We start from the raw sequence: 41,956 nt of genomic DNA, 5'->3' as shown, positions 1-41,956 counted from the left end.
GGCACGGGTAGCATCCAGCTCGCGGCGGATATCGTGGCTGGAGCGGCGGATTTCGTCCGTCGCGCCGGCAAAACGGCTGACAGCTTCCTCAACTGCCTGACGCAGCGTTTCCTTGAGGTTGGCGGCGGCGGCATTCGATTTTTCCGAGGCACTGCCGAGCAGGTTGTCGACTTCCGAAAGCGAGGATTCGACACCGCCACGCAGGCGGTTGACCAGCTCGTCGGAATATTTCTGCGCGTCGGAAAGCGTGCTCTCGATCGAACGGCTGGCATCCTGACCAGCGGCGAGCAGGGCGCCCCGCATGGTCTGTGCTGCCGAGCGGGCGCGCTGTTCCGTCTCGTCGAGCGAACGGCCGATATCGGAGAAGGATGCCTGCAGATTGTCACGCAGGTTGCCGGCGACGTTCTGCGAACGCTCCTCGGCCTCGTTGAGCGTGGTTTCCACCACGCTGACGACGCCGCGCATGGCGGTTTCGATTTCCTCGGATCGCTTGACTAGTCCGACAGACAGGCTGCGAAGTGCATCCTGACGCTCTTCCAGCGTACCGACAAGGCTCGACTGCGCGGCATTGAGCAGTTCGGACGCCTGGCTCAGAACCTTCGAATGTTCCTCGAAACGTCCGACGATGCCGGCAACCTGCGCCAGTGTCTGGCCGGAAATATTCGACAGACGATCGATCTTTCCTTCCAGCAGACGGCTGGAGCTGGACACCATGTCGGCGGCCTGCGAGGCGGATTCGGAGAAGCGGGTGGCCGATGCGTTCAACGCTTCGTCGGCCGTGCCGAATTCTTGCGCGGCGCGCTCAACCGCAGAGTTGAAGTTGTTTGCCGACTTTTCGACGATTTCGGCCATGCTGTTATGGGTCTGCGACAGCATATCCGTGCTCTGGCGCGTGGCGGCGACAAGCTTGTTTGCCACATCGCTTCCCGTGCGGGTATATTTGTCGATACCTTCTTCGACGGCGTCGGCCATGGCCGTATGCGTCTGCGACAGCATGTCCGTGCTCTGGCGGGTTGCCGCGACAAGCTTGCTTGCTGCCTCGCTTCCGGCATTGGCATAATCGCTGATCGCCTGTTCAACCATGCCGACCATGCCGCTGTTGCTCTGCGACAGAAGTTCGGCGCTCTGCTGGGCGGCGGAGACGATCTTTTCTGCGGCTTCGCGACCGATGGTGGCGTATTCGTCGACGACAGGCTTTGCCTTCTCTTCGATCAGGCGCGACAGTTCAGCAGAACGGCTGGCCAGCATCGAGTTGAGTTCGCGAGTGCGGTTGTCCAGCGCCGAGCGGATGGATTCGCCGCGCGCATCGAGAGCGGATTCGACACCGGTCAGGGTCTCGGAAATGACGCCCACCTGCGAGCGCACGACCGCTTCGGCCTCGGCAACCTTGTTGACGATGATGTTGCCCGCCTCGGAGAAGGTCTGGGCGACGGCTGCCGCCTGGCCGGACAGGCGCGTCTGTGCATCCGAGATGCGATTGACGATCTCGCCGGAGCGTTCTTCGATCGCCTTGGTGAAAGCGTCGTTCTGCGCCTGCACCTGTTCGGCGAATTCCGAGCCGGTTTTCGCAAGCAGGGCAGTGGAACGAACGGCTTCTTCGTCGATGCTCTGGGTGGCGGAAATGACCGCCCCACGCAGGCCGACCGCGAGTTCGCTCGCCTTGCCTTCGATGGTGCGGTTGACGTTTTCGAGGCCGATCGTCAGCGCGCGGTCCATGGTGCCGAGGCGTTCATCGATGCGGGCCGAACCGGCATCGAAGGTTTCCGCCAGACGGCTGGTGCGGCTTTCGAAGGTGTCGGCAACCCGTATCGTCTGCTCGTCCAGAATGCCGGTGATACGTTGAGCAGCATCGTCGCTGGTGCGGGCGAAGGCGGCTGTCTTGTCTTCCAGCGCGTCGGCAAAGCGACGTCCGGCATCCTCGATCGACGTGTTGACGTTGCCGAGATCGCTCGACACACGCTCCTGCAGCGCTCCGAGCGAAGTCTCGATGCGGGTGCCGGTCTCGTCGAGCCTGCCCGTGACGCTTCCGATCGAGGTTTCGATCCGCGAGGAGAGAGCATCGGTCGCACCGCCGATTTCGCGGGCGGCCTCACCGATCTTGACTGCAATATCGCCGGCGCTGTTGCGAAGACGCTGTTCCAGCGTGGCTGCACTGCCGTCTATGGCCTTCTGCAACGTCTCCTGCTGGGTTTCGAGCGAGAGTTCGAGCATGCTGGCGCTGGATGCAACGGTGGTGCCGATCATCATCGCCTGCTCGGAGAGCATGTCGCCCATCTGGGTCGTGGCTGAGCTCAACGTCGCGGCGATGTCCGCCTGGCGCTGCTCGAGCGCGGTACGGATGTCTTCATGCGATTGCGAGAGGTTGTTTTCGAGGCGGGAGACGCCTTCTTCCACCGTCTGCGCAAAACGGCTGCTGCCGTCTTCCACGACGCTTTCGATGCGGCTGGCCGCGCCGGAGACGCTCTGCTCGATCAGGCCGCTATTGCGCTCAAGCGACCCGGCAATGCGTTCGGCCTGCGAACCGAGCATGGTCTCCAGCCGCTCGTGGCCGCTGGCAAGTGCGTTTTCAAGCGTGAAAGCCGTCGATTCCAGTCGCTGGCCGACGCCTGCGGCCGCGAGCGACAGTGACGCGGTTCTGGCATCCATCGCCTCGGAGATACGCTCCTCAACGCCGGAAATCGTCATGTCGAGCGCCATGGTGCGGCTGTCGAGCGCGTCCGCGATGCGTTCTTCCGCACTGGAGACAATGCCGGAAAGGGCGGCAGTGCGGCTGTCCAGGGCATCGGCAATACGATCTTCGACCCCGGAAACCGCCGAGTGAAGCGCAGCAGTGCGTCCGTCGAGGATGTCGGCGATCTTTTCCTCGACACCGGAGAAGCTCAGGTCGAGCGCCATGGTGCGGCTGTCGAGCACGTCCGTGATCCGCTCTTCCGCGCCGGATACGACATTTTTGAGCGAAGCCGTGCGGCTGTCGAGTGCGCTGGCAATGCGGGTCTCTGCACCGGCCACCAATTCGCCAAGAACGGCGGTGCGGGTATCGAGCGCTTCGGTAATTTTTTCCTCGGCGCCGGAAAACGCCATGTCAAATGCCATGGTGCGGCTGTCGAGTGCATCCGCAATGCGTTCTTCAACGCCGGAGACGACGGCGTTAAGCGCCGCCGTGCGGCCATCGAGCGTTTCTGCGATACGGGTCTCTGCACCGGCCACCAATTCGCCAAGGACGGCGGTGCGGGTATCGAGCGCTTCGGTAATTTTCTCCTCGGCGCCGGAAAACGCCATGTCGAGTGCCATGGTGCGGCTGTCGAGTGCATCCGCAATGCGTTCTTCAGCCCCCGAAACGACTGCGTTGAGTGCTGCCGTGCGACCATCAAGCGTTTCCGCGATACGGCTCTCGGCACCGGCAACCACGTCGCCGAAGGTGGACGTGCGGCTGTCGAGTGCGCCCGCAATCCTCTCTTCGGCACTTGCCACAATGCCGGACAGAGCGGAGGTGCGGTTGTCGAGCGTTTCCGACAGCCTCTCCTCGACGTTGGCGAAGGTCATGTCGAGCGACAGCGTGCGGCTGTCCATCGTGTCGGCGATGCGTTCCTCGACGCCGGAAATGGCGCTGGAAAGAGCGGCCGTGCGGCCATCCAGCGTCTCGGCAATACGGTTTTCCGCACCGGATACGACGTCGTGCAGGGCAGCCGTGCGGCTTTCCAGCGTATCGGAAATGCGGTCCTCGATGCCGGAAACGGCGCCGGTGATGGCGGCGGCGCGGGTTTCTAGCGTTTCCGAAAGACGGCGCTCGACATCGGCAACGACGCTGTTGATTGCGGCTGCACGCTCCTCAAGCATCGCGGCTAGACGTTCCGCCGTGCCGGAGACCGAGCCGGTAATGGCCAGCGAACGGCTGGCAAGCGCCTCGTCGAAACGGTCCTGGCTTGCCGAAAGCGCGCCAAACAGGGCATTGCTGCGCTCCGCCAGCACGCCGTCGATCTTCTCGTGCGAATTGGCGAAGGCATCGGTGATTTCAGCGGTGCGCTGGCCGATTGCGTCGCTGAACGCGCGGGTACGGGTCTCAAGCGCGCTTTCGAGCATTTCCTGGCCGGTGCCCAGTGCGGTTGCAAGTGCAAGCGACTGGTCGGTCATGGTGTTGCCGATGCGCTCAAGTCCGCTGGTCAGCATGGTGTCGAGGGCTTCGGAGCCGCCAGCAACGGTTTCGTTGATCCGGGCGAGGCTCTCCATCAGCTTGCTGTCGAGGCTGCCGGCGCGCTGGTCGAAGGCACTGGCGAAATCCGCCACATGTTCGTCGAAGGCGGAGTTGACCTGGCCGACCGTCGCCTGCAGGCGTTCTTCATAGAGGCCGGAGCGAAGATCGAGATCCATGATCGCGTCATCAGCCGTGCTTTGCAGGCTCTGGCGGAAGGACAGGCCTTTTTCTTCAAGCGTCGTGGACAGCTTGTCGAGCACGTTATCCAGCGAACCGCCGATGATCTGCTGGCCGCGATCGATATTGCGGTTGAGTTCGAGCGTGCGGGTGGAAAGGGTCTCGTTGAGCTGGCGGGTGCGTTCCTCGAGTGCGCTGTTGAGGCTTTCCGCGCCGCTGTCCAGCGTCGAGGCGTGGATCGCGAAGCGTTCCAGCAGCACTTCGCCGCGCTCGTCCAGCGTCGAGGTGAGGTTGTGCAGACGCATGTCGAATTCGCTCGACAGCGTTGCGCCCGAGGAATTCAGTGCCTGAAGCAGGTTTTCGGTCTTGGCGGCAATCAGGCTGCCCATCGCCTCGGTCGAGGCGCGCGATTTTTCGAGCAGCGCGGCCGAGCGTGTGTCGATCATCGAGGCGAAGGCCTCGCCGGTGGTGGAAAGCCGCATCGAAAGCTCTTCGCCGACGATGGAAAGCTCTTCCTTGATCTGTTCCTGCGCGCCTACAATGGAGGAGCGGATACGCTCCGCATGGTTGACGATAGCGTCACGCTCGGCGCTCAGTTCCTGCACGAGGCTGCGCACGCGCAGTTCATTGTCTGCATAGCTGCGCTCAAGCGCGTTGACTTCAGAATGGACGAGCGTTTCGAGTTCCGTCGCGCGGGCAATGGTGCGCTCGATGCCATCGTTCATGGCCGAGACTTCTCGGCGAACCGCCTGGCCGACGGACATGATCCGGTCGGAGGCGACAGTTTCGGGTTCGGCAAGACGAAGGGCGACTTCTGCCATCGACCGGGCAGCGTTGCGCAGATCGCGGGCACGCGCCATCATGATCGCGAAGGCGAAGAACAGCATGATCGGAACGACGATGCCGACGACGATCGCCATCAGCCCAGGTATTGCGGCGAGATCGGCAACCGAGCCGATGTTCCAGAGTGCACTGCCGTAGATAAGATGCGCGATGCCGAGGCCGCCGAGCGCCCAGATCACCGACATGATTGTCGCGTTTCTGAGCGCGCCGCCGATGGAGCCGCCTTCGAGCGATTTCAGGATCATGGCCGGGCTGCGCTTGGAGCCGTCGTTGGCAGCTTCCAGATTGGGGGATCTGGGCGCCTGTTCGACTGGCGCGCGCGCGGCCTCGGGAGCAGGGGTCTGTCTGCTTGCTTCCTTCAATCTGGCCTCCGGCTGCTTTGGCGCTGTCGTCTTCCGCGATTCCGGCTTGTCTTCGAAAGCACCAAGCTGCAGGGCGTCTTCCAACGCCTGAAATGCAGTCTCGTCGACAGAGTCGCTGATCTTGTTATTCGCCATGCGGTTACGCCTCGTTACACATACGCCCGGCTTCATGCCGTTTGACCATCTGCGACCCGCAAATGGACTGCCGCCATCATGCCAGCGGAACATTATCCCGTTAAAGAGAACAATTCCGCCATTACCAATCCCGAATTGCTGGTGGTCCAGCTTTCGGGCGAAATTACATCACTGTGCCGGAATAACAAAGCTTGAGCATAAGCCTCGTCGGAACGGCAGTACCGTAGTGACACATTTAGGTGTTCGAAACAATTAATGCGGGTTTGCCGCAGCAGCGAAGTGTCGGCTTTTTAACAGTTTTTAAACCTGAGTTTCACGCTGAACGCCTTGTTTCGCATAAGTTTAACATAAATTAACCATAGCAGAAGATTTTCGCCCGCGTCACGCCGTAATTTAAGCTGATAGCACCGGCTTCAATGCGTAAATACGACACAGATGTGACACGAAACAGGAAACGGCGAGACAAAGGAATTTCAGATATGGCAGCCGTCAGTATTGCTTTCGAAGCTCCGGATAATTTTGGTGGTGCGCCGGCCGCCGCGACAAGACCAATCGATTTCGAACATCTCGCCCGCCAGACGATGGGCGACAAGGAACTTGAAATCGAGGTGCTGCAACTCTTCAGCCGTAACGCCCGTGCTGCCCTGCATGAAATGGCCGGCGCTGACGACAAGACCGTCAAGGCAACTGCCCATCGTCTGAAGGGGGCCGCGCAGGCGGTTGGTGCCTCCACCGTTTCCACGGCGGCGGCGGCAGTGGAGGACAAGGGCAACGATAGCGCTGCTGTAGCCAGACTTGCGGCAGCGATTGTCGAAGCGGAAAATTTCATCCTCAAGCTCTGCCGTTAAGGCGAATCCAGTCTGTTTTACAGGGCCGGTTGCCCTTGGCGCCTGCGAGAAGCGGGTTGCCAAGGCGAACCGGCCTTTCTATGTGTTTGTTTAGAACAGTTCTTAGACACCATTTTGGATCTCCGGCATGACAAAACTGACCATTGTTGCCTTTGACGGCACGCCCCATGAACTCGACGTAAGCAACGGTTCCACCGTAATGGAGAATGCCGTGCGCAACTCCATACCTGGCATCGATGCGGAATGCGGCGGCGCCTGTGCCTGTGCGACCTGTCATGTCTATGTGGATGACGCATGGGCGGAGCGCGTCGGCGGACCCGAGCCGATGGAAGAGGACATGCTGGACTTCGCCTTCGAAGTACGCCCGACCTCGCGTCTTTCCTGTCAGATCAAGATGAAGGACGAGCTTGACGGCCTAGTCGTTCACGTTCCCGAACGTCAGGGCTGACGGCAAGCCGCATTATATGCCACAGAAAAAGCCCCGCTCACCTGTTAGCGGGGAGCGGGGCGAGGCGGGTACGCAGCATGCAAGCGAGGGAGGAAACACCTGCGAGCCTCAAGTGCGCACCGGGAGAACCGGAGGTGGTTTTGAACGCCGGACCCCTGCGGATCACCACCGTTAAAAACCATGTGAACAAGCTACAATGAGTCTCGTCGACCGCACCATGACGAGAAGTCACGGGTGATATCGAACATGACGTAACGTGATGTTAGCGTTGCGTTTCGCGTCCAGGGGAGTATGGGCGGAAAGGCGGCTCAGCGCCGGTTCTGGCCCTGTTCAATCCGGTTCTTCAAAAGCCGGGTCATGCGCGCGTCGAAGTTTTTCGATTCCACGATATCGAACCTCAACTGATCCTTGTCGTGCTCGTCCATGACGGTCTGGGTGATCTTGCCGACCATTGCCTGTAGCGTTTCACAGTCTTTTTGCGGACGAAGCGCCGTCAGTTGCCTTTCGAGCGAGCGGGCATGGGTGCGGGCGATTTCCGCGTGCCGTTCCTCGTGGCGCTTGATATCTGCAAGCAACGTATCCCAGATGAAGGCCAGTTCCGCCGTGGTGCGGCGGCGGTTTTTCCATTGCGGCAGGAGAATACGGGTGTTCAGCAACACCTTAGTGCTCCCAACGCTGCACATGCCGTTTTTCTCGACATAGGTGAGTTCGCCGCCGAATTTGATCTCGGTGGCACCGGGATGGCGTGCGCCGGTGTTGCGCGTCAGCGGGCCATGCTTGGAAAGCTGCTTGTCGAGGTCAGCGGCGGTTTTACCGCTGATCGAAAAATAGGAATAGGTCTTGCTGACGATGGTTTCGGAAAAGGCCGATCCGGGCATGGAAAAGGCTAATGCGCCTGCGAAAACGGCGCAAAGAGCACGTGAAGATATGGTCATAACCCGGCCTTCCGGTTGAACTTGAAAAACGTTTGCTGCATAGGCGGAGCGAAACTTATAAGAATTGGCATAACACTCCGTTATTCCCGAAAGGCGCGTGTTACGTGATAACAGCCGGCAGCAATGTGTGGCAAGCGGCCCATGGTCGCTCCCTGAAACTTGATGGACGTGGCCGTATTATGGCCATCGTCAATGCGACGCCCGATTCCTTTTCGGATGGCGGCCGTTATCTTGCCGTTGATGCGGCTTTTTCCCATGCCCTGACCTGTGTCGAGGAGGGGGCGGATATCATCGATGTCGGCGGCGAATCCACCCGCCCGGGCGCGGCCGAGGTGACCGAGGGTGAGGAACAGGATCGCGTGCTGCCGGTTATCGAACGGCTCCGTCGCGAGACGGATGTCCTGATTTCCGTCGACACCTACCGCGCGTCCACGGCAAGGCTGGCGATCGAGGCGGGCGCCCATATCGTCAACGATGTTTTCGGCCTGCAGAAGGACGGGAACATGGCGGGTGTGGTTGCCGCCGCGCGCGCGGGCGTCTGCATCATGCATACCGGGCGCGACAGGCAGAAGCGCGCCGATGTTATCGAGGATCAGTTCGAATTCCTCAATCGTTCGCTTGAGATGGCGGAAGCTGCGGGAATCGCCCGCGACGCCATCGTGCTCGATCCCGGTTTCGGTTTTGCCAAGGACGAGCGTGAAAATGTCGAGCTGATGGCGCGCTTTGGCGAACTTGCCGCGTTTGACCTGCCTGTTCTGGCCGGGACGTCGCGCAAGCGGTTCATCGGGTCGCTGACGGGCAGGGATGCGGCCCAAGAACGCGATATCGGAACAGCAGCGACGACAGTGATCCTCAGGCTGGCGGGTGCCGCGATTTTTCGCGTGCACAATGTCGCCGTAACACGCGACGCTTTGGCAATTGCCGACGCGGTTCTTGCCAAAGCGTCGGCAAGGCCCGATGCATAGATCAATAGATGCCGGAGTGCCGCATGCCTTAAAAGAGGCCGGCTATTCCGGTATAACCCCGCCATGGAGGCGATGCGATGAGCCGCTACACCATTATTCTGAAAAACTGTTCCTTTTTCGCCCGTCATGGCCTTCTCGAGCAGGAGGAGGTGCTGGGCCAGCGCTTTTTCGTCGATGCCGAGATGGAGGTTGAAGCGGGTGACGCGCTCGAAACCGACGATATCGAAAATACCGTCGATTATGGCGTCGCCTTCGCCGTTATCGAAAAGATCGTCGTCGGCCAGCGTCGCTACCTGATCGAGGCCCTCGCCAACGATATCGCCAAGGCCCTGCGCGCGCGTTATCCGCAGATTGTCTGGCTGCGTATCACGGTTCGCAAGCCCTCTGCGCCGGTTCCCGGCATTCTCGACTATGCGCAGGTGAGTGTTGAACACCGTGCCTGACAGGATAACAGTTGCCGCACTAGGCCTTGGCGGGAATATCGGTGACCCTGCGGCTGCAATGGCCAGAGCCTTGCGCGAACTGGATGCGCACGGCGATTGCCGGGTGCTGTCTGTCTCCGGGCTTTATCGCACGCCGCCCTGGGGTAAGACGGACCAGGCGGATTTTTTCAATTGCTGTGCGCTGGTCGAAACCTCGCTTTCAGCACCCGCGCTGCTGCAATTGTGCCTCGATATCGAAAAGGGCATGAAACGGGTCAGAACGGAGCGCTGGGGGCCACGCACCATCGATATCGACGTGCTGACCTATGGTAATGAAGTTGTCGTTACGGAAAGCATTGAAGTGCCGCATCCGCGCATGACGGATCGTGCCTTCGTGCTGATGCCGCTAGCCGATATCGCACCCGATCTCGATGTCCGGGGCAAGCCCGTGCGGGAATGGCTGCGGCAGGCGGATAAAACCGGCATCATCAGCGCAAACGAAAAACGGGAGTGGTGGACACTCCCGCTTGGCGATGGCTGAAAAGGTCGCGGGTTTTACGGCTTGATCGAACCGACGGCGATCTGATCGATGTCGCGCGCGAGTGTGACGCCGATAACCGGGATCATCTGGTCGGCGACCTTGACGGAAATGGTGATGTTCATCGAATTGTCGTTCGAGACGCGGGCGACCATGGCACCGTTGAGCTTGGCGCGATTGATGCCCACAACGACCTTGTCACCGCTGACCTGCCCGGAAATGATGTCCAGTCCCTTGCCTTCGGCGCCGTCGAGGAACTTGCCCTCGTAAGAGCCGCCCTTCTGGCTGATGACCGCGGACATGGGCTGGCTGAAGACGCCGACGCGGCAGGTGCCGGCGAGCTTGATGCCCGTCTGCTTGTCGTCGAGCGGCTCGCCCGTCAGGTCGCAGGTGAACTTGGTGCCCTTGTACTTGCCGGCGACGATTTCGCCCGGACCTTTCCAGCTTCCGGCAACGGAACGGAAAAACACGTCGTCGCGATCGCGCGATGCGGCATGGACGTCAGACAGGCCAAAGCTGCCGCTGACGGACAATATGGCGGCAAGTCCGCCCACAAGCGAAAAGAAGCGCGAATACATGATACTTTCCCCGGCGAAGAAGCCTGTTCGATAAGCGGCAATCTACCGGCGGAATGGTTAATGCTTGGTTTATTTCGGCTTTATTTACAGCTTCGTCCGTAACCTTTTGAGCCGTACAAGTCCGGCTGATCAGGCTTTTTGACCGGTTTTTCCGCCACCAAGATCGGGCGTGAGGTCAGACATGAAATCACCTATGCCGGGTCGCTTTACCGCCTTGAAGGGTAGCGGGCGGCACAGATCCATCGCCGCAATGCCGATTCGTGCCGTCATCAGACCGTTTATGACACCTTCACCCAGGCGTGCGGAGAGTTTTGAGGCAAGCCCGTGACCGAGAACCTGCTGGGCAAGCCCATCACCGACGGCGATCGAACCTGTGACCGCGAGATGGGCGACGACGTCACGCAAAAGCCTGAGCATGCCGAGCGTGCCCGGCCGGCCGCCGTAAAGTTCCGCCATGGCGCGCACCAGCCTTGTGACCTCGAACAGCACATAGGCGAGATCGACCACGGCGCGTGGGCTGACGGCGGTAACGACGGAGACGCGTTTGGAGGAGTTGAGGATCAGCGCGCGGGCCTGCCGGTCGAGCGGCACCAGCAATTCGCGTTCGGCAAGCTCGATCAGATGCGGCCCGTCGATCACGTCGTTTTCGGTGTCCTTGAGTGCGGCGCGCCCCTTGGCCGTTTCGGCGCGGTGGGAGAGAACTGCATTGAGGCGGGTAACGATGGCGCGGGCGGGTTTCGGGCTCTTGTCGAGGCTGGCCGTCTCCGCATCGGCTTTCAGCGATTGGACGGCGTTGAGCCGCATGATGCCGAACACTTCTCGTCCGACCAGAACGAGGACGGCAAAAAGCGCAACAAGGAGCGCAATGCTCGCCGTGTAACCCAGCCAGTCGGAGCGGGAAAAGAGATTGCGGATAAGCTGATCCGCCCAGAGCCCGAAGGCCAGCGAGAACAGCACGCCGAGTGCACCAAGCGCGAGCTTGCCGAAGGAGAAGCGGCTTTTCTTCGGCACGGCCACCGGCAATGCGGCGGCATCCGTCTCTTCAGGTGCTAAAAATGGATCATCCTCATCGGGCGTCAGGGAAATCTCGGTGTCGAAGCTGCGCGGTGCGCGTTTTTGCGCGACGGTTGCGCTTGCCGTTTCTTCGGTTTCGAGCGTGAAAGCCGCCGGGCGGCGTGCCTGCGGATCGTTTGGTGTGGGAGCCTTCATGCGAGCTTGTCTCCAAACAGGAACTGCATGGCGCGGTCGAGCCTTATGTGGGGAACGGAAAGCCGGATGCCGCCGCTGCCCGGTTCATCGATATTGGGGGGGCGGAAACGCACGACATTGACGTCCGGCAACGTCGCCTTGTCGCCATCCCTGTCGATGCTGCGGAAAAGCGGCTCCGGGTCTTCGGGCAGGTCGCCGGGAAAGATCGCCGTTTTACGGTTGCCGTCAAATATCTCGCCGTTGATGGTTTCACCCGCCATCGGTGTGCCGACGATGACCGGAAGCTCGTGGCCGTCCTGTCTCACGCTTGCTTCCCGCGTAGCGCGCACCGAAGCCAGTGCCATGACCTCGATACCGGCACCATTCATGCCGATGGTGGTGATGGCGCGGTCCACCAGACGGCGGGTTAGCCGTTCCAGCCGGTCGTGGCTTTCATGATGCAGGTGGTCGGCCTTGGTAGCGGCAATCAACACCTTGTCGATGCGCCGGCCCAGCAGCGATGACAAAAGACTGTTGGTGCCAGGGCGGAAACAGGCGAGAACATCGCCCAGCGCCCGTTCCAGATCCTGCACCGCCTCCGGGCCGCGATTGACCGCCTGAAGAGTGTCGATCAGCACGATCTGCCGGTCGAGGCGGGCGAAATGTTCGCGGAAGAAGGGTTTTACCACGATTGCCTTGTAGGCGTCGTAGCGCCGCTCCATCATGGCGCGCAGCGACCCCTTTGGTGCCTTGTCGTCTGTCAGGCCCGGCAGGGGCGCAAAGGTCAGCGCCGGTGATCCTTCGAGATCCCCCGGCATCAGCAGACGGCCAGGCGGCAAGGTGGAGAGCGACCGCTCGTCGGATTTGCAGGCCTTCAGATAGGCGGCGAAGCTTTCCGCGAGGCGTCGCGCCGTTATCTCGTCGGCGGGCGCATTGATGTCGAGCGAGGAGGCTATTGCCAACCACTCCTGCGCGAGTTCGGCGCGGATGCCATTTTGCGCCAGCGCGACGGTACTGTCGCTGAAGCTCTTGTAGTCCTGCGAAAGCAGCGGCAGGTCGAGCAGCCATTCGCCGGGATAATCGACGATATCGATGGAGAGCTTACCTGCGGAAAACCAACGGCCCCAACCGCTGGCGCTCTGGTAGTCGAGCGTGATCCGCAGTTCAGAGATTGCCCGTGTCGAATCCGGCCAGAGCCTGTCGCGTACCAGAGCTTGAATATGGTCCTCATACTGAAACCGGGGAATGGCATCGTCCGGTTGCGGCTCCAGACGCACATTCGAGACGCGCCCGGAACGCATGGCCTCAAACAGCGGCAGACGACCGCCATTCAGAAGATTGTGGACGAGCGAGGAGATGAAAACCGTCTTGCCCGCCCGCGAAAGACCGGTGACGCCAAGCCGCAATGTCGGATTTGTAAGGGTGCTCGCACGGTCGGCCAGATTGTCGAATGCAATGAGCGCACTGTCTGTCAGGGACGTAAGAGAAGGCGGCAATGGCAGTTTCCCAGCTATTTTTCACGGTCACAGCTGCAATATAGGAAGGGACGATTGCCCAAAAAAGAAGCGCGCCAATGGATTTTCAACGAGTCCGGCTTCGGCAACGCATTGGTCGCACGCTGCTGCGGCTATTTGCCGGGCGAGAGAAAATCGACCAGCCGCCAGCGATTTTTACCATTCCCGGCACTGTCGTCGTGATCGAGAACCGCAAGACCGGATGTCGGAAAACCGGAGGGCAGGGCGGCATGCAGCAGGTCCTCGCCTATCATCGCCTCCAGCGTCGCCTCCCTTGTGGGGTTGTGCCCGACCAGCATCACGGACTGTGCGTCCGTTTGCGCGGCGATGAGAGAAAGATAGGTTTCGCTGCGCGCATTGTACATTTCGTCGATATAGACGATGTCGATGCCCTCGTTGAAGGCCCGCTGCCAGGCCTGCGTGGTCTGTCGGCAGCGCGTGGCCGTGGAGGACAAGAGCATGTCCGGGCGGTAGCGCCGGTCGGCGGCAAGGTCGGCGATGATCTCCGCCTCGGCAAAACCGGCCTCGTTCAATCCCCGGTCGAAATCGCGTTCTCCCGGTGCCGCCCAGGCGGCCTTGGCGTGGCGCAAAAGATACACTCGGCTCGGAGAAGATGCTGTCAAGGGCGGGGACCGACGTTCGAATGGGAGGCAATGGAGGAATGCTACAGGATAGGGTTGCATGACCGCAAGTCCTCTTTCCTGTTGGTAAGTCGCGTTTAAGTGATTTAAGAAGAGATCGCTTGAATACGAATAAAGGATAAAAATTAGTCATTTAGATGATTTTTGTGTCAGTTTTAAAAATGCCTGAAAACTGATCTGTAGACTTGAATCAGCCTATATCATTGGAGTATACACCGCCGCATTGAGATGTTCTTCGAGGAGAATCGCGTTGAGTGAGAAGATCGATCTTAGCAAATATGTGCTCTCGGAAGACGACGAGTTCATGAATGCAAACCAGCGTGCCTACTTCCGCGCGAAGCTGGTGGCCTGGAGAAACGACATCCTGAGAGAAGCGCGCGAGACCCTCGGACATCTCGCCGAAGAAAGCGCCAACCATCCCGACCTAGCCGATCGGGCATCTTCGGAAACTGACCGGGCGATCGAACTTCGCGCCCGTGACCGCCAGCGCAAGTTGATCTCCAAGATCGACTCTGCCCTTCAGCGGATTGATGACGGCACTTACGGTTACTGTGAAGAAACGGGTGAGCCTATTGGCCTCAAGCGCCTCGACGCACGACCGATAGCGACCCTGTCCATCGAGGCGCAGGAACGTCACGAGCGTCGTGAAAAAGTCTACCGCGACGAATAAGGCGCAGCGTTGCTCCGGGCGCTTCGGCGAGCCGGCCAATGAACAAAACCAAAATGACAAAGGGCACGGATTTGTTTCCGCGCCCTTTTTTTGTTTTGAATGTCTGTCTGCCGACAGATGTGAACCTGTCAGCGGTCGCGGGTAACGGAAAGTTCGCCGAAAATACGCGCCATTTCCTTCTGCATGTCGCCATCCGGCGTTGCACCGGTAACAGGCGGCGAGACGGGTTCGGTTTTTGGCTTTTCCGCAGCAGCGGCGACTGCCTGTTCGCTATCCGCATCCTTGCTCTTGGCGATCTCCGCCTCAAGAAAGCTTTCGAAATCGCTGGCAAGGTCATCGGAAAATTTCGGCTCGGCGTTAGCGGAGACGACGGGCGGATTTTCGGGCTTTGGCGCAAAGGGCGCAGGCGCATCTTGCCCCGGTTTCAGCCCGGGTAGAACGCGCTCGCGCGCGGCATCCAGAAAATCTGCGGCATTCGTTTGGTCGATGACCGGTTCGCGCGCGGCAAAAACCGGCGGGGCAACGACCGTCGGCCGTTCTTCAGGAGCCGTTGCCTGGACAGGCGGTGCGGGCGGCGCCGAGGGTAGAGGAGCCGGCGCGAAGGGATCAGGGCGACGCTGTTCCGGTCGCTCGGCGGGCATGTCGAGCGATGCGGCGGCGAGAGGCAGAACAGCGGCGGCCGGTGCCGCAATGACCGATGCCGGTGGTGGCGCAGGACGGGTAGTATCCCTTTCCGGGGCGACAGGTCTTATCGGTGCAACGGGCTCGCGTGCCGTCATGGGCGTGGATACCGGTTGCGGCGGCGTAGACGGACGTGGTGGCAGCGATGCGGCCGGTGCAGGGGTGGGTGCTGGACGAGCAGCCGGGGCGGGCGGGTCCGGCCGCTGCGGCTGCTTTACGGGCTCTTCCGGCAAGGAGGCTGGAGATGCCGCTGCGATTGGCTGCTGTGGCAAAGCTGGGCGGCTTTCGCGAGGGATCGGCGGTTCAGCCCTTTTAGGTTCGCTGTCCTGACGCGGCAGCGCCTTGAGTTCCGCTTCCTGCGGTTCGCGCACTTCCCTGACGATTGGGATCGCGCCGATACCACTCTCGATGACGATATCGGTTGGACCGCCGATCATGACAAGATGCTCGACATTGTCGCGGCGCACCAGCACCAGACGGCGCCGGGCGTCCACCGCCGTCGCATCGAGAACCTGCAAGCGCGGCTGCCGGTTGCGACCGCCACGGATAAACGGGGCCGCCCCGCCGCGCCTGCGCAGTATCCAGAGAACAATTGCCAGAACAAGCAGGGCTAGACCGACACCGACGACGGCGACGATGAGATTGTTTCCATAGGTGCCGATAAAATCTTCCATCATGGAGATCATCCCTTCAGATTTTTTCGTGCAATTAATATTGCCGTGGTTCTTATAATGTGAACGTCAAGCAGGAAAAGACGATTTTTTTAAGCGTGATACAAGGTTTATTCATTTCGTCCCCAGGATCGTCTCATCGGCTGGCCGGGCGCCACCAAAGTGTCATATCTTTCCCTTCAATGCCGGGGAGCAATGAAGGTTGCAATTCTCTCTTCGAAGGAGCGATTGTAAATGCTTGCGAAATTGCTGGTTGACGGGTTTCCGGTAAGAGTTTTCATTTTTGTTGTTTTATTTGGGTTGCCGGGATCTGTTTTTCCCGCTCAGGCCGAGACGGCGGATGACAAGGCGTCCGAAAATCCTGCGAACATGATTGAGTTCGTAAGAGACAATCCATCCTGTATCGATTTCACGGATGGATGCTCGGTTTGCGCGGTTGCGGATGGCAATATCGTCTGCTCCGCGCCGCGCATTCAATGCCAGGTTAAAGCGCTGACCTGCAGCCGCAAAATAGGCTTCTGAGGCATTTGCGCCTCTTTAGGGCCGTTTCTCTGTGCGATTTTAAGCCTTTGTGGTGCAGCGGAGCTTTTTGACGGTCAAGCGAGTTGCTACAAGAAATTCTACTGCCCGATTCCGTTGAGGAAATAGGGCTGACCGAATGACGACCTGCAGGACTGCGAGGCCAAGATGACACGGGTGCGCGAGACAAGCGACAACGACCTTCCGCTGGTGGACAGGCGTGCCCGTTCCGGCACGGTTCTGCGGATTCTGCTGCTGGCGCTGGTGCTCATCGCCGCCGCCGCTGCTTTCGTCTATTTCAAGGATTCGCTGGAAAACGAAATCGTGCTCGGCATTCTCGGCGTGCTGGCGATGATGGGTATCTTTTTTCTGGTGTCGTCGATCATCGGTTTCATCGAGGTCATGCCGCAGTCGCAATCGGACGGGCTGGCCCGCCGTTTCCTGTCGGCGCACCCGGACGGCACGCTGATCACCGATGCCAAGGGGCATATGGTCTACGCCAACGCCACCTATTGCCGGATGAGCGGCACCACGAAGGCGAGCGATATTCAGAGCCTGGAGACGCTGCTCTCGCGCAGCCGGGAATCGACCGAGGCGCTCTATCGCCTCATCAATGTTTTGCGGGAGGGGCGTGACGGTTACGAGGAGTTCCGTCTGCTCAAGCCGCTCGGGGAGGCCACTTCCGGCGGGCCGCACTGGTACCGGCTGAAAGGTCGGGTGCTGAAGGATGCGGGCGGCGAGGCGCTGCACGTCTTCCAGATCGCCGACATCACGCCTGAGCGGGAAGATCAGGAACGCTTCTTCCGCGAATTGCAGAACGCCATCGACTATCTCGACCATGCGCCGGCCGGTTTCTTTTCCGCAGGTCGCAAGGGTGAGATCGTTTATCTGAACGCCACCCTGTCCGAATGGCTCGGCATCGATCTCGCGCAATTTTCGCCCGGTTCGATGACTGTGTCGGACATCGTCGCCGGCGAGGGTATGGCGCTGATCGAATCCGTCCATCCGCAGGGTTCAGCCAAGCGCACCGAGATTCTCGATCTCGACATGCGCCGGGTCAACGGCCAGAGCATGCCTGCCCGCCTCGTGCATCAGGTTACCTCGAAAGACGGCGCGCCCGGCGAAAGCCGGACGATTGTTCTGATGCGTCCGAAAGGGCAGGAGGATACGGAATCCTCGTCCGCCATGCGCTTCACGCGTTTCTTCAACAATACGCCGATGGCCATTGCCTCGCTCGACGGCGAAGGCCGCATTCTTCGTATCAACGCGCCATTCCTCAAGCTGTTCTCCGGCGTCGTCGGGCGTGACGATATCGATCGCGGCGTTGCCCTCGAAGCTATCATCCACGACAATGAGAAACCCAGGCTTGAGCAGGCGCTGGCCGAGGCAAAGGACCGGCAGGGCGATATCGCCCCGTTCGATTCCCGCCATCCGAGCGACGAGGGCCGCCATTTCCGTTTCTACGTCAATGCCGTCATCGATCAGGACGACGAGGCGCCCGAAGAGGTGGCAATCGTTTATGCGATCGAAGTGACGGAGCAGAAGGCGCTCGAAACCCAGATGGCGCAGACGCAGAAGATGAACGCCGTCGGCACGCTGGCAGGCGGCATCGCCCACGATTTCAACAATGTGCTGACTGCGATCCTGTTGTCATCAGACCATCTGCTGTTGCAGGCCCGGCCCGCAGACCCGAGCTTCGCCGACCTGATGGAGATCAAGCGCAACGCCAACCGCGCGGCGGTGCTAGTGCGACAGCTTCTCGCTTTCTCGCGCAAACAGACGATGCGCCCGGCCATCCTCAACCTGACCGACGTTATCGGCGACCTGCGCATGCTGGTAGACCGGTTGATTTCCGGCACGAATGTCAAGTTGGAAGTGGATTACGGCCGCGATCTCTGGCCGGTGAAGACCGACCTGTCGCAATTTGAGCAGGTGCTGATCAATCTTTGCGTCAACGCGCGTGATGCCATGCCCGATGGCGGCAAGATCACCATCCGCACGCGCAATGTGGATGCGGATGAAGCCGCAGCGCTCGGTCGGCCGGAAGTCCCGGCGGAAGACATGGTCATGGTGGAAGTCGCCGATAACGGAACCGGCATTCCGCCGGAGATCATGGACAAAATCTTCGAGCCGTTCTTCACCACCAAGGATGTCGGCAAGGGCACCGGTCTCGGCCTGTCGATGGTCTATGGCATCGTCAAGCAGTCCGGCGGTTACATCTATCCCGAATCGGAAGTGGGCAAAGGCACTGCGTTCCGCATCTATTTGCCGCGCCACGTGGTGGAAGTGGTGCACGTTCCGGGCCAGCAGCCGGGTGAAGCGGCACTCGCCCCTGTGGCTCTGCCCGAACCGGTGAAGGAAGAGCCGCTGGATCTGACCGGCAACTCCGCCGTCGTGCTTCTGGTGGAGGACGAGGAGGCAGTGCGGCGCGGCGGCAAGCGCATGCTGGAAACCCGTGGTTACACCGTTCATGAGGCGGGTTCGGGTGTCGAGGCGCTGGAGGTGATGGAAGAGCTGGAAGGCAAGGTCGATATCGTCGTGTCCGACGTCGTCATGCCGGAGATGGACGGTCCTTCACTCCTGAGGGAATTGCGCAAATCCTATCCCGACCTGAAATTCATCTTCGTTTCTGGTTATGCCGAGGACGCGTTTGCGAAAAACCTTCCGGCGGATGCCAAGTTCGGCTTCCTGCCAAAACCCTTCTCGCTGAAACAGCTGGCGATCGCCGTTCGCGAAATGCTCGACAACAAGGAATGACGGTGGATGGCGCGGGCGTGAGATTAGGTCCGCTGTTGCTCGCGATTCCCTTGCAGGCGCTTGGCGTCAAGGCTGAAACCACGTCAGGAAAGCCGGATAGCACCGCGCTTTCCAGCAGTGCTGTTGCAAGACCCCTGTTTTTCCCAAGGTTTGCCTCTTCGCAAACGCAATAGTGATTGCACCGTTTCACAGGGGGCTTAAAATCCGATCTTAACGACCTAGATATGTAGAGGCGAAGTTCTCCCTCCTGGTGATGACTGCCGGTTTGAGAACGGTTTGGAGAATGATGAAAGATGATCGCTGAGCCGATCTACATGCAGGGCGAGGGCGACGGGGAAGACGGCGGTACGAACCGCGGAACGTCCGTTATAACCCGCGTCAAGCCAAAGACGAAAAGACCGAATTTGTACCGTGTTCTTTTACTGAATGACGATTACACTCCAATGGAGTTCGTCATTCATATTCTGGAGCGTTTTTTCCAGAAGGATCGCGAAGCGGCGACCCGCATAATGCTGCACGTGCACCAGCACGGCGTAGGAGAATGTGGGGTGTTTACATATGAGGTCGCAGAGACGAAAGTAAGCCAGGTCATGGATTTCGCCCGACAGCACCAGCATCCGCTGCAATGCGTCATGGAAAAGAAATGAGGATCGCAACGTGCCAACTTTTTCCCCAAGTCTCGAGAAGGCGCTGCACCAGGCACTGACCTTTGCAAATGAGCGTCACCACGAATATGCGACGCTGGAACATCTCCTTCTGGCGCTGATCGACGACGCGGATGCCGCTGCCGTGATGGGCGCCTGTAATGTCGATCTCGATGCGCTGCGCAAGACTGTCAGCGATTATGTCGACAACGAACTGACCAACCTCGTGACCGGTTATGACGAGGATTCCAAGCCCACATCCGGCTTCCAGCGGGTTATCCAGCGGGCTGTCATTCATGTTCAGTCGTCCGGTCGCGAGGAAGTGACCGGAGCGAACGTGCTTGTGGCCATTTTCGCCGAGCGCGAAAGCCACGCTGCCTATTTCCTGCAGGAGCAGGAAATGACCCGTTACGATGCGGTCAATTATATCTCCCACGGCATCGGCAAACGTCCGGGCACGTCGCAGACCCGCGCTCCTCGTGGCGCAGACGAGCCGGAGGCCGACCCCAAGGCTGCACGCAGCAATCCCGAGGAAGAAGGCTCATCCGCCAAGAAACAGCAGGATGCGCTGAAGGCCTATTGCGTCAACCTCAATGAAAAGGCGAAAAACGGCAAGATCGACCCGTTGATCGGCCGTCATGAGGAAGTCAACCGCACCATCCAGATCCTCTGCCGCCGCTCCAAGAACAACCCGCTGTATGTGGGCGATCCGGGCGTGGGCAAGACGGCGATCGCCGAAGGTTTGGCCAAGCGTATCGTTGAAGGCAAGGTGCCTGAAGCGCTGGCCAACGATACGATCTTCTCGCTCGACATGGGCACGCTTCTGGCCGGAACCCGCTATCGTGGTGATTTTGAGGAACGCCTGAAGCAGGTCGTCAAGGAGCTCGAGGAATATCCCGGCGCAGTTCTGTTCATCGACGAAATCCACACCGTCATCGGTGCGGGTGCGACCTCCGGCGGCGCAATGGATGCATCGAACCTGTTGAAGCCGGCGCTGTCGTCTGGCGCGATCCGCTGCATCGGTTCGACCACATACAAGGAATATCGCCAGTTCTTCGAGAAGGACCGCGCGCTGGTGCGTCGCTTCCAGAAGATCGACGTCAACGAGCCGTCGATCGATGATGCTATCGCGATCATGAAGGGCCTGAAGCCCTACTTCGAGGATTATCATCACCTCAGATATTCCAACGAAGCGATCAAGGCTGCTGTCGAATTGTCGGCCCGCTACATTTCCGACCGCAAGCTGCCGGACAAGGCGATCGACGTAATCGACGAAACCGGTGCGGCGCAGATGTTGCTGCCGGCGTCCAAGCGTCGCAAGCTGATCACGGAACGGGAAATCGAAGCAACCATCGCGACGATGGCCCGCATTCCGCCGAAGACCGTTTCCAAGGATGACGAGATGGTTCTCGCCAACCTCGAAAAGGAACTGCGCTCGGTCGTTTATGGTCAGGACATCGCCATCGAGGCGCTGGCCACCGCCATCAAGCTGGCACGCGCCGGTCTGCGCGAACCGAACAAGCCGATCGGCTCATATGTCTTCTCCGGCCCGACCGGCGTGGGCAAGACCGAAGTGGCCAAGCAGCTCGCCGCCTCGCTCGGTGTCGAGATGCTGCGGTTCGACATGTCGGAATATATGGAGCGCCATACCGTTTCGCGTCTGCTCGGTGCACCTCCCGGTTATGTCGGCTTCGACCAGGGCGGTCTCTTGACCGATGGCGTCGATCAGCATCCGCATTCCGTGGTGTTGCTGGACGAGATCGAGAAGGCCCATCCGGATATCTACAACATCCTGTTGCAGGTGATGGACCATGGCTCGCTGACCGACCATAACGGCAAGAAGATCGACTTCCGCAACGTCATCCTCATCATGACGACCAATGCGGGTGCTTCCGAAATGGCGAAATCGGCCATCGGTTTCGGTTCTTCGCGACGCACGGGCGAGGATGAAGAGGCCATCAATCGCCTGTTCACACCGGAATTCCGCAACCGTCTGGATGCGATCATTCCGTTCTCGCCGCTGCCGACTGCCGTTATCCACAAGGTGGTACAGAAGTTCGTCATGCAGCTCGAGACGCAGCTCTCCGAGCGGAATGTCACCTTCGATCTGCACGAAGACGCGATCTCCTGGCTGGCGGAAAAGGGTTACGACGAAAAGATGGGCGCTCGCCCGCTGTCGCGCGTGATCCAGGAACACATCAAGAAGCCGCTCGCCAACGAAATCCTCTTTGGCAAGCTCAAGAAGGGCGGTGTCGTCAGCGTCACCGTCGGCAAGAAGGATGATGGTTCCGACGGCCTCAAGCTCGAGGTTCTGCCGGAAACAGCGCCGGTAAAGCCGAAGCCGGAAGCAGAGCTCAATGCTGCCAAGTCTCCGGGCAAGGCGTCTAAGGCCAAGGCGAAGTCCGCCTCGAAGGCAGCGATTGCCAATGAGGAAGCGGATGTTCTGGTTGCCGAGGCCAGCAAGCCCGACGAGGATAGCAAGCCGCGCCGCAAGGCGAATACGGTTCCGAAGGTGCCGAAGAAGAAATGATAACGGTCTTCCGACCGACAAACGGTGCCGGGCGAAAGCCCGGCATTTTCATGCCTGAAGCGCGTCGCATTTTACCGGATTCGTGAAACGCGCTTTATTTTTCTCGTCATTCCGAAACCGCTGCGCACTTTCGGACGACATGCATTAGTGGACCAGCAATGCAATCAGCAGACAGCGATACCATCCCCCTGCGCGGCTGGTTTTTCAGGGGAATGCGGGGCATATTCTCGCTGCCCTCGCTCATTCTCATGACATCCTTCGTCGGTTTCAGCGCCTTCGCGCTGGAATCGGGCGTTCAACGTGGGGAAGCGGTGTTTATGACGCTGGTTATCTGGGCTTTGCCGGCCAAGATGATCCTGATCGGCTCGATGGTCGGCGGCGCCAATCTTGCCGCGTGTTTTCTGGCGGTGACGCTGTCATCGGTGCGAATGATGCCCATGGTTGCCTCCATCGTTCCGGAGATGCGTGGCGCAAAAACGCCGACATGGATTTTGTTGTTCCTCTCCCACTTCGTGGCGATCACCGCCTGGGTCTTCGCCACGCAAAATCTTTCCAAGATACCGCGCGAAGCACGGGCTGCGTGGTTTGCCGGTTTCGGCATTACCCTTACCCTCGTCAACGCTATCATTGTCGGCCTTTGTTACGGCGTCGTCGCGGCTTTTCCACCGCTTGTCGCAGGCGTGCTGTTTTTTCTGACGCCTGTCTATTTCATAGCGTCGATCTGGGCGACCGCCCGCCATTCCGTCGTCAAGGTCGCCTTCATCATCGGTGTGATCGCGGGGCCGGTCTTTGCGGTAATCGCGCCGGAATTCGACATTCTCTATGCCGGGATCGGTGGCGGCACGGTGGCTTATCTGATCGACCGTTTTGTCTTTCGTCGAAAGATCATTCCCGTCTCACCGGAGAGCGAACCATGATGACCGAACAGTGGTGGGCGCCCTATCTCTTCATCGCCATTGCCGGCTGGCTGGCGACCGATCTCTGGCGCTGGCTCGGCGTGCTCGCCGGCAACCGGCTGAAGGAGGATTCCGAGGCGCTATACTGGGTGAGGGCAGTCGCCACCGCGCTCGTGATGGCCGTCACCGCCAAGCTGATCGTCTTTCCAACCGGAACGCTTGAAGCTTCACCGCTATGGCTACGCATCGGCGCGGCAGCACTCGGTTTCACAGCGTTCCTGGCCGCCGGCCAGCGTGTCATTGTCGGCGTAGCTGTGCCCATCGCACTTTTGGCAGCCGGGTTGTTTGTGCTCGGTTTTTAGTACTCGTCTTATCCGAATATTAAGCGCTCTACTCTAGTTTACTGCTGGCTTGAACCGGGGCGTCAATTCAATGCGACTATTTGCGGCAGAACGTTTTGTACTTGGCTTTGTCGCCATCTTGTTCTTAACAGATACAGTATTGATCTTTGCCAAAGGTATTAATGTCGATTACGCCGGATATTTTTTATGCGGACTCGCGGGTGCCGGCATTTTTCTCCTCGGTCAGTTCTATCGCACAAGCGGCCGCGATCTGCGCATAGCCGCCGCTCTGATTTCTGGTGGACTGTTCATTCTGTTTACGCTTGTCGCGTCCGTCTTTAACTACATGTTTCTGCCCGTCTCTTTCCGGGCAATCGATCACCTGCTTTTCCGCGTGGACGCGGCCTTCGGTTATAGCTGGACAGGCATCGTCATATGGGCTGCAACATACCCATGGATCGGGAAAATCCTGTTTCTGGTCTACGCGACGTCGTTGCCACAGCTTTTGGCAATAATCATAATTCTCGGCTTTACCGGCAAGGACCGGATGCTGCACCAGTTTCTGGTAACAGGGGTGCTTGGGGCCTTTACGAGCATCATCTTCTGGATTTTTTTTCCAACCTACGGAGCCGCAGCATATAACGAACTCCCACAATGGGTTTTGGAAACCATTCCCATCGCACTTGATCCTGCGTACGGTCGTGAGACCATAAGGCTGGGTCAGGAGGGAGTAGCGTATATATCTCCGCGAAACGTTTTAGGTTTAATCAGTTTCCCATCGTTCCACACCTTCATGGCGGCGATGTCCGTCTGGTTCGTTCCGCGTCACTGGTTGGTCATGGCGGTAATCTTACCGATCAATCTCTTGATGTTGCCCGCCGTTCTCGTTCAGGGCGGTCATCATCTTTCTGATATTTTCGGTGGTCTCATCGCCTTTGCAATGGTCTGTGCTGCCTCGACCTGCCTGCTCAATTGGCTGTCGGTGGGAGAACGGGCGAACGAGACGACAGCCGCTTCGACTCAAGTCATCGCGGCGGAGTAATCGCCCCGGTTTCCGCTCTCGCGCGCCTCATCGACAAGCCAGTCCGACAGGAGCCGAGCTGATGCGGTCATCTCTTCTGCTTCAATCAACCAGTAATATTTGTCCGCATCGGCCGCCCGATCGAAAAGCACGGTCAATTGACCGTCGGCGATTTCGTCGCGAAGAAGCGCTGTCGGGCAAAGGCCGATGCCGTGTCCCGCCTTGAGAGCGGTCACGAGCAGATTGAAGTCGGCAAAGATTGGGCCAGTGCCCTGGAACAGGGATAGGCCAGCAGTCGCCAGCCAGTCCCGCCATGCCGTCTCGGTGGCGTCATGCAGCAATTCGGCCCGCAGCAGGCTTGCGACATCATCGAAGGGGCCGGATTTCGTGGCGTAAGCGGGTGCGCATGTCGGGCGCGTCTCGGCACTGAAAAGCGCCACGGCTTTTTGTGCAGGGCGTGGGCCGTGGGTGATGCTGAGATCGGGCTGCGTGGTCTCATTCCTGCCGGAATAGCTGATTGACACCTGTATGTCTGGATAGAGCGCGCGGAAACGGGGCAGGCGGGGTGTCAGGAAATGCGCCACCAACGAAGGCAGGCTGGCCAGACGAACGGTGATGCGGTCGCGGCCCCGGCTGATCCGTTCCGCACCGGAAGCGATCTGCCCCAAGCCGGACGAAACCGTCATGCCGAATTCCTGACCCGCCGGCGTCAGTCTCACGCCTCTCGCATGGCGCTCGAAAAGCGGCGCGCCGAGCCATGTTTCCAGATTGCGCACATGCTGGCTTACGGCCGTCGCCGTCATGCCGAGTTCCTGCGCGGCCAGGGAAAAACTTGTCCTTCTGGCCGCAGCTTCAAACGCGCGGAGGGTGGCGAGCGGTGGAAGTTTCATGATGCTGCGAGGCTAAGTCAGACTTGGTCTGAGCGCAAGAAAAACCCGTCTTGTCATCACGCCATTCATGCCGCAATTTCGCGTCACATTTTCATCCATTCGAGGATTTCATGACCCCCGTGTCCGCCGCCGAACCCATTGATGCCACCGCGCGCCGCGCCGTCCGTCCCGTCGTCGTTTATCCGAACGGCACACTTCAGACACCGGACCTGGCGCGTCTTGAACAGGCTAAAAAAGCCATGGTGAAGATAGACGAAGTCATCGTGCCACCGCGCGAGGGCGGCACTTTCAATGTTCCGAAGGGACACTTTTTCCGCATTGTCAGCACCGAAGGCCCGCAGGTGGGGGATTTGAATCTCTGGAATGCCCATGATCTGACGGAGCGCTTTTTCAGCGGCAAAACCCGCGCCCTGCATGCGACCCATGTTTCCGTAGGCAACCGCCTGTGGAGCAATCTGCCGTCCCTGCGACCGATGGCGACCATCACCCATGATACTTTGTCATGGTATGGCTGGGATGAAGATGGCGGTGGCGTGCATGATGTGATCGGCACCCGGTGCGATCCCTACACCAACAAGCTGTTGAGCGGCGGCGACTATCACCATTGCTGCCATTCGAACCTCACCAATGCGCTCGCCGCGGCCAAAGGCCTGTCATTCGGCGAGGCGGAACCGCATGTACACGATGTTCTGAACGTCTTTATGTGCACGGGTTTCACCCGCGATACGCATCAGTATTTCATGAAGGCAAGCCCCGTGCGGCCGGGCGACTATCTGGAACTCTTCGCGGAAATTGATCTCATCGGCGCGCTCTCCGCTTGCCCCGGCGGCGATTGTGGCGCCAGCCATTCGAGCGACGCGGTCCCGTGCTATCCCCTGAAGGTGGAGATATTCCGGCCGGATATGGCGGTGCTTGAAGGCTGGCCCTGGCCGGAGAGGAATGCCTACCGTCCCGTGGAATGATGATAAGCACCACGGTCGTCATGCCGGACTAGATCCGGCAACCAGCCAAGGCGCGTCTGCGCCGAGAGGAGCATTGCGCGATCAATGACTTTATCGCGCCGCACCCCGGATAAGCTCCGGGGTGACGGTGTGCGGATGCCGCCATTCTGCCAAACGCGTGGGCGTCTTGGCAAACATCACGAGGCAAGCGCTGCCTTTATCTTTTCCGCATGGGCCTTCAGCACTTCGCCATCTGCCATAGCGCCGGAATGCGGCTTCAGCGGCTCGCCTTCCTTGCGCGGAATGACGTGGAAATGCAGGTGGAACACGGTCTGGCCAGCCGCCGGTTCGTTGAACTGGGCGATAAAGACGCCATCAGCGTCGAAGGCTTCCTTTGCTGCGACTGCCAGTTTCTGCACCACGGCAATGGTCTTTGCCAGCACTTGCGGGTCGGCATCGAGCAGATTGCGCGAGCCGGTTTTGGGAACGACCAGAAGATGGCCGGGTGCCTGCGGCATCACATCCATGAAAGCCAGCGTATGCTCGTCTTCATAGAGCTTGTGGCTCGGAATTTCGCCGCGCAGGATTTTCGCGAAGATATTGTTGTCATCATAGGCGCTGGCGGTCATCGGTGATCTCTCCTCGTAACGGACTAAAGCATGTCGCCTAAAAGCGTGTAGCGGTTTTGCGATAACGACATGCGACAAAACAAAGGCATAAAGCGTAGGCAGCGAATCTGAAAGATCGCGACAGCCTTATGTATCCGGCTCGTGTTCCTGTCGCTCACCCTTGCGGAAAGGCGTGTGGTCTTCCAGATAGTCGCCAATATGTTCGACCTCTTCGCGCTCGCGCTGAAGATAATCGGCAATCGCGCGGCGCAGACCCGGATGAACGATGAAATGCGCTGAATGGGTGGTGACCGGCACATAACCGCGCGCCAGCTTGTGCTCGCCCTGCGCACCCGCCTCCACCCGCTTCAAACCCTTCGACAGCGCGAAATCGATCGCCTGATGGTAACAGACCTCGAAATGCAGGAAGGGATGGTCCTCGATACATCCCCAGTGTCGGCCGTAAAGCGCATCCGAGCCAATGAAATTGATTGCACCGGCGATATAGCGTCCCTCGCGTCTGGCCATGACCAGCAGAACGTCGTCAGGCATGCGCTCGCCGATCAGCGAATAGAATTCCCGCGTCAGATAGGGCCGTCCCCATTTGCGGCTGCCGGTATCCATGTAGAAGGCGAAGAACTGGTCCCAGATCTCCTCTGTCAGGTCGCTTCCGGTCAACCAGTCGATCTCGATGCCGTTTTCCAGCGCTGCCCGACGTTCTTTTTTCAGCCCCTTGCGCTTGCGCGATGAAAGGGCATCAAGAAAATCGTTGTGGTCGCTATAGCCGTCATTGATGAAGTGGAACTGCTGATCGGTCCTGTGCAGGAAGTCCCGGGGCAGAAGCGCGGATAGGTCGGCGTCTTCCAGAAACGTGACATGCGCGGAAGAAACGCCGATCTTTTCCGTCACCTGGACAATTCCGGACGCAAGAAGCGGTTTGAAGCGCGTCTCGTCTTCGGTTTCGGATACCAGCAGCCGCGGTCCGCTCGCCGGCGTAAACGGCACCGAACATTGCAGCTTCGGATAATAATGGCCGCCGGCTCGCTCAAAGGCATCCGCCCAGCCATGGTCGAAGACATATTCGCCCTTGCTGTGGTTCTTCAGATAGGCCGGAACGGCTCCGACGAGTTCGCCCGACGCGTTTTCGAGAAGCAGATGGTGCCCAAGCCATCCGGTCTTGGCAGTGGCCGATCCGGAATCTTCCATCGAGGATAGAAATGCGTGGGAAATGAAAGGATTGTACGGTTTTCCTGACACATTGCGTGATGTTCCGGAAAGCCGTTTCCAGCTGTCCGGATCGATATCCCTCAGGGATTGCGCAACGCGTATGGAATAGTCTTCTGTCATGCCGTGGCGGAGGGGTTCTCTCTCGGGTCGAAACCTTCGAATGTCATCTGGTCCGCATATTTATAGGTAGTCTCGCGCGCATTTTCATCCCTGACAGTCCAGGTAATCACGGGAAGCCCAAGTTTTCTTTGCGCCTCGATGAAACTGTTGGGCAAATGACCCCAATGATAGGAGATGAAATCAACACCGATCTGCATCGCCTCGTCGTGTTTGAAGAAGTCTTCCGGCTTGGCGCCTTCGGCGGTAAGGCCGAGCGGCCAGGGCGAGCCTGCAGCCTTCAGGTCTCTGAGGAGGTGATGGTCGAAGCTCATCAGAGCCACCTGGCCCTTGTAGCCCTCGAGATCTTCCAGCACCGCTTCGGCAAACCCGTCATCGACGCCTTCGCCCTGACGTCCTTTCAGTTCGATCACCAGCGGCACCTTGCCGGCGCATAGCGTCAGAAGCTGTTTCAGCGTCGGTATGCGGTCCTTGGTCTGGCCGACCGAAAGCAGAGACAATTCACTGGCGGTATGTTCGCGCACATCGCCCTTGATACCCGTCAGCCGGGCCATGTCGTCGTCGTGAAAAATCACCGGTACGCTATCGGCGGCCAGCTGAACGTCGCATTCGATGGCAAAACCAGCGTCGATGGCGCGCGAAAATGCGGATAGCGTGTTTTCCCAGACCACCTTGTTCAGGTCATGATAACCGCGATGGGCGACGGGCTGGGCGGTAAGCCAGGAAAGTTTAAGGATCATACGTCGATTTCCACGATCGCGTCGATCTCGACGGCGGCATTGAAGGGCAGGCAGGCCATGCCGACGGCGGCGCGGGCGTGCTTGCCGGCATCACCCAGAACGTTGGCGAGGAGATTGGAGGCGCCGTTAATGACGAGATGCTGTTCAACGAACTCCGGAACCGAGGCAACGAAGCCGTTCAGCTTGAGGATACGACGGATTTTCGAGAGGTCGCCGTTCAAGGCAGCCTTGACCTGTGCGAGAATGTTGACGGCGCACAATTCGGCGGCGCGCTGGGCGGTTGCAACGTCAACATCGCGGCCAACAAGGCCCGTCACCGCAATCTTGCCTGATTCCATCGGCAGTTGACCCGATACATAAAGAAGATTGCCGCTGATGGTGAACGGAACGTAGTTTGCGGCAGGTGCTGCCGCTACGGGAAGAGTAAAGCCCAGTTCCTTGAGGCGGCCTTCGATGACATCAGACATTTTCGTCTCCGGTTTTGTTGTAAATCCTTCAAGAATCCGGCATTCAGAAGATGTTGATCCAAAAGCCGGGCGGTTGCTTGTACAATATGAGCAGCGAGTCCAACAGGAGATATTGAATGTTTGTCAGGACGCTTGGTTTCGTTGCCGCCACAGGGCTCATGACCGGCCTGTCGAACGGTGCCAATGCCTTGCCCGTCACGGTTCCGGACCTCATCGCCCATCGCGCCGTCTACGATCTCGAACTCAAGGACGCGACGGATCGTTCCGGTATCGAGGGCATGACGGGCCGCATGGTCTATGAATTCACCGGCTCTGCCTGTCAGGGTTACAAGACGGATTTCCGTTTCGTGACACAGATCAACACCGGCGACGCGGTCCGCATGACCGACCAGCAGACGACGACCTTCGAGGACCTGGCGGCCAAGAAGTTCACCTTCGAGACCAAGTCCTACACCGACGACAAGCTGGACAAGGAAGTGCAGGGCGCTGCAATCGACAACAAAGAGGGTGTGAAGGTTGATCTGACCCGCCCGGACCCCCGTCAGATCGATCTCGTGGCCAGCGAATTTCCGACCGAGCACATGTTTCAGGTCATTGAAAACGCCAAGCAGGGAAAGCGCATCTTCGAATCCCGTGTTTTCGACGGCTCGGATGACGGCGATGAAAGCCTGATCACTTCGACGCTTGTCGGCAAGGCGCAGATGCCGAAGGACGGCGATGCCGAGGCAGGCAAGGCGGGCGAATTCGGCAAAGCCGCGTTCTGGCCGGTGACGATCGCTTATTACAACGACAAGACAGGCACCGACGCCCTGCCGATCTACCGCATGTCGTTCAAGCTTTACGATAACGGAATCACCCGCGATCTGACGATGGATTACGGCGATTTCGTTCTGACCGGCAAGCTCGCGAAGCTTGATATCCTCAAGCCGGAAACCTGCGAAAACAAGCCGGTTCGCTAAAAGACGGACCGTTTGCGTGGTTTTTTCGCAGAAATGCTTGCTTTTTATCTGAGGCAACTGTATGCGCCTCACCATTCCACACGCGAAGCTTGGGATGTTCCGGGAGAAATCCGGTCCGTTCCGCCCGGTGGTGTCGATGAAAATCGGCGCTGTTCGCTTCGCGGGGGTTAAACCGGAAAAGGAGTAACTAGGCATGGCATTGCCCGATTTTTCTATGCGTCAGCTTCTGGAAGCTGGTGTTCACTTTGGTCACCAGACGCATCGCTGGAACCCGAAGATGAAGCCGTACATCTTCGGCGACCGTAACAACATCCACATCATCGACCTGGCTCAGACCGTTCCGATGCTGTCGCGCGCCCTTCAGGTCGTGTCCGACACCGTTGCTCGTGGCGGCCGCGTTCTGTTCGTCGGCACCAAGCGTCAGGCGTCTGAAATCATCGCCGACAGCGCAAAGCGTTCGGCCCAGTATTACGTCAACTCCCGCTGGCTCGGCGGCATGATGACCAACTGGAAGACGATCTCCAACTCGATCCAGCGTCTGCGCAAGGTTGACGAGATTCTGAACTCGGAAGGCACCGGCTATTCCAAGAAAGAGCGTCTGACCCTCGAGCGCGAACGCGAAAAGCTTGAAAAGGCTCTCGGCGGTATCCGCGATATGGGCGGCGTTCCGGACCTGATGTTTATCATCGACACCAACAAGGAAAAGATCGCGATCGAAGAAGCCAAGCGTCTTGGCATTCCGGTCGTTGCGATCATCGACTCCAACTGCGATCCGGATCACATTGACTACCCGATCCCGGGTAACGACGACGCATCGCGCGCCATCTCGCTCTATTGCGACCTGATCGCCCGCGCCGCCATCGACGGCATCCTGCGTCAGCAGGGTTCGTCCGGCCGCGACATCGGCGCTTCGGAAGAAGCTCCGATCGAGCCCGCGCTCGAAGACGAGGCTGGCGCCTGATATAGGCCCTGTCTGGCGGCGATTTCTTGTCGCCGTCTCCTCGACCAGGATATGACAAGGCCGTCAAAGACCTTAAATGGGTTGACGGCCTTGTTCGTTTCAAACCGCTCCGTCGGGGCTTCGGTGAAGTCTCTGGCGTTTTGATGCGGATGAAATCCGGTGGCAGCCTTCATAACGCTGTCACACTTGAGCGGCACCCATCGTTTCGATGTATGGAGACGCCGCAGCACTTGGGAATGCGCATGCCCCTTTCCTGAAATCGTCCCGGTTTCAAAGGGTGTGCGGCCGGGTACACTCATCACCCAGAACTTCGGCACGGCGAATTCAGCCGGCTGACCGATCGAACCGATAAGAGGCAAACAATGACCGAAATCACAGCCGCAATGGTGAAGGAACTGCGCGAGAAATCCGGCGCAGGCATGATGGACTGCAAGAAGGCTCTTGCTGAAACCAATGGCGACATGGAAGCGGCGATCGACTGGCTGCGCGCCAAGGGCATCGCAAAGGCCGACAAGAAGTCTGGCCGTACGGCTGCCGAAGGTCTGATCGGCGTCGCCACCATGGGTCACAAGGCTGTTGTTGTCGAACTCAACTCCGAAACCGACTTCGTTGCCCGCAACGACGCGTTCCAGGATCTCATTCGCGGCATTGCCCAGGTAGCGCTCTCCACCGACGGCACCGTTGAAGCCGTCAGCGCCGCCACCTATCCGGCAACCGGCAAGTCCGTTTCCGACAGCATCAAGGACGCGATCGCCACCATCGGCGAGAACATGACGCTGCGCCGTTCGGCAGCACTCGAAGTCGAGCACGGCGTTGTCGCGACCTACATCCACAATGCTGCCGGCGAAGGCATCGGCAAGCTCGGTGTTATCGTTGCCCTGAAGTCGGTCGGCGACAAGGCCGTTCTGAGCTCCATCGGCCGCCAGGTCGCCATGCACATCGCTGCAACCAACCCGCTCGCCATCCGCGCCGAGGAAGTTGACGCAGCCGTGGCCGAGCGCGAACGCAACGTCTTCATCGAGCAGGCCCGTGAATCCGGCAAGCCGGAAGCCATCATCGAAAAGATGGTTGATGGCCGTATGCGCAAGTTCTTCGAAGAAGTCGCTCTTCTGTCGCAGGCTTTTGTCATCAACCCCGACATCACTGTCGGCGCTGCCGTCAAGGAAGCTGAAAAGGAAGCCGGTGCTGCCATCGAAGTGACGGGCATGGTTCGCCTGCTGCTCGGCGAAGGCGTCGAAAAGGAAGAAAGCGATTTCGCAGCAGAAGTCGCTGCAGTCGCCAAGGGCTGATTATATTTACCCAATCTTGGGAAAACGGGAGGGCATCGCGTGACAACGCGGTGCCCTTCGTGTATCCGCGTTTCGGTTACATTTCCGAGGAGTCATGATGTCTTCCAAGCCGATCTACAAACGTGTTCTTCTCAAGGCTTCCGGTGAAGCCCTTATGGGCGATCAGGGTTTCGGTATCGATGTGGCGGTTGCAGACCGTATCGCCTCCGATATTGCCGAGGCGAGGGCGATGGGCGTTGAAGTCGGCGTTGTCGTCGGCGGTGGCAATATTTTCCGCGGCGTTGCCGTGGCGTCCAAGGGCGGTGATCGCGTTACCGGCGACCATATGGGCATGCTGGCCACCGTCATCAACGCGCTGGCGCTCGCAACCTCCCTGCGCAAGCTCAGCATTGACACCGTCGTTCTGTCCGCAATCGCGATGCCGGAAATCTGTGAGAGCTTCTCGCAGCGTGCAGCGCTCCACCATCTGGCGCAGGGCCGTGTGGTGATTTTTGCCGGCGGCACGGGCAACCCCTTCTTCACAACCGATTCCGCTGCAGCGCTGCGCGCCGCGGAAATGGGTGCGGAAGCAATCTTCAAGGGCACCCAGGTGGACGGCATCTATTCCGCCGATCCGAAAAAGGACCCGGCAGCCACCCGTTTCGACGAGCTGACCCACAGCGAAGTGCTAGGCAAGGGACTGGCGGTCATGGATATTGCAGCTGTCGCGCTTGCCCGCGAGAATCACATCCCGATCATTGTTTTCTCGATCCACGAGAAGGGCGGTTTCGCGCAGATATTGACCGGCGGCGGCCGCAAGACCATCGTGCACGACAAATAATCAAAAAACGATGTCGCCCCTGTGGCGTATTCCGGCCGCCACGGCCGATAGAGATGGAGTATCAAGATGAGTGGTATTGACCTCAACGATATCAAGCGCCGCATGGATGGTGCCATCAATGCATTCAAAAGCGATATCGCATCGCTGCGCACTGGCCGCGCTTCGGCCAACATTCTCGATCCGGTGACCATCGAGGCCTATGGCTCGCGCGTTCCGCTAAACCAGGTCGCAAACATCACGGTTCCGGAGCCGCGTATGCTCGGCGTCAACATCTGGGACAAGTCGATGGTGAACGCCGTCGACCGTGCCATCCGCGAATCCAATCTCGGCCTCAACCCGATCGTTGATGGTCAGAACCTGCGTATCCCGCTGCCAGAACTCAACGAGGAGCGCCGCAAATCGCTCGTCAAGGTAGCTCATGACTACGCCGAGAAGTCCAAGGTGGCGATTCGTCACGTGCGTCGCGATGGCATGGATGGTCTGAAAAAAGCCGAAAAAGACGGTGATATCGGTCAGGACGAAAGCCGTGGACAGTCGGAAAAAGTGCAGAAAATCACCGACGACACGATTTCGGAAATTGAGCGCTTGCTTGGTGAGAAGGAAAAGGAAATCATGCAGGTCTAGTATCGCTTGCGATAGACCTGTATTTTATTCGTTTTAATTCCACGCTGCCTGTTACTGGATCGATATGCCGACGACGACACGTTCCTCAATACCCGAGCACGTCGCCATCATCATGGATGGAAATGGGCGATGGGCAAAACAGCGCGGTCTTCCGCGCGTGATGGGGCATCGCCGCGGGGTCGAGGCTGTGCGCGAAACGGTGCGTGCGGCCGGCGACTGCGGTGTCCGCTATCTCACACTTTTCGCGTTCTCGTCGGAAAACTGGCGCAGGCCCGAATCCGAGGTCAGCGACCTGATGGGGCTCTTGAAGGCTTTCATTAGGCGCGACCTTGCGGAACTGCACCGCGAAAACGTGCGTGTGCGCATCATCGGCGATAGGCAGGGGCTGAAAAACGATATCCGCAGTCTTCTCGAAGAAGCGGAACATATGACGGCTGACAACACCAAGCTGACGCTGGTGATTGCTTTCAATTACGGCAGCCGCGACGAGATTGCCCGCGCGACAATGGCTATTGCCCGCGATGTCGCCGAAGGCCGACTGGATGCAGAATCGATCACGCCGGAGATTATTTCGGCCAGACTTGATACATCAGGCATACCGGATCCTGATCTGATCATCCGCACCAGCGGCGAGGAACGGCTGTCGAACTTCCTGCTCTGGCAGGCTGCCTATTCCGAGTTTCTATTCGTTCCCGAATATTGGCCCGACTTCGACCGGCAGCGGTTTTTTTCCGCAATCGAGCAATATGCAACGCGTGATCGCCGTTTTGGCGCTCTGGCCGAGCAGGTTGCCGTGGCAGGCGCCTGATGAGCCGTGAACTCAGACTGCGGATCATATCCGCAATCGTCATGGCGGCGGTCATTTTGGCTGCGACCTGGTATGGCGGCATTCTGTTCCGCATCGTGGCCGGTCTGCTGGCGATCCTCATCTATTATGAATGGGCGACAATCACCCGCATGTCGGAAACCAATTCCACCGGCAATGCATGGGGCTGGTTTGCGGTCGCGGTCATCGCCGGCAACACGATTTTCGGCGAACCTTCGCTCGACCTGCCTCTGCTCTCTGGCTTCACGCTGACGGCGGCACTTTTTCCCGTCTTGCGTGGCAGAAACTGGTGGCTGGTGGGCGGCATCGTTTATGCGGGTCTGAGCGGCATATCGCTGGCCGCCATTCGCGGCGATGAGCTGACCGGTTTCGTCGCCATCCTGTTCATTTTCGCTGTCGTCTGGTCAACGGATATTCTCGCTTATTTCGTCGGGCGCGCCATTGGCGGGCCAAAACTTGCGCCGTCGATCTCACCGGGCAAGACTTGGTCAGGCGCAATCGGCGGAGCGGTGGCCGCATTGATCGGCGGCGGCGCGGTGTCTCTTGCCTATCACGGCAGGATCAGCCTGCTGCTGCTTGGGCTCGCTCTCATTCTTTCGGTGTTCAGCCAGATAGGCGATCTCTTCGAATCCTTCGTGAAACGGCGTTTTCAGGTCAAGGATTCGAGCCATCTCATTCCCGGCCATGGCGGCTTCATGGACCGGGTTGACGGTCTTGTTTTCGCCTGCTTTACGGTATTCCTCATTGCTTTCGTGCATGCGGCGGCAACCGGCGACGTGCCCGGATCGGGCGGCGGCCTGTTGCCGGGCTTTTAATCGGCGCGCAAGGTCATGAAATAAAGGGCAGATTGTCATGAACACAATAATGGCGGCGACCGGTTTTCTGACCGGCTATATCGTGCCCTTCGTCCTCGTACTTTCCCTGCTCGTTTTCGTCCATGAAATGGGCCACTACCTTGTCGGCCGCTGGAGCGGCATTCGCTCCACCGCCTTTTCCATCGGTTTCGGCCCGGAGCTGATCGGCTTTACCGACAGGCACGGCACGCGCTGGAAGATTTCCGCCATACCGCTCGGCGGCTATGTAAAATTCTTCGGCGACGAGGATGCGTCCAGCAAGCCGGATAGTTCCGGCCTGTCGCACATGTCGCTTGAGGAGAGGGCGCAGACGCTTTCCGGCGCTAAGCTGTGGAAAAGGGCGGCGACGGTTGCCGCCGGACCTATTGCCAACTTCATTCTCGCCATTCTCATCTTCGCGGTCCTGTTCGGTGTCTATGGCCGTATGATCGCCGATCCGGTCGTGGCGGAAGTGCGTGAAAACAGCGCGGCTGCGGCCGCCGGCGTGCACCCCGGTGACCGCCTCGTTGCGATCGACGGTGAAAAGGTCAAGACGTTCGAGGACGTACGCCGTTATGTCGGCATCCGTCCGGGTACGCCGATCACCGTGACCGTCGAAAGGGCAGGCGAGGAGCTGAAGCTGCCGATGGTTCCGACCCGCACCGAAACCACGGACCAGTTCGGCAACAAGCTGGAAATGGGCATCATCGGCATTGTCACCGACCAGAACAGCGGCAATTTCCGCCACATCGAGTATTCGCCGTCTGAGGCGCTGCTTGAGGGCGTGCGTGAAACGGGCCACGTCATCACCGGTACTTTCAACTACATCGGTAACCTCGTGACCGGGCGCATGAACGCCGATCAACTGGGCGGTCCCGTCCGCGTAGCACAGGCTTCGGGCCAGATGGCGACGCTCGGTATTTCGGCCGTCATCCAGCTTGCAGCGGTTCTTTCCGTATCGATCGGTCTTTTGAACCTGATGCCTGTGCCGGTTCTGGACGGCGGACATCTGGTGTTTTATGCAATCGAGGCCATCCGCGGCAGACCGCTTGGTGCCGGTGCGCAGGAGGTTGCGTTCCGTATCGGCATGGCAATGATTTTGGGTCTTATGGTTTTTGCAACATGGAATGATATCAGCAGCTTGATTGGCTGAGGATAGTGTTTTAACGGTTTTGTTAGTCGATTGTTTACCCTGTTTTTATCCCGAAGTGGCGAATGCGCCACTCTGGATCACGAAGTAAACAGAATTTAACGTTCTGACTTGCTTGTAGGGGAAAAGCAGGTAAAACGACGCACATGGCCGGAGTCGGGTTCCGCCCGCTGAGGGACAACGTAAAAAGGTAAGAATTGAAATGAAGGCTGGTTCAAGATTTTTGAACGCGGTGTCGGCGGTTGCGCTGTCTGCTGGTGTTTCTTCGGTTGCGGGCCTCGGCGTGCTTGCCTCTGCTGGTGTTGCGAATGCAGCCGTCATCAGCAAGATTGATGTTCGTGGCGCTGAGAGATCCGGTGCGGACTCCGTACGCTCCAACATCACCATTGCGCCGGGTAAGAACTTTTCCAATTCGGACATCGATGAATCGGTGAAGCGTCTTTACGCCACCGGTTACTTCTCGAATGTCTCCATGCGCGTTTCCGGCAGCACGCTGGTTGTAACGGTCAACGAAAACCAGCTCGTCAATCAGGTGGTTTTCAACGGCAACCGCAAGATCAAGGACGACAAGCTGGCTGGCGTCGTGCAGACCCAGCCGCTCGGCCCGTTCAATCAGGCAATCGTTACTGCCGATATCGCGCGCATCAAGGAAGCCTATTCCGCGATCGGCCGCAGCGACGTCGAAATCACCACCCAGACCGTTTCCGTTGGTCAGGGCCGTGTGAACATCGCTTTCGTCATTAACGAAGGCGAGCGCACGAAGATCGGCCGCATCGATTTTGTCGGCAACAATTCCTATAGCGACGGTCGTCTGGCCGCTGTCATCAATACCAAGAAGTCCAACATGCTGTCGTTCCTGACACGCAAGGACGTCTATAACGAGGACAAGCTGCGCGCCGACGAAGAGGCGCTGCGCCAGTTCTACTACAACCGTGGTTATGCCGACTTCCGGGTCGTGTCGTCCGACGCGGTGCTTGATGAGTCCAAGAACGAATACACCATCTCCATCACGGTCGACGAAGGCAAGAAGTACGACTTCGGCAACGTCGCAGTCGAATCGACTGTTCCGGGTATTGACGGCTCCGAGCTTCAGGGTCTCGTGGAAACCCGCCAGGGCGCTAGCTACAGCGCCAAGGAAGTCCAGCAGAGCATGGAAGCGATTTCCAAGCGCGTTGCCGGTGAGGGGTATCCTTTCGCCCGTGTAACGCCGCGCGGCGACCGCGATATGTCCGGTAACACCATCGGTGTGACCTATATCGTCGATCAGGGCGAGCGCGCCTATGTCGAGCGTATTGAAATCCGTGGCAACACGCGTACGCGTGACTACGTCATTCGCCGAGAGTTCGATATTTCTGAAGGCGATGCTTTCAACCAGACGGTCATCACGGCTGCCAAGCGCCGTCTTGAAGCGCTCGGTTATTTCTCGAAGGTCAATGTCTCGACTGCCGGCGGCAGCGCGCCTGATCGCGTCGTCATCGTTGTCGACGTGGAAGATCAGTCGACTGGTTCGTTCGGTATCGGTGCGGGTTACTCGCAGAACGACGGTGTGCTGCTTGAAGCATCGATCGAAGAGAAGAACTTCCTCGGTCGTGGCCAGTACATTCGTCTCGCCGCCGGTGCGGGTGAAGACGATGCACGCAGCTACACGCTGTCCTTCACCGAGCCGTATTTCCTTGGTTACCGTCTGGCCGCAGGTTTCGACCTGTTCAAGAGCCAGAGCCGCAGCGAAGATTATTACGATTACGACGAGCAGGGCTTCGCACTGCGCGTGACGGCGCCGATCACCGAGAACCTATCGACGACGTTCAAGTACACCTACAAGCAGCTCAACTACGACGGTGAGGGCGATTGGGAAACCGGCAGCAATCTTGCCGAGCCCTATAAGGCTCTGATCCGTGGCGGTGACTGGACACAGTCCATCATCTCCAACACGCTGAACTACAATACGCTCGACGACCGCAACATGCCGCGCGAAGGCTGGCAGGCTGCCTTGACGAACGAATTTGCAGGCCTCGGCGGCGATTCCGAATATTACAAGATCTACGCCAAGGCGCGCTTCTACTACACGCTTTCGGATGAGTACGACGTTATCGGCTCGCTCACCGGTCAGGCGGGTCACGTGGTTCCGACGGGCGACAATCTGCTGGTGTTCGATCAGTTCAAGTTCGGTGGTCGTCAGGTTCGCGGCTTCAAGAACGATGGTATTGGCCCGCGTATCGGTTCCGACTCCATCGGCGGCACGACCTACTTCGCGGCTTCTGCTGAAGTCACGGCTCCGATGCCAGGTGTTCCGGAAGATTTCGGCCTTCGTCTCGCCGGTTTCGTCGATGCCGGTACGCTGTACGGCAACAAGGTTGCCAACAGCGCAGGCGTGAAGGATGACAACTCCATCCGCGCATCCGCCGGTATCGGCGTGATGTGGGCATCGCCCTTCGGCCCGATCCGCGTCGACTATGCGGTTCCGATCGCCAAGGAAGACTACGACGAGGAACAGCGTTTCCGGTTTGGCATGTCCAACACTTTCTGATATCGGCAGTCCAGAACTGCAACTTTGAACGTTCTGGAGTGTCCGGCTAATGGAATACAACGCGTTTTTTCCGCCCCACGAGGGACTGCGATTGAAAGACATCGCAGACCGTTTTGGGGCGGAACTGTCTGATGAGGCGGCGGGAGAACGGATCATCAGGTCCGTTGCGCCGGTCTACCGGGCAAAACCCGACCAGCTCTGCTATATTCTTTCTCGCAAAAACCGCGATGAGTTGCCGACCTGTGAGGCTGGCGCCGTCATTTGTGACGCCGCACTTGCGGATATGCTGCCGTCTCACATCCCGGCGCTGATATCGAAAAACCCGCACACGCTTTTTGCGCAGGTAGGTGCCTTGTTGCATCCCGCCGCGATGCGTCCCGGTACGATTGTGGTGATGGAAGCTGAAGTTTCCCATACCGCGCATGTCGATCCGTCTGCAAAGCTGGAAGCTGGCGTGATTGTCGAGCCGCTCGCCGTGATTGGCGCTGGTGCCCATATCGGCGCCGGTACGCGGATCGGGCCTGGTGTCATCATCGGCGCGGATGTTCAGGTGGGGCGTGATTGCACGATTGCCGGCGGCGCGAGCATTCTTGCCGCTCTCATCGGCAACAATGTGATTATTCACAACGGAGCGCGCATCGGTCAGGACGGGTTCGGTTATGCGCCCGGTCCGCGCGGCATGCTGAAGATCGTGCAGATCGGCCGGGTTATCATTCAGGATAATGTTGAGATCGGCGCTAATACGACGATCGACCGTGGCACGATGGACGACACGGTCATCGGCGAAGGTACCAAGATCGACAATCAGGTTCAGATCGGCCACAACGTCCGCATCGGCCGCCATTGCGGCATCGTCAGCAAGGTCGGCATTGCGGGCAGCACCCGCATCGGCGATGGTGTGATGATCGGCGGCGCGGCGGGTATCAACGGCCATATCACTATTGGTGACGGCGTGCAGATTGCGGCGATGAGCGGTGTTGTAGCCGACGTTCCGGCCGGCGCCCGTTATGGTGGGACGCCAGCGCGTCCGATGAAGTATTTCCTGCGCGACATGGCCGATATTCTGGCGCGCGCTGAAGGGCGTGATAAAAAAACAGGAGAAAAAAACGATGACTGAAGAAACCAAGACGACGCTCGGCGCGGCTGACATTCTGGAAGTCATGAAGCTTTTGCCGCATCGTTACCCGTTCTTGCTCATCGACAAGATCATCGAGATCGATGGTAATAATTCGGCGATTGGCATCAAGAACGTGACGGTCAACGAACCGCATTTCACCGGTCATTTCCCGGATCGCCCGATCATGCCGGGCGTTTTGATCGTCGAGGCCATGGCCCAGACGGCAGGTGCGATCTGCGCCCGCAGCCAGGGTGAGGGCGGTTATCTCGTCTATTTCATGACAATCGACAACGCGCGCTTCCGCAGACCCGTCGTTCCCGGCGATCGTCTGGAAATTCACGTGGTCAAGCAGCGCCAGCGGGGCAATGTCTTCAAATTTCATTGCGAGGCCAAGGTCGAAGGCGCGCTGGTGGCGGAAGCTGACGTCGGTGCGATGATGATCCCCGAGGACCAGCAATGAGCACTATCGCGGCTTCGGCAAAAATTCACCCGACCGCCGTTGTCGAAGACGGCGCGGTTATCGGTGAAAATGTCGTCATCGGTGCCCTGAGCTATGTCGGCGCGAAAGTTACTCTGCAAGACGAGGTCACGCTGCACAATCATGCCGTCGTCTCCGGTCTAACCGTCATTGGCCGTGGTTCGGTCATCCATCCAATGGCCGTTATTGGCGGTACACCGCAGGCAATTCGCCACGATGGCTCGGAAACGACGCTCGAGATCGGTGCGCGCTGCATCATGCGCGAAGGCGTAACAATGAATGCGGGCAGCTCCGACGGCAGCGGCAAGACGATTGTCGGCGATGACAACCTGTTCCTCGCCAATTCGCACGTGGCGCATGATTGTCGCCTCGGCAGCCATATCATCCTGTCGAACAATGTGATGCTGGCTGGACATGTCACCATCGAGGACCGCGCTATCCTGGGCGGCGGCTGTGCCGTGCACCAGTTCACCCGAATCGGTCGTCAGGCCTTTATCGGCGGGTTGTCGGCGGTCAATTATGACGTCATTCCCTATGGCATGCTGAACGGTAATCCCGGCATTCTCGGCGGGCTGAATGTCGTTGGCATGACGCGTTCCGGTATAGACCGCGCGGATATTCACAAGGTCAGGCGCGTCTTCAAGCAGATATTCGAAGGCGAAGGCGCCATCCGCAGCAATGCGGCTGCGATTGACCGCGCAGAATATCTCGATTGCCCCCAGGTCATCGAAATCCTCGATTTCATCGGTGCGGACAGCGACCGCGCGCTTTCTTCGCCAAACCGGGGCAAGTGAGCCGTGACAGGCGGCGGGCGTCTCGCCATCGTGGCCGGCAGCGGCCAGCTGCCGCTGCATGTCGCGGCGGCT

General features: G+C 59.0%; 39 protein-coding genes. 27 read left to right on the top strand and 12 right to left on the bottom strand.

Going from position 1 to position 41,956, the window contains the following annotated elements:
• A partial coding sequence (locus T18_RS02795; protein WP_323455173.1) for a hypothetical protein occupies positions 1–5,709 on the bottom strand: 5,709 nt, incomplete at its 3' end.
• A 479-nt stretch (positions 5,710–6,188) separates the two neighbouring features.
• Here T18_RS02795 and T18_RS02790 point away from each other — a divergent pair.
• Both T18_RS02790 and T18_RS02785 read left to right on the top strand, forming a co-directional pair.
• Positions 6,189–6,557, top strand: coding sequence for an Hpt domain-containing protein (locus tag T18_RS02790; protein WP_003512780.1), 369 nt, complete (start codon positions 6,189–6,191; stop codon positions 6,555–6,557).
• A gap of 127 nt (positions 6,558–6,684) precedes the next feature.
• Complete coding sequence (locus T18_RS02785; RefSeq protein ID WP_003512782.1) at positions 6,685–7,005, top strand: 2Fe-2S iron-sulfur cluster-binding protein; 321 nt, start codon at positions 6,685–6,687, stop codon at positions 7,003–7,005.
• A gap of 308 nt (positions 7,006–7,313) precedes the next feature.
• Here the strand turns inward: T18_RS02785 and T18_RS02780 are convergent, their stop codons facing one another.
• Complete coding sequence (locus T18_RS02780) at positions 7,314–7,940, bottom strand: DUF922 domain-containing Zn-dependent protease (RefSeq protein ID WP_038490810.1); 627 nt, start codon at positions 7,938–7,940, stop codon at positions 7,314–7,316.
• 179 nt (positions 7,941–8,119) lie between these two features.
• On the opposite strand from T18_RS02780, the gene folP reads away from it, so the two are divergent.
• The 3 genes from folP to folK all read left to right on the top strand — a co-directional run bounded on the left by folP (position 8,120) and on the right by folK (position 9,868).
• On the top strand, positions 8,120–8,905 hold the full coding sequence (folP, locus tag T18_RS02775) for a dihydropteroate synthase (protein ID WP_075807480.1): 786 nt from the start codon (positions 8,120–8,122) through the stop codon (positions 8,903–8,905).
• Positions 8,906–8,982: 77 nt separating this feature from the next.
• Entirely contained in the window at positions 8,983–9,348 is a 366-nt protein-coding gene (folB, locus tag T18_RS02770) for a dihydroneopterin aldolase (RefSeq protein WP_003502532.1), read from the top strand.
• A complete protein-coding gene (gene folK, locus T18_RS02765) occupies positions 9,332–9,868 on the top strand; it encodes a 2-amino-4-hydroxy-6-hydroxymethyldihydropteridine diphosphokinase (protein ID WP_038490813.1) in 537 nt (178 codons plus the stop codon). Before folB ends, folK begins: the two co-directional genes overlap by 17 nt.
• Before the next feature lie 14 nt (positions 9,869–9,882).
• Here the strand turns inward: folK and T18_RS02760 are convergent, their stop codons facing one another.
• The 4 genes from T18_RS02760 to T18_RS02745 form a co-directional block, all read right to left on the bottom strand.
• A complete protein-coding gene (locus tag T18_RS02760; RefSeq protein ID WP_003512790.1) occupies positions 9,883–10,443 on the bottom strand; it encodes a hypothetical protein in 561 nt (186 codons plus the stop codon).
• A 129-nt stretch (positions 10,444–10,572) separates the two neighbouring features.
• Positions 10,573–11,652 carry a YcjF family protein gene (locus tag T18_RS02755; protein ID WP_038490816.1) on the bottom strand — a complete coding sequence of 360 codons (1,080 nt, stop codon included), beginning with the start codon at positions 11,650–11,652 and terminating at the stop codon, positions 10,573–10,575.
• Positions 11,649–13,127: a YcjX family protein gene (locus T18_RS02750; RefSeq protein ID WP_038490819.1), complete on the bottom strand. Its 1,479-nt coding sequence runs from the start codon at positions 13,125–13,127 to the stop codon at positions 11,649–11,651. The genes T18_RS02755 and T18_RS02750 overlap by 4 nt, the downstream gene beginning before the upstream one ends.
• Positions 13,128–13,258: 131 nt before the next feature.
• Positions 13,259–13,768, bottom strand: a complete 510-nt coding sequence (locus tag T18_RS02745; RefSeq protein ID WP_038490822.1) for a SixA phosphatase family protein — start codon at positions 13,766–13,768, stop codon at positions 13,259–13,261.
• A gap of 268 nt (positions 13,769–14,036) precedes the next feature.
• On the opposite strand from T18_RS02745, the gene dksA reads away from it, so the two are divergent.
• The gene (dksA, locus tag T18_RS02740) at positions 14,037–14,456 is read left to right on the top strand and encodes an RNA polymerase-binding protein DksA (RefSeq protein ID WP_003512796.1); all 420 of its coding nucleotides are present in this window, start codon (positions 14,037–14,039) and stop codon (positions 14,454–14,456) included.
• 128 nt (positions 14,457–14,584) lie between these two features.
• Here dksA and T18_RS02735 read toward each other — a convergent pair whose 3' ends face one another.
• The gene (locus T18_RS02735; RefSeq protein WP_038490825.1) at positions 14,585–15,823 is read right to left on the bottom strand and encodes a flagellar biosynthetic protein FliO; all 1,239 of its coding nucleotides are present in this window, start codon (positions 15,821–15,823) and stop codon (positions 14,585–14,587) included.
• A gap of 219 nt (positions 15,824–16,042) precedes the next feature.
• On the opposite strand from T18_RS02735, the gene T18_RS02730 reads away from it, so the two are divergent.
• The 7 genes from T18_RS02730 to T18_RS02700 all read left to right on the top strand — a co-directional run bounded on the left by T18_RS02730 (position 16,043) and on the right by T18_RS02700 (position 24,537).
• Positions 16,043–16,330 (top strand): hypothetical protein, encoded by a 288-nt coding sequence (locus T18_RS02730; protein ID WP_038490828.1) that lies wholly within the window; start codon positions 16,043–16,045, stop codon positions 16,328–16,330.
• A 165-nt stretch (positions 16,331–16,495) separates the two neighbouring features.
• Entirely contained in the window at positions 16,496–19,084 is a 2,589-nt protein-coding gene (gene cckA / locus T18_RS02725) for a cell cycle histidine kinase CckA (RefSeq protein ID WP_003512808.1), read from the top strand.
• A gap of 293 nt (positions 19,085–19,377) precedes the next feature.
• Complete coding sequence (gene clpS, locus T18_RS02720) at positions 19,378–19,731, top strand: ATP-dependent Clp protease adapter ClpS (RefSeq protein WP_003512812.1); 354 nt, start codon at positions 19,378–19,380, stop codon at positions 19,729–19,731.
• 10 nt (positions 19,732–19,741) lie between these two features.
• Entirely contained in the window at positions 19,742–22,258 is a 2,517-nt protein-coding gene (gene clpA, locus T18_RS02715) for an ATP-dependent Clp protease ATP-binding subunit ClpA (protein ID WP_038490831.1), read from the top strand.
• A gap of 158 nt (positions 22,259–22,416) precedes the next feature.
• Complete coding sequence (locus T18_RS02710; RefSeq protein WP_038490835.1) at positions 22,417–23,175, top strand: AzlC family ABC transporter permease; 759 nt, start codon at positions 22,417–22,419, stop codon at positions 23,173–23,175.
• A complete protein-coding gene (locus T18_RS02705; RefSeq protein ID WP_003512818.1) occupies positions 23,172–23,516 on the top strand; it encodes an AzlD domain-containing protein in 345 nt (114 codons plus the stop codon). The genes T18_RS02710 and T18_RS02705 overlap by 4 nt, the downstream gene beginning before the upstream one ends.
• A gap of 70 nt (positions 23,517–23,586) precedes the next feature.
• Complete coding sequence (locus T18_RS02700; protein WP_038490838.1) at positions 23,587–24,537, top strand: phosphatase PAP2 family protein; 951 nt, start codon at positions 23,587–23,589, stop codon at positions 24,535–24,537.
• Here T18_RS02700 and T18_RS02695 read toward each other — a convergent pair.
• Positions 24,516–25,406, bottom strand: a complete 891-nt coding sequence (locus tag T18_RS02695) for a LysR family transcriptional regulator (protein ID WP_038490841.1) — start codon at positions 25,404–25,406, stop codon at positions 24,516–24,518. The two genes, T18_RS02700 and T18_RS02695, sit on opposite strands and share 22 nt — an antisense overlap.
• A 110-nt stretch (positions 25,407–25,516) precedes the next feature.
• On the opposite strand from T18_RS02695, the gene T18_RS02690 reads away from it, so the two are divergent.
• The gene (locus T18_RS02690) at positions 25,517–26,368 is read left to right on the top strand and encodes an urea carboxylase-associated family protein (protein ID WP_038490844.1); all 852 of its coding nucleotides are present in this window, start codon (positions 25,517–25,519) and stop codon (positions 26,366–26,368) included.
• A 176-nt stretch (positions 26,369–26,544) separates the two neighbouring features.
• Here T18_RS02690 and T18_RS02685 read toward each other — a convergent pair whose 3' ends face one another.
• From T18_RS02685 to T18_RS02670, 4 genes are all read right to left on the bottom strand, one after another.
• Entirely contained in the window at positions 26,545–26,976 is a 432-nt protein-coding gene (locus T18_RS02685) for an HIT family protein (RefSeq protein ID WP_019565530.1), read from the bottom strand.
• A gap of 126 nt (positions 26,977–27,102) precedes the next feature.
• Positions 27,103–28,302 (bottom strand): GNAT family N-acetyltransferase, encoded by a 1,200-nt coding sequence (locus tag T18_RS02680; protein ID WP_038490850.1) that lies wholly within the window; start codon positions 28,300–28,302, stop codon positions 27,103–27,105.
• Complete coding sequence (locus T18_RS02675; RefSeq protein WP_038490855.1) at positions 28,299–29,039, bottom strand: glycerophosphodiester phosphodiesterase; 741 nt, start codon at positions 29,037–29,039, stop codon at positions 28,299–28,301. Before T18_RS02675 ends, T18_RS02680 begins: the two co-directional genes overlap by 4 nt.
• Entirely contained in the window at positions 29,036–29,506 is a 471-nt protein-coding gene (locus tag T18_RS02670; RefSeq protein WP_003512829.1) for a RidA family protein, read from the bottom strand. The genes T18_RS02675 and T18_RS02670 overlap by 4 nt, the downstream gene beginning before the upstream one ends.
• Before the next feature lie 116 nt (positions 29,507–29,622).
• Between T18_RS02670 and T18_RS02665 the strand changes: the two genes are divergently transcribed.
• The 13 genes from T18_RS02665 (at position 29,623) to lpxA (ending at position 41,884) form a co-directional block, all read left to right on the top strand.
• Complete coding sequence (locus T18_RS02665; RefSeq protein WP_038490858.1) at positions 29,623–30,465, top strand: cell envelope integrity EipB family protein; 843 nt, start codon at positions 29,623–29,625, stop codon at positions 30,463–30,465.
• Positions 30,466–30,526: 61 nt separating this feature from the next.
• A complete protein-coding gene (locus T18_RS27455) occupies positions 30,527–30,652 on the top strand; it encodes a hypothetical protein (RefSeq protein ID WP_003512833.1) in 126 nt (41 codons plus the stop codon).
• Between the two features lie 6 nt (positions 30,653–30,658).
• Positions 30,659–31,426, top strand: a complete 768-nt coding sequence (rpsB, locus tag T18_RS02660; protein ID WP_003512836.1) for a 30S ribosomal protein S2 — start codon at positions 30,659–30,661, stop codon at positions 31,424–31,426.
• Positions 31,427–31,788: 362 nt separating this feature from the next.
• Positions 31,789–32,715, top strand: a complete 927-nt coding sequence (gene tsf / locus T18_RS02655; protein ID WP_038490861.1) for a translation elongation factor Ts — start codon at positions 31,789–31,791, stop codon at positions 32,713–32,715.
• A 97-nt stretch (positions 32,716–32,812) separates the two neighbouring features.
• A complete protein-coding gene (pyrH, locus tag T18_RS02650; protein ID WP_035218853.1) occupies positions 32,813–33,535 on the top strand; it encodes a UMP kinase in 723 nt (240 codons plus the stop codon).
• Positions 33,536–33,601: 66 nt separating this feature from the next.
• Positions 33,602–34,159, top strand: coding sequence for a ribosome recycling factor (gene frr, locus T18_RS02645; protein WP_003512840.1), 558 nt, complete (start codon positions 33,602–33,604; stop codon positions 34,157–34,159).
• 64 nt (positions 34,160–34,223) lie between these two features.
• Positions 34,224–34,967, top strand: a complete 744-nt coding sequence (locus T18_RS02640; protein WP_038490864.1) for an isoprenyl transferase — start codon at positions 34,224–34,226, stop codon at positions 34,965–34,967.
• Positions 34,967–35,800 carry a phosphatidate cytidylyltransferase gene (locus tag T18_RS02635; protein ID WP_003512845.1) on the top strand — a complete coding sequence of 278 codons (834 nt, stop codon included), beginning with the start codon at positions 34,967–34,969 and terminating at the stop codon, positions 35,798–35,800. Before T18_RS02640 ends, T18_RS02635 begins: the two co-directional genes overlap by 1 nt.
• Positions 35,801–35,849: 49 nt before the next feature.
• Positions 35,850–36,971: an RIP metalloprotease RseP gene (rseP, locus tag T18_RS02630; RefSeq protein ID WP_019565535.1), complete on the top strand. Its 1,122-nt coding sequence runs from the start codon at positions 35,850–35,852 to the stop codon at positions 36,969–36,971.
• Between the two features lie 199 nt (positions 36,972–37,170).
• Positions 37,171–39,495 carry an outer membrane protein assembly factor BamA gene (gene bamA, locus T18_RS02625; protein ID WP_019565536.1) on the top strand — a complete coding sequence of 775 codons (2,325 nt, stop codon included), beginning with the start codon at positions 37,171–37,173 and terminating at the stop codon, positions 39,493–39,495.
• Between the two features lie 49 nt (positions 39,496–39,544).
• Positions 39,545–40,612, top strand: coding sequence for a UDP-3-O-(3-hydroxymyristoyl)glucosamine N-acyltransferase (lpxD, locus tag T18_RS02620; protein WP_013636019.1), 1,068 nt, complete (start codon positions 39,545–39,547; stop codon positions 40,610–40,612).
• Complete coding sequence (gene fabZ, locus T18_RS02615; protein WP_013636020.1) at positions 40,605–41,072, top strand: 3-hydroxyacyl-ACP dehydratase FabZ; 468 nt, start codon at positions 40,605–40,607, stop codon at positions 41,070–41,072. The genes lpxD and fabZ overlap by 8 nt, the downstream gene beginning before the upstream one ends.
• Complete coding sequence (gene lpxA / locus T18_RS02610) at positions 41,069–41,884, top strand: acyl-ACP--UDP-N-acetylglucosamine O-acyltransferase (RefSeq protein WP_013636021.1); 816 nt, start codon at positions 41,069–41,071, stop codon at positions 41,882–41,884. Before fabZ ends, lpxA begins: the two co-directional genes overlap by 4 nt.
• Positions 41,885–41,956: the final 72 nt, after the last annotated feature.

The organism is Rhizobium sp. TBD182 (genome assembly GCF_001950375.1).
Lineage (GTDB): Bacteria > Pseudomonadota > Alphaproteobacteria > Rhizobiales > Rhizobiaceae > Agrobacterium > Agrobacterium tumefaciens.
This window is presented reverse-complemented; position numbering and strand designations above follow the sequence as displayed.

Coding starts and splice junctions, on each gene's coding strand:
- lpxD (WP_013636019.1), top strand. CDS start 39,545: ATGGAATACAACGCGTTTTTTCCGCCCCACGAGGGACTGCGATTGAAA.
- cckA (WP_003512808.1), top strand. CDS start 16,496: ATGACACGGGTGCGCGAGACAAGCGACAACGACCTTCCGCTGGTGGAC.
- T18_RS02675 (WP_038490855.1), bottom strand. CDS start 29,039: ATGATCCTTAAACTTTCCTGGCTTACCGCCCAGCCCGTCGCCCATCGC.
- rpsB (WP_003512836.1), top strand. CDS start 30,659: ATGGCATTGCCCGATTTTTCTATGCGTCAGCTTCTGGAAGCTGGTGTT.
- bamA (WP_019565536.1), top strand. CDS start 37,171: ATGAAGGCTGGTTCAAGATTTTTGAACGCGGTGTCGGCGGTTGCGCTG.
- folB (WP_003502532.1), top strand. CDS start 8,983: ATGAGCCGCTACACCATTATTCTGAAAAACTGTTCCTTTTTCGCCCGT.
- T18_RS02635 (WP_003512845.1), top strand. CDS start 34,967: ATGAGCCGTGAACTCAGACTGCGGATCATATCCGCAATCGTCATGGCG.
- T18_RS02685 (WP_019565530.1), bottom strand. CDS start 26,976: ATGACCGCCAGCGCCTATGATGACAACAATATCTTCGCGAAAATCCTG.
- T18_RS02735 (WP_038490825.1), bottom strand. CDS start 15,823: ATGATCTCCATGATGGAAGATTTTATCGGCACCTATGGAAACAATCTC.
- T18_RS02665 (WP_038490858.1), top strand. CDS start 29,623: ATGTTTGTCAGGACGCTTGGTTTCGTTGCCGCCACAGGGCTCATGACC.
- T18_RS02780 (WP_038490810.1), bottom strand. CDS start 7,940: ATGACCATATCTTCACGTGCTCTTTGCGCCGTTTTCGCAGGCGCATTA.
- T18_RS02695 (WP_038490841.1), bottom strand. CDS start 25,406: ATGAAACTTCCACCGCTCGCCACCCTCCGCGCGTTTGAAGCTGCGGCC.
- clpS (WP_003512812.1), top strand. CDS start 19,378: ATGATCGCTGAGCCGATCTACATGCAGGGCGAGGGCGACGGGGAAGAC.
- rseP (WP_019565535.1), top strand. CDS start 35,850: ATGGCGGCGACCGGTTTTCTGACCGGCTATATCGTGCCCTTCGTCCTC.
- T18_RS02730 (WP_038490828.1), top strand. CDS start 16,043: ATGCTTGCGAAATTGCTGGTTGACGGGTTTCCGGTAAGAGTTTTCATT.
- pyrH (WP_035218853.1), top strand. CDS start 32,813: ATGTCTTCCAAGCCGATCTACAAACGTGTTCTTCTCAAGGCTTCCGGT.
- T18_RS02680 (WP_038490850.1), bottom strand. CDS start 28,302: ATGACAGAAGACTATTCCATACGCGTTGCGCAATCCCTGAGGGATATC.
- T18_RS02700 (WP_038490838.1), top strand. CDS start 23,587: ATGCGACTATTTGCGGCAGAACGTTTTGTACTTGGCTTTGTCGCCATC.
- T18_RS02640 (WP_038490864.1), top strand. CDS start 34,224: ATGCCGACGACGACACGTTCCTCAATACCCGAGCACGTCGCCATCATC.
- T18_RS02670 (WP_003512829.1), bottom strand. CDS start 29,506: ATGTCTGATGTCATCGAAGGCCGCCTCAAGGAACTGGGCTTTACTCTT.
- T18_RS02755 (WP_038490816.1), bottom strand. CDS start 11,652: ATGAAGGCTCCCACACCAAACGATCCGCAGGCACGCCGCCCGGCGGCT.
- folP (WP_075807480.1), top strand. CDS start 8,120: ATGGCCATCGTCAATGCGACGCCCGATTCCTTTTCGGATGGCGGCCGT.
- tsf (WP_038490861.1), top strand. CDS start 31,789: ATGACCGAAATCACAGCCGCAATGGTGAAGGAACTGCGCGAGAAATCC.
- lpxA (WP_013636021.1), top strand. CDS start 41,069: ATGAGCACTATCGCGGCTTCGGCAAAAATTCACCCGACCGCCGTTGTC.
- T18_RS27455 (WP_003512833.1), top strand. CDS start 30,527: ATGCGCCTCACCATTCCACACGCGAAGCTTGGGATGTTCCGGGAGAAA.
- frr (WP_003512840.1), top strand. CDS start 33,602: ATGAGTGGTATTGACCTCAACGATATCAAGCGCCGCATGGATGGTGCC.
- fabZ (WP_013636020.1), top strand. CDS start 40,605: ATGACTGAAGAAACCAAGACGACGCTCGGCGCGGCTGACATTCTGGAA.
- T18_RS02705 (WP_003512818.1), top strand. CDS start 23,172: ATGATGACCGAACAGTGGTGGGCGCCCTATCTCTTCATCGCCATTGCC.
- T18_RS02790 (WP_003512780.1), top strand. CDS start 6,189: ATGGCAGCCGTCAGTATTGCTTTCGAAGCTCCGGATAATTTTGGTGGT.
- T18_RS02710 (WP_038490835.1), top strand. CDS start 22,417: ATGCAATCAGCAGACAGCGATACCATCCCCCTGCGCGGCTGGTTTTTC.
- T18_RS02760 (WP_003512790.1), bottom strand. CDS start 10,443: ATGTATTCGCGCTTCTTTTCGCTTGTGGGCGGACTTGCCGCCATATTG.
- T18_RS02690 (WP_038490844.1), top strand. CDS start 25,517: ATGACCCCCGTGTCCGCCGCCGAACCCATTGATGCCACCGCGCGCCGC.
- T18_RS02785 (WP_003512782.1), top strand. CDS start 6,685: ATGACAAAACTGACCATTGTTGCCTTTGACGGCACGCCCCATGAACTC.